The sequence below is a fragment of the Pseudoduganella danionis genome, assembly GCF_009720775.1.
Classification (GTDB): Bacteria; Pseudomonadota; Gammaproteobacteria; order Burkholderiales; family Burkholderiaceae_D; genus Rugamonas; species Rugamonas danionis.
In genome coordinates this window covers 1-57,671 of the sequence record NZ_WNKW01000011.1, presented here as the reverse complement: position 1 = coordinate 57,671, position 57,671 = coordinate 1, and the positions used below count along the sequence as shown (strand labels likewise).

Below are 57,671 nucleotides of genomic sequence, written 5' to 3'. Positions count from 1 at the left end.
ATCAAATACAACCAGCTTGTCGCCAACATGGTCATCCTTCACAACGTGCATGAGATGACCAGACTGTTGAAGGAGATCCAGTCGAAAGGGTATGAGCTAACGGAAGAGGTGCTACGCGGGTTGGGACCGTACCGCAAAGGGCATATCAATCGCTTTGGCGAGTATGTGCTTGATTTGGACAAGGAGGTGGAGCCGATGAACTATAAGGTCGAATTCTCGCAATAAATCATAGAGTTAAGACACTTTCTGCGAAAAAATCCGCAATCCCGGCCGACCCTCAAATACACAAGGGAGTTCCGTGCCGAGGCCGTCAAGCTGGTGCTGGAACAAGCGATGACGCTGGAGGAAGCCGGTGCACGTCTGGCACTGCCCAAAGGGACATTGGCGAACTGGGTGAGCGCAGCAAAGCGTGGTGATGGTGCCACTGTAGCCCCTGGCGGGCGCAGTGGGAGCGAGTTGGAAGCCGAGGTGGCGCGGCTGCGCAAGGAACTGGCCAATGTGAATGTTGAGGTGGAAATATTAAAAAAAGCCGCGTACTTTGCACGGGAGTCGCTGCCAGGTACGCGCAAATGAAATCGATGCGGCCCGAGTACCCGGTGGAGCGCCTGTGCCAGGCGTTCGAGGTGTCGCGTAGCGGCTTCTAGGCGTGGTTGAATGGCGTGCCATCTCCCCGTGGACAGGAGGACGCAGTGCTGAAGGTGGCCATTCAGGCCGTGCATCGTCAAAGCCGCGAGACCTATGGCACTCGGCGTGTCCAGCCCGAGCTGCACGCGTAAGACTTCGTCGTCGGTTGTGACCGTATTGCGCGACTGTGCCGCGAATTGGGCCTGCGCTGCAAGCAGCGGCGCAAGTTCCGCACCACGACCAACTCTAATCACAGCCTGCCAGTCGCCGCCAACCTGCTCGACCAGCATTTCGCGCCAACGGCACCAAATGAAGTCTGGGTGACGGACATACCCCTTGCTCACCGATGAGGTTCAGCGTCAACTTGAACAACTCGCGGAGTAGCAAGTTAAGCAGCGATGGAATGAGAGGGAAGCACTATGTTCGCCAAGAAGCCGCAACTGAACAACGATAGTATCTGGAGCACCGATTTTTCGGCCGAGTCGCGCCGTAAGGCCATAGCTCGGATTCCAGCTATGCGCGTACGTATGCCCTGTGTCGCCGGCGCTGAAACAGTTGGTCGTGGTGTCTGGATGACCGACGTATCTGGTATGGACTCGCGCTCTGTCAAGCATTGGCTGCGTGGTGGCTTCTCAGTACGAATCCTCTGGTGGAGGGTCGCATCGGCAGTATTGATGCGGTGGCACGGTGGTTCGATGGAGCATGCGATGTATGATTTTCATCGGATGCATCACGGTGTAACCTTCCTCCTGCTTGAGTTCGCACGGGACTACAAGGCGATCGTGTTGCGAGTGGCTGGTCACCTCGCTCCCTCGCGAGTTTGATCACGTGTGAAAGAGAAATGGCGCCTTCGGCGCCATTTTCAATTTCTAGTTGAGGAAGTCTGCGAGATTGACCTTCCAGTTTGTTCCGCAGACCTCCTTAGTCGTCGCGTTGTATTGGCATGCCCCTGTATCCTTCCCTGGCGGTATGTAGCCGCCTGTACCACCAAGCGCCGTCGCTCCTGCCTGAAGTTGTTCTGCAGCTCGTGCAATGTCGCCGCTGAAAGCCACAGTACCAGAGGTCAGTACGTTGCCATTCGAGAGCGGCGACAGAACGACCAGCATCCCGTCCGCACCGGTCGGAGTTCCTGCAGCCAGAATTTGCCGTACGATTGCTACATATCGTCCATTGATCATGTTGATCTGCAATCCACTCGGCCAGACGCCTTTGGCCTTGATGTTGGTCGCGTCGAAGGCGCACGTATGATTCGTAGCACCAACCGATACCGTCCAGCCTGATTCATCCTCGACAATATTAATTAAGCAGTGGATCACGGCCTTACAAAAGATCGCCCGCCATTGTGGCTTCAATATCTGTTCGATTGGCCATGAAAAATTGAGCGACAACTTGCTGAAAGCCGGTTAGTTGCTCGCCAGTTGCCCGACCTATAGTTTGACTGGTGCCCTGCACCTTCAACTTTATGCAAGCAGCGAGCGCAAGCACACGACAGCTTTACTGGGTTCGGTTTTCTAGAATTTTCTTGTGGGCTAATAGCTAACAATGCTGATTTCCGTATAGCTGGATCTCGCTTGCATTGGTACCTCGTGGCTAGATACTACCCATATACCACCGTCGTTTTACCCGCCGCTCGTGGTAGAGAAAAATCTACTTTTAACTTAAGGAATATTCACATGAAATCCACCATCAAACATTCGCTTTCGTTGCTTGCGCTATCGAGCTTAACCGCTTGTGGTGGTGGCGGTTCAAACACTGGCAGCTCAACTAAGCCAGCTGTTCAACCGCCGATTATGGTTATCACTCCGACCGTAACGCCGGCAGATATTCAGCAAGCTGTTCCCTCTCTCTCTTATGCGGATTCGTCGCAGGAATTTGCTTTCGTTACAGCGTATAACAATTTTCGATCGGCGATGGGCTTGGGGTTGTTGACTCAAAGCGCGCCTTTGGATAAGGCCGCAAGAAATCACCTATCGTATGTAATGTCGAACAGTAGCATCAATGGTGGAACTGTTGATATGAGCTCGATTAACCCGATCTATAACATTCCAAATTTCCACATTGAAGACCCATCCAAGGCTAGCTTTACCGGAATCCGTGTTGCTGATAGGGTTAATTTTACTGGTTATGTAAATACAGCTGCCATTGAGGAGGGAAGCTATGGCGCTGGCGCGGGTGCAACTGCGGCCGTTAAGACCTTACTCGCAACGATCTACCATCGGCAGGGTTTCATGAACCAAGGAATCCGTGATATTGGCGTAGCAGTTGGGGCTGATTTAGCCCAGACGACAATTATCAATCTCGGCTTTGGCGTGAAGTCACAGAGCAATTCTAGCGATTACGTCGGAGTGTATCCTGCAGATAAGCAGACGCTGGTCCCACTATTCGCATCTCCAGAAGCCCCCAACCCTTATACCGAGATTAGTGATGTACTCAATGATACGCATCGTCGTACGACCTATCCTGTAAGTATCGCAATCAAGGAGGGATTGAGTTTGGCGATCGAGTCTTTCACCATCACCGAGGCTGGTCACACTCAGGCCATCAAGGCTCGCATTTTTACAAGTGCGAATGACAAGGCAATCTCCTCCTCAAATGCTTTTGTAGTTGGCTATGAGCCATTTAAGTCGAACACGACCTACATGGTATCTTTCAAGGGGACGGCAAATGGTACAGCCATCAGCAAGAACTGGACCTTTACTACTGCTGCTTCCTGCTTAAACGTATTTACTTGCAATTAGGGCTAGTGATTGATAACAACCCGCATTGGCGGGTTGTTATCTTTACAAATGGCATAGTAGCCCACCACGCATTCATCAGTTTGACTGAGGTATAGGATGTTGGGATCGACTGGATGTGGACGTGTAATCACAAGCGTCCCGATATGGGCCTCGGCGACTCCACGCCAAAACAGAAATCGGCGCTTGCCAAATAATCTCTACTTTTAACTCGCGTTAAAAAACGCAGGGACTACCACTGGGTACTCTACTGCTTTCACTATGACGTCATAATTAGCTCAAGAAAGGCATGGGGCTGCTGGATTTTCGCACGTAGTTGCACAGTTTTTTGCGAGAATATTGAGTAAATTCCCATAGAAACAATGACATAGTTTGCTCGTCTTTAGAATCTCAGTTTCAAATTGATGGGATCTTTGCGGTAAGCCTCTAATTAAGAATTCTCAAAACGTTTGATCTCACTTCTTGCGACGCATTGGTCCGTTGCCTTTCTATTCCGCAGCAATTCTCCGTTGGTTTTCGCGCCCAGAGCATGCGGCCGCCCCCTACGATGCGAATGTTCGCGTTTGTATGCTTGCTCATGCCCACCTCTTTCCAGCACTCTCCTTCCAGCTAGTTCGAATTGGCTTAGGAAAATCAGCTAAATTCAACTAACCAACGGTTATAAAAATACCGTCAAAACCCTGCTTAGGCCGCTGACTTCGGATACAAACCCCGGCACTGCCTCGTGCCAGCCCTCTGCGCGGCAACAAGAAAGCAAAGAGAACAAAGAGAATGAAGAAAGTCAAAAGCGTCTACAAAGGGACGGCCTCAGAATTCAGCGGCTTGCACCTATCAAAAGCACACGTAAAATGTCGGTTAGTTGAATACCGCCTGTAATGGCGTCGAATTCGTGGCCAATGTGGCTACCAGCCGAGAAAACACATGAACTCTGTAATCGAACATTGGGACGCTGACCCCATCGCCTGCTTTGGCAAATTCGTCGAGACGATTGAATTCGTTCGCACCGGCTCTCGCCCTGCAGATCAAACACGCGAAACACCCATGCGGGCGGAGGGGGCAAAGGTCTACAAGTTCATGTTCGGTAAATTCGCCCGCTGGTTGGCCAGCCGCGGCGTGCCCTTCTCCAAAGCCACGCATTACGACCTGCTGATGTTTCTGGAACTGGGGAGCGTCGTAGGCAATACCCAGGTCCAAGACCTCAATAGCAAAATCTCGTACCGATACCTTCGCCTGATCGAGCGTTGCTACCACCACTTGAAGATCGCACCAAATCCGGCGCGACATGCAATATTCGGCGCCTTGAAGCAGCAGCGCTATTTCAAAGACACGGCAATGGTGGCTCTCAATGCTGGTGAAATAGAACGCTTCATGGCAGCCCTACCCTACTCCCTTGCGCCTGCAGAATGGCGCCGGCGGCGCGATCGCGCTATCCAGCTCACGATGCTGTTCGCTGGCTTGCGTGTGTCGGAAGTCCTTGGGCTGTTGGTGGATGAAATCAGCCTACAGGCCGAACTGGACGGTTCGCACAAAATCGAACTGACCCCACAGCAGAAGCATTCCACCAGCTACGAGCACACGACGATCCTCCGGCCACCAGCGGTCAAGGATGTACTCGCGTGGCTTGATGAACGCAGCCGCTTACAAATCCCGGGCTCTCTCGCGTTCCCTGCACCCAGTGGCAAGCGCCTCAATGCAACGACGGTCTATCTGCAGGTGAAATCGACGCTGGCCAGCGCCAAGATCGACGTCAAGCGTTCCGGCGGCCGCACGCTGCGCAACACTTACGCAGTGCAGGAAATCACTCTCGGAACCGAGAAGCCTACGCTCACCAAGCAGCTCGGCCTTGCCCTTGAGCGCTCGACCGATACCTACATCAACGCGAAGCGCCAAAATGAAAATCCAGACCATACATGACGTGCTCCGAGCAGCTGGTCTTGAACCATTATCGAAGGCGCAGCTCGTAGCCATTGCTCAGTCACCGTTAGGAAAAAAATTCGAGGCCGCCCTCCTCGCCTTTGGCGCTGGCCAAACGCCCGCACGCCAAGTGCTTTCACTCGTCTCCACGGCGCACATGCCGGCAATCCGATCAAAGTTGCGTGCCATGGGCTTCGAATTTGACCAGGTGCAAATCGCCACACTCCTCCTCGATCACGGTCAATCGGTCATCACCATGATCGACCGGGCAATGACTGATCCGCGGGAGAGGCAATTCTTCCTCGCATTTATGGCCGGCTTGGGCTTTCAGCCAACCCCTGAAGGCACAGATCCGAATGCCCCGCCCTATTACAGCTTCAAGATTTTCGGTCAATCGGCAGCACTAACAATTAGCGAGGCTCGAACGCGCAAGACAAACCTGTTCACCGTACAGGTTGATGGCGCGCGTGGCCTGACAGCAGCTGGCCGCACGACGTACGACTGGCAGAGCAAGTTGGTCTTTCAGTTGTCACCAGCGGAGATGTACCAGCTGCTTGCGGTTCTTGAACGCAAACTACCGGCCGTGAAGTTCACTGGCCACGGGCCAGCGCACGATAAGTTCATGGACTGCAAGGTGCAGGACGGCGGCTTCTTTATTCGAATGGGGCAGACTGGGAGACCGATCATTCCAGTACCGATAGTTCCGGCCGATGCTGTGCGAATCATTAGCCTTCTGTACAAGCAGATACTGGCAAACGACACGCATTTATGTGCCTCAGATCTTCAGCAGCTAATATCCTCCATGGCATCCATGATGTCGACCAGCACAAGCACCTAGTACCTGACGGCGTTTCCTGCCAATTATGCGGCCAACAAAAACAGTGACCTTACGCATACAGTCAGAACTAACGAGCCTCCAAAACTCCATGGCAAAGTCACGCTTTTTGTACCGGTGAATCACAAAGTTATGTTTTTGAGGCGCGCAAGCAGGTCAAAGTCACTGTTTTTGTAAGAAATTTGTGAATACTCACTCTCATTGAAGCCCGCATTAACATGGAAAGGTCACTAAATTTGTAGTAGTTCTGGCGCCAGACAATAGAATTCCCGCGAGCTTCACAAGCTATACCCAACGAATCACAACAAATTTAGTGACCTTTTCAATTTAAACCGAGAAAAAAACAGGTGTATAACCGCCGTTCTTCAAATCCAACAACAAATCTAGTGACCTTTCAGTCCTCAAATGCTGGCCACGCACTGATGACCTAATACCAATATTTTTAAAAAGTACATTTCTAAGGCTGAAACTTATCAAAAATTCACCTTTTGGCGTTCATTTTTAGCGACAACAAATACAGTGTCTTTGGCCTACAAATATAGTGACCTTCGTATTCCCAGAATCGGAACCCCACAACAAATACAGTGACCTTGCGCTGCAGAAAATGACCTATCTCTACAAATCTAGTGACCTTGCTCATCGTAAACGTGACCTTTCTTCACTAAGTCCTTGTTTTATAAAGAAAGCCGATTCCTCTGTATGTATGTTTTGTTTTTAAAAAAAACTAACTTACTTGCAAAATTCTGTGGATAACACAAAAGACTCAGAACATTAAATTCGCGAATCAGACACAAAGTCACTGTTTGTGTTTTGACACGGTGACTATTTCCAGTCACTATCTGTCACTATGAATCTGACGAACACAACCAAGGATCGAACTGTGAACGACGACCGACAACTAGCACTAATGCTGTTTGACTCTCTTTCACAGCAAAGCAAAAGCATTACCAGTGCACCTACCAGTCTCGGGTATCGTCGCAATAACGCCTTGGTTCAAATCGTTGATTTGTCACTGGCAGGCCGCCGATTGCTCGATGTTGCTTATTTCATCGTAGCTACTGAAAGCGAAGTAAAAAAGACCTATTCAATTGAACTGGGTCTGTTTAAGTGGTTGCTTGGCACAACAAGCGATAACCGGGCGCACATCAAACGTCTGATTCGCGAGGCGCAAATGGCTGCTATTGAACTCAATGGCACTGAAATCCAATCCGATAACACGTATCCATGGGGTTCTATTCCATTGATGGGGACAGCACGCATAAGCAATGGTCGGTTTATCTTCGATCTAGCTGAGGAACTGCAATTGGTCATTCGTGACCCACGTGCTACGCACTTTTTAGCGCTTCGATATGTGTTCAAATCGGTCTACACAAAAATTTTGTATGACCGCCTGCAGCCCTACATGCAAGAAGGTGCAACACCTTGGTTTGGGTTAGAAACACTCCGGATATGGTTGGAGTGCAACAAAAAAACGTACGAGTTGTTCAAACACTTCAGATCACGCGTTCTCGACGTTGCGATCGCTGAAATCCACGAGGTGACTGGTCTAGAAATCACTATGGTCACTCAAAATGTACCAGGTTCTAAAAAGGTAAATGAAGTTCGTTTTGTGTGGGACGAAAACAATCGTGCCGACGAACAAAAGGCTGCCCTGGTTATTCTGAAAACACTATATGAGACGCTCAGGAACGAGATTGGGTTAAGCCACGCTGATATCGATGAAATCATCAAGGACCGAGCTCGTTATTCTGATGAAGTAATCCAGCAAGCCATTGACTACACTCGCCATGCTGCTGCTGCCGGCAAGATTAAGATTCGGGTCAGTGGTTACTTTATGAAAGCATTACGCGAAGGCTACATCATAGGGACTCTGGATCAAGATCTGCGCCAGCGTAAAGCGATAGCTGCAGCAGATAGTCAGGCAGGCGCCGACGCGAAAGAAGTACGAGAAAAGTCGGCAGATAGAGAATTCACAGCCAAGCAGAAACGTGACGCAAACGCCGGCTGGGATGCCTTCGAAGCAATGTCAGCCGAGGACCAAAATAAGTTAGCCCGAGCATTTGCAAACCTATCTACTTCCGCCCTATTTGCCACCAGACTTGGTATTGAAACTCATGAGCTGATTGACCACCTGCAAGAGCCAATCGTGCATCAGAGTTTCGGCGCCTTCGTGACACTCCAGCTTCAGCAACAAAAGAAGGCAGCCAAGATGAACAAAGGCCCTGGACTATTTGCTGCCGACAACTCCTAATCTAACAAATAAAACGGAGTCGATTTTTTAGAACCGACTCCGTTTTTATATGGTCACTAAAATTGTAGGACTATTCTGTCAGGCCAAAGCGATCGCGTAGTTCTGCGATTAGCTTCTGGCGCTCTACGGCATCGATGATCTTTACATCGAAAGATACTCGACCCGAATCCCACGTTTTCATAGATCCGATATCACGACCGTCGCGCGTAATCTTATATGCACGCGACGTTTCTTTCTGCTTACGCGCAGTTTTTGGTTTCTCGTAAATTTCACGTGCGTCGGTGATCGTTTTGCGACTCACCTCCCCTGCCAAGATCCCTTGTGTCAATTCGATAGCTTTTTCAATCGGTGCCGATTCAGCGAACAGCTTCAATTCATATAGCAAACTAACTTTGAACTGTACGGGGTTCTCACGCACAATTGCCAAGATGGGTTCTGGCAATCCCAAAATAGCCATTGTTTTATTGATCGATGGCAGTGAATAGCCGGTTACTTCTGCGATTTCGGTTTCACTGGAATACACGCCTTTATCAATCAGGTTGCGCCACGCCAATGCATTATCGAGCGCAGTTTCTTCTTCGCGATCATGATTCTCACGGAAGCTTTTAGCGTATAGCTCTTGGTCGGTCATCGGCGGATAAACAACCAGCAGCATTGGACGACCAAGGCGCTTGAGAGCTTTCCAGCGATAGTGGCCAGCGATCAGAATTACCTTATCGCCTACAGCCACCGCTGAGCCCGGCGTTTCTTGTCCATTGGCGCCAATACTGGTCGCCAGTTCATTCACTCGCTCTGGCCGATAGATGTGCCGCGCATTAAAGGGATTCGGTTCAATTTGATCGAGTGGAACTTCACGCAGTACTCCACCACCAGCGACCAAGACCGGTGCGGCTGTTGTAGCTTGTGCAGCAGGCACTGTCGCATGAATTGTTTCGACAGGAGTACTCTGTGTCGTGGCTTCCTCTTGAGGCTGAGAGGCAGGAAGCACTGGATTGAGTTCCGCCCTAGCAGCGGCGTGTGCAAACCGATTATTCAAAGTGGGCGCAGACGAGACTGCAGAGCGCATCCGCTGAGATAAATCCTGTTTTTTAATCTTGTTCATTTCTTAGCTGCCTTGGGTTTTTTGAGATTCAGACCAACTTGGTTCGCCAGTTCATAGGCAACCGCCTCGATTTCATTTTTTGCGACAGATGCACCAAAGGCTCCTACAGAACATCCGTAAGCCTGGCACTCTGGGTAAGCATTCCGCATGCCGACCTTAGAATTCATGATTGGGAGTTTGCTGTCCTCTTTAAGGGAGTCAAGGCAAGTATCAAACACTTTTCCTTTTCGCATCACACTTAAAAGGTACGTCGCGCCCAGCACTTCGTTAGGACGTTCGTCGCGTGCTTTAATAATAAGATCTTCAGCTATCTTCGATGCCCATACGTTATCAAGAACAGGGATGACGGGGATCACGGCGTAATCAGCAATCAGAAGCGATGTCCACGGTACTGGCGATTCAATCGCCGGTGGGCAATCCACTAGGATGACATCGTACTTATCTACTAGCTGCTCAACTTTGTGAATGAAGTTCTTACCGAGCGGCGCAAAATTCAGCACTTCAGCTGGGAATGGAGCTTCAGCAGTTGCTTGCAAGCTCCATAACTTGGCCGTGTTTTGTGGGTCCATGTCGATAATGCAAACCTTCAATCCAAGCATGCCCCAAGTACCACCAACCTGCATGGTAGTCATCGTTTTTGCACAACCGCCCTTCTGGTTGAATATCGTCACAATCTTGGCAGTCATCCCATCCTCACTTTCACCGGTGAAAGCGGCATACCGTTACGCCGCGATAAAGCAACATCATATGTTATTTTTTATTTTTACGCAAATAATAAAAATTATGTTCGCAAAATTACTCGCAGAAATTTCGGTGCAGAATTCTTCTTATTGCATACAGACTTTCACCGGTGAAAGTGATTTCTTCTATTGGACTTTAAATGTCGTCTATAGTTCATACTGGGTATCAACTCCATCGGCGTTTTCACCGGTGAAAGTGGTGCAATATTGAATCGATGAGGCGAAAATAAGTCCTGTTGTCTGAGTCGAAGACGGAAATGTCAGAGTCTTGAGTCAAGGTAGATGCGAAGGCCTGACACATTCAAATAGAACACAATCGCGTATCGAATATTACATATTCGGCGTGTCAAATTTACGCATCGCTACTGATCACTTTCACCGGTGAAAGTGGACGAAATTGGGCTATCGAAAACAGGACCGAGTAGTGCGCAATAGCCTTCAATGTTCTCTCCAAACACGTAATGACAAGCCACTTTCACCGGTGAAAGTGGCTCAAGAGAGGTATCAAATACTCTTCAGCAGCTTTTGCTTAAACAGGGCAGTAGCCCCCTCAACTTGGAATGTTAATCGAGGCATAGCCTGTCCCACGTCACGCATACTGAGGTTGGCAAAAGGCGAACTGGCATCCAAGAACACGAAATTATCGCCCTGTATAGCGGAACAGCATGGGCAAGTATTCGCCCAATACTTCCCACCATAAGCGCGAGAACTTGCATACTTAATTGAACTAGGTGCTGGTGACGGTGGCGCAGTTTCGGCAAAGGGGACGCCAGGCCACCAGTACGCCAAAATATCCGCAGTGCATTTATAGCACGACACCACTGCCCCTACATAGGGATCATTAGGTAGTAGTTGACCGCGCTTATTCGCAACTGCCTTAATTGTCCTCGCTTGATCTCTGCAGTCCGGGCATAGGGTGTCTTTCAATCGTTCTTGCGTCGGCTTCCAGTAGTACGGATCATTAATAATGTCCTTGGCATCTAACTCTATCCATGCAACCCGAAGTGCTTCGCCCTTCACTTGATCCACAGCGTGTGTATTGATCACTTCGATTGCTAGAACCGCACTATCTCCCCTGTAGGCCATTACATCACAGCGAAACGCACCCTCCTGCACTTCATTCACTGCGCGATCAAAGGCTCTACTACCGAGCACAGTATCGAACTGCGTTCGACACTTGCGACACGTACATGACAAACGCAACTCCTTAGCTGAGCGAGTCATTTCATTAATCACCTGTGCCACGAGTTCCTTTGCAATTTGATGGAGCACGGATTCACCATCACAATGAGATCCAACCTTGTGAGCGAAGTGGCGGACCCGGAGATCGCCAGCTTTAAGTGTTAGCGGTGCGGCACAACTTAAACAATGGTACCGCTCCGTCGAATCAGCATCATTTGCACATACAAGAACACCATGTGAGTTGATCCCGTATGGCACGGCCAGTCCCTCAACCTCACGGGGCCGAGTAGCCAAGAATCTCTGTGGAGGTGGCGAAGATATCGGTGGTGAAGGATGCTTTCTGCGGCCACCCTTCAAACGTAAGTAAGCATCTGCGTCATCAATCGTTGCCTGAAGTTGCCCGGGTAATTTCGCATTGCGCATGGAATACGGATCAGGTATGCCTGCCTGTTTTCGAATGTCTGTAAGTGTGAGCAAAGCTCGATGGCGAGTGATGCCTTCTCGACTGTGATTGTCATGAATGATGTGATTAATTTCTTCACCTGAGATGCCGATCTCTAGCATTTTAAGTCGCTGAAACTCCAACTCTTTATGCAAGCTATCAGGGATAAAGCTAACAAGACTCAGCAACGCTCGAAATTTGAATTTTTCATCTGCTACATTCATTTATCACACCATGAATTCGGGACACATGATCGCCGTGAGGGAGGGGAGGCGTGCTTGACACTATAGACTAGCCGACCAGGTTGGAGTTCGGCTATTCCATGAAATTAAGGTAACAAAACGTTTTCACTTTCACAGGTGAAAGCTGCGCTGCAATTAACTGCGATCCCTAGATTGATGCGCTGGGATCACAGCAATTTCTTTAAGCCATGATACCGCTGTGGTACTATATGACGGTCGCCATGCGGCATATCCCTTCATTACCGTCTAGCTGAGTCAACGATTCAGTTATGCACAGCATCCTTTAGCTGGCCTGTATTTCCAACGCCGATTCTCGGCATTCGCTCTTCGATCACCATCTCATGCTGGTGCGTCGCTAAGTACTTCACCTCAATGAGCTCGCCAGCTCACAATCAATAAGGATCTCATCATGATTAATGCAATCTATGCGGATATGCTCGCCATCATCAATAAACATCAGTTCGAAGTCGCCAAGTTGTACCCAGTAGATCTGATCTGTGATCGCAGTCGGCTGGAGGCTAGTGCGACTCCAGGTGCATCTATCGCATGGTGCGTGGGCAATACCCACACCCACATCGTGTTTCTTGGACTAGAGCCTGAAAATAATGAGATGGTTCATTGCTTTACAAATCTCAGTGCCGGCGACAAGTTCTACCTGATCAAAATCGGACAGAGCGACTACTCCTTCAAGGAGGTGGATCGCAAGCAGTTCGCCGACCTAGCCAGTACCAGAATCCCGTACCGCATGCTGGGTACGGCGAGCGATTTCACGCTGTACAAAGATTCATGTCGTCTTGCTCGCTGCGTCACTCAACGCCACGGCAGTTACGAGAATGTCGTTTTCAAATCCAAGATCACTGCGTTCGAATCGCTACATAAACTTGATCGGTACGCGGTCGAGTTGTGGTGTAACCGCAAGATCAGCGAGGCCAGTGGTTCGGTGTTCAGCAAGCGCGAACTCGACTGGCAAGAATCAGGGCAGGCGTTCCAGCTCCAAGCTGCGTAACTCCACATCGCAACATCGATTCAATCAGCAGTACTTACAACACCCACCAATACGGCGGCCAGCTCCGCCCGAAGGGTAGGGCGGCCGCAAGGAAGCTGACATGCAAACTCATATTCAAACACCTACTCATATCGCTCCGAATCTGGGCGATTATTACTATCCCGAGGATTACTCTACCGCTGGCAATTCCCTGATCTTTGATCGTTATGCCAACAGCGTCATGCGAAGCTGCTTGTCCAAACTCATCGGCGTGGAAGTACGCGGTATTCGCGACACAGAGGATGATCAGGCAGATTACTCGTTCGATGACACTCATCCGCTGATCTTCTCGGTCTTCGTGACGGCTCGCGATGGGGGAGGGGAGCGCGTCGGAGATTTCTCTTCCTATGCCGATGCTCGATATTTTGCGTCTGAACTGGGTATGGAATATTACTTACCGGTCCACGACGCGATCCAGGTGCAGTACGAACGGTATGCGAAATTCCATTTCGTAGAATACCGGGCTGATGATCTAGTGGATGCATATCCACTTTCCAACGGCCGTACTGTATTTCGACGACTGGCACCAAACGGTTCCAAGGTCGTCTTCATGATGGATCGAAATACATTATCTGAAGCAGAGTTCGAAGAATTCCATCGACTTCTTCGGCGCAGTTCGGCAGGCTTGAACTGACCACTTCAATTGTTAATGCCACCCAAGACCCGCAAGGTCTATGGGTGGCATTTTTTTTGTCTAGTCGAAGTAGGGGAGATTACGCTTCCTGAATCAGCACTTCGATTTCGACGGCACCAGCAAGTAACCTGTTCAACTCGTCGTTAAGTTTGTCCCGGCGATCTTGCGTGACGTTTTGATGGGCGTTAGCAAATTCCTTCAGCGAATCACTCGAAACTCTTCCTCGCCAAGATGGCCATGGATCGACGGGAGATAAGTTGTCTTGAAGCATCTTTTTCAACTCAGCACCGTTCCACCAGAATGCGAGCACTTCGCCAGTGGATTGTCCATTTTGATCTAGGCCAGTCAGATGTACATCTAATACCGTCATAACAAAATCCCTTCAATGGGAAAAGTGAGTCAGAAAAACACGAAAAACGACTACAAAAAAATGGCGTCTCAGAGGTCGTGACAACACTCTATCAGTTCACCTACTTTAGGAGAAACCGATGAAGACCATGACCCATTCTTGCCCGCTTGTTCAGCGTATCGTTGTGCTCAGGCTTTCGACATTTTCGTTCGGACAAATAGGAACCGATCAACCAATTATCTCGGTCGAGTGCGCCTGTTCCGATGAAGATCGATGTGTCTCTAGCCTCGATGCACAATGTCGGCGACGACAAATCAGTGCACAATCCTAGATCTTAGCGAGTGGACGGGCAACGGCTAGATGGCTTATGCCCGTCCTTTTTTCTCACCCCGCTTTGCGAAGTACTTAGCACCTTCCTCCAAGATGCGCTTGGTCTTCGCCTGCACGTAGATGGCCGTGGTGGATGGACTCTGGTGCCCCATGATGGCTTGAGCAACATCGAGCGGCATACCATCTTCGACGGCCAGCGTTCCCCACGTGTGCCGCAGCGCGTGAGGTGATGCTGACTCCAGTTCATTGAACTGTTCGCTGGTGAATCCTTCAATCGCGTCCGGATCGAATTTGAGGCGCTTGAGCGTGGCTTGGAAGAGGCGATAAAGCGAGTCACCGGTATAGCCCACGACATTGGGCGTGGCATGACGCTCGATCGCTCCCTGATGCTGCGGAATGATCAGCGGCGCCAGAAGTGGTACGGGCTGGTCGACCGTATCGAAATCGAGCCCGCGATCAATCCAGTGGGCGCGCAGCGCATCCAGCGTGCGGGGGCTAACCGGCACGATCCTCTCGGCGTTGCGCTTGCCGATCACGGTCAGCTGGCCAGCGTCGTATGCCCATTTATTCGGTTTTAGTGCGTTGCGCATCGCGCCGGCGGCTTCTTCACGGCGCAGGCCTGAGTCGCCCAAGAGCAGCATCATGGCCAGCGCAATGCGGTCCTGGCTGTTCTCGGGCAGTTCGCACCGTTCCGTCAGCCGGTCGATGACTTCATCCCACAGGTCGCGCGACAGGGCTTTGTCGATCTGCATCTCGTGCACTTTCTTGACCACGACCGGATCTTTGACGGCCAACCACGGGTTGCCAGCCAGGTAGCGCACCGCGACGAGGTAGGCGAATGCCGAGCGGATCACGACGATGGCATGCAGTTGCGAAGCAGGGGAGAGCGGTTCCTTGCTGAAGGGGCGCCAGCGGGTCGAAGAGCGTGGCGCGCGGTCACCGACAAAACGGGCGCTTGGGCGCTTCAGAAACGCCTTGTAGGCCTCGCAATCGGTCACCAGCACCGAGGAGAGCGGCTTATTTGCCTCCAGCACGCACCAGTACAGGAACCGCTCCAGTTCCTTGGTGTAGGAGCGCAGCGTGTGGGGCTTGTCGCTGAACCGGTCTAGATAGGCTCGTATTGCCTCCAGATCGTTCTGTGCGCTGATGAAATTGAACCGATGGTCACGGTTGATACCGGCCGAACCATCGAGCCAATCGGGCGCTTTGGCGTGCTTAATCGGCACCATGTACTCGTTCTGGCCAACGCCGAGCAGTTCGAGCTGGGTAGGGGAGGGGACATAGTTCCCCGTATAGATGCTGCCGAGGCTCGCTTCGTGTTTGCGCATCCAGTTGGCGATCGCTTCGGCGCGGTGTATGCCCACACGCGGCACCCCGCGCCACCAACTCGGGCCGCGGCGCAGCATAAAGGCGCGCAAGTCGCCCAACGTGACCAGCTGCTCGGCCTTCAGGCCGGCCGTTGTGCGTGGCCGCATCCACATGGCGATGGTTTGCTCGGGCTTAGGCGTCGCCGGCGGCGCTTCGGCGATCTGAATCAGGAGATCCAGCGTGCGCGCGGTGATATGGCCATTTCGTCGCGCCGTTTTGAGGTTGTCGGCCAGCAGCGGGTTGTTCACGCTGGCGCGTTCGATCAGATCGTCGCGCATGGCGATCAGGTAGCGTTCCAGACCGGTTTCGAGCTGGGGCGCATCATGGCTGTAGTAGCGGTCCGCGATCACATCGAGGGGGATTTTGAGGCAGAAGGCGCGCAAGGCGGTGTAATCGCCGCGGGTGTAAGCCAGTGCTGGCAGAATAATATCGCTATGTTGCGCCATCGAGCTATCCTGTATGAGTGATCCCCAAACAATAAAGTTTGACACTGCGATTGCAAGCGCGAGTGCAGCAGCTGGTCGCGATAATAAAGTTTGACACTGATCCGGGCTGGAGGCTGCATGTGACCGTGAAGCCCCTCGTAATTTGCACTGCAATGGTGCAAATAATTGTCAGACTTTTTTATTTATTGTCAGACTTTATTCCTGCAAGAAATTTATCCCGTGTCTAAACCCCTCCATAATAGCGTTTCACGGCCAAAAACACCATAAATGCTTTCCCGATAATTCGGATTATCAGGTAAGGAGATCCCCAAAAAAACGCCCATTGCGCTGAATCGCCACATGAATCGCAAAAGTGACACTTTTGCTTTCCCACTACGGCTTCCTGGCCGCGCTAGACGCCGAGGGCAAGAATGAGGACAATGACCTGTGATGCTCGTCTCACAACTGACAAGGCATGCTTGCGTCAGCCCCCCGGTGAGGTGTGTTACAATACTTGAAAGCCCTTTTGAGGATGTTGTGATGCTAACAAAAGAAATGAAACTTCAGGCTTTCATGAAGCTGCGCACCGAGAACTACCGCGCCAGCCTGCGCCTGGAGGGCTTGACTCCGCGCCCGACTTCCACCCACAAGCCCGCGTCCACCACGGCCACGCTCAAGACCAAACATGCTCGATAAGTACGGCACTGGCGGGGACACGCAGTACTGCTATCCCGGCTCCGACGTATTGATCAACAAGCTCGGCCTCACCAACGAGGCTGAGCTGGAAGCGGCTGAAGTCGAGCTTACCCAAGCGCGCATCGAGCAGTTCCAACCCAACTTCGACAACATCTCCCTGTCGGGCTTGCGCGACATCCACCACTTCCTGTTTCAGGACGTTTATGCATGGGCGGGCGAGCTGCGGACGGTCGACATCAGCAAGGGCTCGACCCGTTTCGCCAACGTGAGCCGGGTCGAACCTGAGGCGGACAAGCTCTTTCGGCAGCTGGCGCAAGAACGCTATCTGGTTGAACTGCCGCGGGAACGCTTCGTGGCCCGGTTTGCGCATTACTTCTGCGAGCTGAATGTCGTCCATCCTTTCAGGGATGGTAACGGACGCGCACAGCGCTTGCTGTTTGAAGTGATCAGCATAAACGCAGGCTACCTGCTGCATTGGGAGCCGATCGGCCGCATGGAGTGGCTGGACGCCAATGTCTCCGCTTACAACTGTCAGCTGGAGCCGTTGATGGCTCTCTTGGATCGGGTACTGACGCCGATGTGACTGCCGTGAAGCGGTAACAGGACAAGCCAACAGGACGCCAGGCTGACGTCACTGGACATGCCGTAGAAGAAAGCAATTGTCTCACCTGTTACAACGCTTGCTTCCCTCTTGACCGTTATTGGAAAGTGACACATTTGCGGGCACGTCCAAGACTGCAATTGTGTCAACGTGCTGGCCGCCCGCTTTTGGTTAACCCACTTTTGCCAGCATCTTCGTAAATTGCGACAAGTGACAAATCGTGGTCGGCGGCATATTTCTCGATAACATCCAGCTGATTTTTTGTTGAGTATTCTTGACGCTCAGTGGACATACGGACGTATGCTACCGCCCTGTTGGTTTTTTGTGCCGCTATCTCAGATGACGACGTCTCACCTAGTCTCTTTGTCATCCCATCCCCCCAAGGCAGTGCTGATTCCTTGATTCGTCGCAACGTACCTAATGTAGGATAGGATGAGAATTATCAAATGACAAAACAGGCGTATAAAGTCTTTCGCATGGGGGTAGCCATGGACCGGATTGGCACCGCCTTATCTCATGAGGAAAAGAGTAAATCAATGCGATGGGCCGTGGCTTGGGGCATCGCAAGTGGAGCCGCAGTACCCCCACGTTTTAAATTAAGGGTGCGTGACGTTCTAATCAAGACCAGCTGAATTTTACTCAGGTTTGCAGAATGGAGTTGCCTAGTCCTGATGTGAGATTTCGTGGCTTCTTAGGGATGAGTAAGTAGTGGTCCAATGTACCTGGATACTGATTTGGGTGAAAATGCTGGCTATGTAAGGGGGGGAGCAAGCAGCGACGTTTTCCTCGGGGTTCAAACGGCATGCGGCATGCTTGGTGCTTCGGGCAATTATCTTTTAGGTGAAATGGTATCGACTGATTTCGAATTTCGCATGCGCAGTGAACTAGCAGCTGTCCCTATTCTTGCAAATGCGGTAGAGGCATGGTGCGAACGACAGTTACTAGCGTTGAAGGAAAATTTGCAACTAAATTTAGTCATAGAAGAGTTAGTGACGAACGTCATTGTTCATGGTTGGCATGGCAATAGTGAAGGTCACATACGACTTAGACTAAGCTGCAGTACCTTGGGCATTGAACTCGAACTTTCCGATGATGGCCCGCCCTTCAATCCGTTGCGTTACCCTGCTCCGAACGTCAATACGTCATTGGCTGAACTGCCGGTAGGGGGCTTGGGCATTCACCTGGTACGTAGCCTGACGACGCACGGAAGTTATCGCCGCCAGAATGAGAAAAACGTATTGTGTCTTTGCAAACCTTTCAGCGTTCTGTCGGATTGACAGGCCGTGCAAATTCATCAAGGCCTCGCTGCACTCGTAGTTCTGTATCGTGACTGGCTTGCTGGATATCCCTCCGCAACCGCTCTATAACCGCTAGATTTCAAGCCAGTTTTACTACAATCAAAATATTGCGTACCCTCTACCTATCCGAGCTAGCAACAGGGCGCTCTCCAAATTGTGACAATTTGAGGAATTTTCTAGCGCCTGAATTGCTATCCTCGATAGGTGTATCTGGCCGTGTTCGGCCACAATCGCCAAAAGCGGCCTATCGGTTTTATTTCAAAAAATCAGGAAGTATTTTTTATGCCTGAGCACAACCATAATTTTTCAAGCTGGCCCTTTCCGAATGCGGTGAACACAGCCACTTAGTTTGTGATACTTCAGGCGCAAGAACAGGACGATCCGCATCGATTGGGTCAGTTTGCCGAGCGCCTTAGACTAGGTGACCTTGTCGACGAGAAGTTGAGCAGCGACCATGTCGCGCTTTACGGTGAGCAAAAAGTCGATGGTTTTACTGCGCTGTCCAGTCCGGCGGCCGTGCGCCGTTATTGGTCCCGCCGATTCAATATATATACACATCAGAATATCACAATTAAACAGTAGACTTGCCTTTAATGTGATACTAAACTGTGCATATGGATGAACACTGCACATTACAGGTCTATCTCGATGGCCAATGGCACGATGCGGCCGCCGTGACCTTGCAAGGCGATGTCACGCGCGGCACGGCCACACCGACATGGCTCAGCTACACGGTCGACTATGCGCTGGCCCATTTTGGCCGGAGTGATGCGGCCGCGCTCTCGATCAACCACCCGATCGGCATTGCCCTGCTCAAGCACGACAACTGGCCGCCCTTTCTGGTCGACTTGCTGCCACAGGGCTATGGCCGCCAGGAGTTGCTCAAGCAGCTACAGCGCGATGTCCACGCCGGCCCGGCGGCAGACTGGGCTCTGCTGGGTGCCGGTGCCGGTAATCCCATCGGCAACCTGCGCATCAAGGAAGCCCACGCGTGGAGTGGGGAACAATCCGCCAGCCCGCCGCGCGGTTTTACCCGCGACGAGGTGGCGCAGCGGGCCGGTGACTTCAATGAATATCTGGCGCAGCATGGTCTGTTTCTGGCCGGCTCGTCGGGGGTGCAGGGCGAATGGCCGAAGATTTTACTGACCCAGGCCCGGGACGGCCTGTATTACCTTGACCATACGCTACCCGACCAGCTGGCCCAGCGTCACTACATCGTCAAGTTTGGCCGCGGCAGCGACCCTGCACTGGCCACGATCCTGCGCTGTGAAGCGCCGTATATGGCACTGGCGCGCCAGCTCGGCCTGCGCGTGCATGGGGATTTGCAATTGCATGGGCGCTCCCTGTGGATCCCCCGCTTCGACCGGCAGATCAGCAGCGGGCAAGTGCTGCGCCATGCGCAAGAAAGCCTGGCCTCCGTGTGCGGACTGCACCAGTTTGGTGACGTTCCTAGCCATAATGTATTTTTGCAGCGCTTGCGCGCCAGCGTGAGCGACTGCGCCAGCGAAACGGTGGAATATCTAAAGCGCGATGTAGCCAATATCGTGCTGGGCAATACGGATAATCATGCGCGCAACACGGCCATCCAGCGCGACGCGCAAGGCCGGGTGCGTCTGACGCCCCTGTTTGATTTCGCCCCCATGTTCCTGCATCCTGACGGGATTGCCCGCCGCATGCGCTGGGCGAAAGATGACCACGGGGCGCCCGTCTGGGCCAGTGTCATCGCCCAGGCGGCCCAGGCCAGCGGGGTCGATGCCGCGCTGCTGCGCACGGCCCTGCAAGCGATGGTGGCGCCCTTGCGGATGCTGATGGCACAGGCCCAAGCACTTGGCATTGCCGATGTGCTTGTCCTCAAAGCCCGCACCATCGCCGCGAACCTTGAGCAATTACAGGCACTCTGATGGATAAACGTTATTCCGTGCTGAGCCCCGCCGAGCAGGTCGCCCTGCGGCGCGACCTGATGCTGCGTCTGGAGGCGGCGCCGGCCATGCCGATTCCGGCCGTGATACGCGAGATCCGTAAGACCTTGCGCCTGACCATCCCCGAATATGCCCGCCTTTGTCAGGTCTCGCCCCGTACCTTGCAGGATATCGAACGGGGCGTCGCCAGCCCTACCTTGAGCACGGTCGATAAACTGCTGCAGCCCATGGGCTTACGGGCCGGTGCCGTCGCGGCCGCAAGCTGGCCATAGGACGGGCACGGCTGGGCTGGTCCGCCCAGATCATCTGAGGGGAATTGCCGACCAACAGACGCTCTGGCGCCAGCGCCCCGCCATATGCTTCCCAGCCCAGCCCCCACTGCACCGGTGCAGTGGCACTGAAATACGCTACCTGGGTGGCCATCCCAACGCGCTGTAGCGGAGCATGGCTGCGTCCGGCACCTCGATGTCGCTAGTCTGCAGGCTCGGCTGGGGGGCAGTGCGCATCCGGCTACCACATTCGATAAACACTTCGCTGCGCGCCGTCGCAATCCCACGTTACGCATCCGTTTGTTTGGCCATTTCCAGCGTATCATCGACTTCGATGCCGAGGTAGCGCACAGTGCTCTCGAGCTCTGGACTTGTGAGTGAAAAAATATCATTAGTGCTGCCACGCAGCCGTTCCTAGCGCATTAACATTACAATCAAGTTCGCCCAGTGCTTACCGGCCAAGAATCTTCTGAATGGCTGTAAGGTAGTCAGCCGGTTACACCCGGCAAAGTGATTAAAGAATACGATGGGATTCACATTACTTACAGGCTTGGGCCAGTAAAATGAAGGTCTGCAACGGGGTGGAAGCCGCCTGTCAACGCACACCTCCGTAGCGACGGCGTAGCATGCGCACCTAATCCCGAGGGAGCAAGCGAATAATCCACGCAAGCTTGCTCAAGTATCCAATCCTCGAACTTAATGTGCCACATGCGTAGCAGATCCAGTGGACGACGGATATAGTTCTGCCCCCCCCTGTGGAGCGTGTCCTTGAATCTGTGCCGCGATTCCCTCTGGCGTCTCAGTCCACTCACAAAGGCTTGCAAAGCTATCACGCAATCCTAGCTGGCTGAATTCTCACATGATCAAACATTTGCAACATGAGACGGTCTGCAGACTGAAGAGAGAGATGTGGGTAGGAATGTGGGTAGATAATTTAGGCATAAAAAAAAGCCCTTGAAAATCAAGGGCTTTTTCATGTTTTTGGCGGAAGAGGAAAGCAATTGTGTCACCGATTTCAACGCTTGCTTCCCTCTTGACTGTGGCTGGAAAGTGACACATTTATCGGCACGTCCAAGAAAGCAATTGTGTCAACGTGCAGTATCAGAAAGTAAATCTGTCAACTTGCAGCTTTGAAGATTCAGCAGCGGCGATAAGCTGTTGAAATCATTAGAAAAACCGCACGATTCCAATCTGCTGTTCCGCGCGCTAACAGATTCGGCACTCCCGGTACAGACACTTCAGAAAATCGAACCACAAAAACTCACGATCCCTTTCGGCTTTACGACAGTCATCTAAACGATTCTTACGTCAAGGAGAACTTTGATGTCTTTGAAACTGCCCCGGCCCATCGCTCCTGATCTACATCCCATCGCTACCGGCAACTATCGCATCGCTACACCTGCCATACAGGAACTGCACGAGCTCGTCATACGCTGCCTACGTTACCGGACCACGGGGGCGCTCATCCACGGTGCCTCGCGCATCGGCAAGACCCGCGCGATCGAATATGTGCGGCTGCCGCTGGCCGAGACCCATCCCAAGATCACCACCTACCACGCCCAAGCCGAACACAAGCCGCGCCATGCCGAAGGCCCTTTCTTCTCGAATCTGCTGGAAGCCGTGGGCTACCCCGATCCGGACCACGGATCGAATCCGACCAAGCGCATTCGGCTCATCAACAAGATCAGGGAGGCCTGCGCCAAGAATGGCGGCGGGACGGTCATCCTGTTTTGTGACGAGGCGCAGCGTTACGACGACAACGAGTACGAATGGCTGCGCGACGTGCATGACCATCTGGACCGGTTGCAGATCAAGCTGTTCACGATCCTCGTCGGCCAGCAGGATCTGCTGGCCATCAAGATCGCCATGCAGTGCGCCGGCAAGACCCAGATTGTGGCGCGCCTGATGGTCGACGAACTCGCATTCCATGGCATTCGCAATGCCGCCGATGTCGCCACCTGCCTGATTGGTTATGGCCAGACCAATTTCCCGCGCCGCACCGACTGGTCTTTTACGCGCTTCTATCTGCAGCAGGCGGTGGACGCCGGATATCGCCTGGTCGACGATGCCCAAGTGCTTTGGGAGGCCTTCGCCGCGATACACAACAAGGCGGGGCTGGCCGGCGCACTGGAGATTCCGATGGAATCGTTTACACGTGCCGTCGAGATCGTACTCAAGGAAAGCGAGCTGCAGGACGCTGCGCATTACCGGCCGTCGCCCCAGTTGTGGATCCAGGCGGTGCGCAGTTCCGGCTATGTCCAGGCCCGGGTGGCGACTACCCGCGGCCTGTCGGAACTGTCCAGCGCCGCGTGATGTGATGGAGACCAAGAGCTTGCCCATCATGTTGTTCGACGAGCGCACGCTGACGCCGTCGTTCGGCTACGTGTTCGACCCGAAATGGCTCGATCCGTTTGAATCGATCGTGTCCATCTTGTGGAAGCTGGCCAGGATGAACCGGCTATCCGGTCAGGCGATCACCACGCAGTTGGCCAAGTCTGACATTGACCCATATGAGGGCGTGGCGGCATGCCGCTCGGAGGTCGACCTGTGCCGCTTACATCTCACCCTGGGGCTACCGCTCAAACTGGTGTGGGACTCTGTGCTCCCCGATGCGTTGCAGGCCACCGCCGGCAACCATTTCCGGTATTGCCGGAAATGCCTGTGCCGTGGCTATCACAGTGTGGTGCATCAGGTCGGCACCAACAAATGCTGCCCGGTGCATGGCGACCCGCTGGAAATCGCCTGTCGCACTTGCGGCGCCAAGGCGCCCTACCGACTCAACGTAGCCCTGCTCGACGCGCCCTACCGATGCGGAAACTGTGGCCACCTATATGGCGCATCGCCGCCCGTTTCGTCGAGGAACATGCGTCCATTCAACAAGAAGGCGCGCATCGCCATCACGCGGCTGCGATGGAGCTATTTTGCGTATTTCTGATCGTATCGATATGACGCTGACGATGCGAATCGGTGCCGATTTTCGGCGCCAAGGAAGTGACACATTTCCTTTCCTTGCATTCCAGTTGACACAATTGCTTTCCAAATTCGGTAAGCCGTTGAAAATATTAAAGAATTTCAACTTTCCCGACTCTGAAAAGATGGATTGACACATTTACCGTCGCAAAAGTGACACTTTCGCTTTCCACTACGCGACGCTAGTGCCTGAAACCGCCCGGGTACTGATCCTGTACGGTGGGGCCAGTGCTGAAAAAACCGGCACGCTGGCCGAAGTGCGCGCCGCACTGGGCAGTCGCAGCGTGCACGAATTTGGCGGCATCGAACCCAACCCGAGTTACGAAACCCTGATGCGCGCCGTCCAGCTGGTGCGTGCCGAACGGCTCGACTTCCTGCTGGCCGTCGGCGGCGGCTCGGTCATCGACGGTAGCAAATTTGTCGCCGCAGCGGCGCTCTACGATGGCGAACCATGGGAAATCGCCGAACAGGGTGGCGCCAATATCCGCCGTGCCCTGCCGATCGGCACGGTACTGACCTTGCCCGCCACCGGTTCGGAAATGAATAACGGCGCGGTGGTCACCCGCAAAGCGACGCAGGCCAAGCTGCCGTTCCGCAACCCGCTGCTGTTCCCGCAATTTTCCATACTGGATCCGTCCAAAACCTTCACCCTGCCGACCAAACAGGTGGCAAATGGTCTGGTTGATGCCTACGTGCACACCATCGAACAGTATCTGACCTATCCGGTACAGGCGCTGGTGCAAGACCGTTTCGCCGAAGGCTTGCTGCAGACCCTGATCGAGATCGCGCCACAGGCCGTGGCCGCACCAGACGATTACACCACCCGCGCCAACCTGATGTGGACCGCCACGCTGGCACTGAACGGTCTGATCGGCGCCGGTGTGCCACAGGACTGGGCCACCCACATGATCGGTCACGAACTGACGGCGCTGTACGACATCGACCACGCCCGCACCCTCGCCATCGTGCTGCCGGCTTTGCTCGAGGTACAGCGCGACAGCAAACACGCCAAGCTGCTGCAATACGGTGCGCGGGTGTGGAACATCAGTACGGGTAGCGAAGCAGAACGCATCACGGCAGCCATTGCCAGCACCCGCGCCTTCTTCGAGGGACTGGGCATTCCCACCCGCCTGTCGGCCTACGAACTGGGACAGGATGCCGTCGAAGCGGTATTGCGCCAGCTGGAATCGCACCGCATGACAGCACTGGGCGAACACCGCGATATCGACCTGGCACGCAGCCGCCGCATTCTCGAAGCGGCACTGTAAGGGTAATGATTGACTGAAGCTATTTCACAAGGAAAAAACATGAACATTCTGATGGTACTCACCTCGCACGACCAACTGGGCAACACCGGTAAGAAAACCGGCTTCTGGCTGGAAGAATTTGCCGCGCCGTATTACACCCTGACGGCAGCCGGTGCACGCATTACGCTGGCCTCGCCGCTGGGCGGCCAGCCACCGCTGGACCCGAAAAGCGACGAGCCGGATTCGCAAACAGAGGCCACCCGTCGCTTCAAAGCCGACCCGCAAGCACAGGCGCTGCTGGCCAATACCGCCAAGCTGGCTGAGATGCAGGTGACCGAGTTCGACGCCGTGTTCTATCCGGGCGGCCATGGCCCGCTGTGGGATCTGGCGGAAGACCGCCATTCCATCCAGCTGATCGAAGACATGCTGGCGGCCGGCAAACCGGTCGGCGCCGTCTGCCACGCACCGGGCGTGCTGCGCCATGTGAAGGCTGCCGACGGTACGCCGCTGGTGCGCGGCAAACAGGTGACCGGCTTCACCAACAGCGAAGAAGCCGCCGTCGGTCTGACCGACATCGTGCCCTTCCTGGTCGAAGACATGCTCACGCAGCATGGCGCCAACTACTCGAAAAGCGCCGACTGGCAATCGTATGTCGTCACCGATGGCCTGCTGGTCACGGGGCAGAATCCGGCTTCCTCCGAAGCAGCGGCGGCTGCGCTGCTGAAACTGCTAGCCTGAACGCCCCCGTGTGCGATAGCGTCTCAAATGTACCAAAACTACAAAATTGAGTTGACTTCAATTTCAGACTAAAGCAGTATGAAAAAGGAGATCAATGTGATTTTCACAATTAAATTCAACTCTACGGTAGTTTTAATACAGAAATCGAGTCACTAAAGCACACGGTCGGATCACGCTGCCCCGGCGCAGACAGTCCTCGTCCCGATGTGTAGACCAACAGCACAGGAGACGTGGCATGACCTGCAATTCCGATCGATTGAGGGGCGCGCTGGTGCGCGCTGCATGGTGCGCTCTGGCGCTCACCCTGAGTGCCTGCGGTGGCGGCAGCGGCGCAGCTGGCGGGACCAGCACCCCGCCACCGCCACCGCCAGCGCCGCCGCCGGTCGTGGTGACCGATCCGGCTCCGGCAGCAGCGACCCTGCGCGTCCACTATTTCCGCCCCGATGCCAGCTACGCCAACTGGGGCGTGTACGCCTGGCAGGGACCGAAGACGCCGTCCAGCGGCTGGCCCGGCAACCGCTTCCTGTTCGACCTTGCCGATGCCAATGGCTGGGGCAAGCACGTCGACATTCCGATGGACACCTCGCAGAGCGCGATGAAATTCCTGATCTCGCTCCCCAACAGCGCTGGCACCGATGCCGCCAAGGACTGCCCGAACGACCTGTCGACGCCACTGGGCGCATCGCTGGCGAGCAGCGGGCAGGAAGTCTGGGTGGTATCCGGCGACTGCACGGTGTACACCAGCGAGCCAGCCCGCTTCAGCCTCGGCGCTGCGCGGGCCATCTGGCTGTCTGCCGATACCCTGCTGTGGCCGGGCGCAGCAAGCACCAATAGCTACCAGTTGCTGAGCGCTGCCAAGGCTGGCATGGCGGCAACTGCGGGCGCCGTCAATGGTGCCGATCACAGCTACGCTTTGAATGTCGATAGCGCCGGTTATGCCGGCCTGCCGGCAGCCGTGCGCGCAAAGTATCCGCAGTACAGCGGTGCCACGGTACTGCGGCTAGCCACGCCGCTCACTGCGGCGCAACTGACGAGCGCCCTGCGTAGCCAGCTAGTCGTCACGCAGAGCAATGCCGGAAAAGTTGTCGATGGCACCCAGCTGCAACTGGCGCCGGTGCTCGATGCCGTGTACGCCGGCTCTGCACCAAGCGCAAAGCTGGGCCTGTCGTTTGCTGGCGGTGTGCCGAGCTTCAGTCTGTGGGCGCCGACCGCACAATCAGTCACGCTGAACCTGTTCGATAGCGCCACCAGCAGCACGCCGTCGGCCACACTGGCGATGACGCCGGATGCGACCACCGGCGCCTGGGTCTACACGGCACCTAACGCCAGCTGGACCAATCAGAAGTATTACAGCTACACGGTGCAGGTCTACAGCCGCGCGGCCGGCAATCAGGTGGTCAGCAACACGGTGGTCGATCCGTATGCGGTAGCGGTGAATGCGCTGGACCCGGGCGCACCGGCCGGGCTGCATGCCATGGTCCTGAATCTGGCCGACGCGCCTGCCAAACCGGCAGGCTGGGACACCCATGTAGCACGCAATCTGCCCGCACTGCTCGATGGTACCGACAGCGCCATCTACGAGCTGCATGTGCGCGAGTTTTCAGCGAGCGATAGCAGCGTCGGCGCGGCAGCTGCGGGCCGGTACGATGCCTTCGGCCCCGCGTATGCCGGCGTCAGCCAAGGCATGCGCCATCTGGCGGCGCTGGCGCAGGCGGGTATGACCCACGTACATCTGCTGCCGGCGGTGGAATTTGCCAGCATCGATGAAGTGCGTTGCAGTGCGCCGCAGATTCCTGCCGCGACGGGCGCTGAGCAGAGTGCCGCCAGCGCCGTGGTCGCGACGCAGAACAGCGACTGCTACAACTGGGGCTACGACCCGCTGCTGTATGGTGTGCCGGAAGGGGCATACGCCAGCAATGCTGCCGACGGCAGCGTGCGCGTGCGCGAGTTCCGCAATATGGTGATGGGCCTGCACAGCATCGGCCTGCGCGTGGTGATGGACGTAGTCTATAACCACACACCCGCCAGCGGTCAGGCCGGACTGTCCATTCTCGACCGCATCGTGCCCGGCTATTACTATCGCCTCGATGCCAGCGGCAACGCCACCGGCCAGTCCGGTGCCGGTCCCGATCTGGCCGCCGAACAGGCCATGACGGCCAAGCTGCTGGTCGATACGCTGACGCGCTGGGCAGACCAGTACAAGGTCGATGGCTTCCGCTTCGACATCATGAGCCTGATGCCCAAGCAGGTATTGCTGGACATCCAGAGCGCACTGAACGCGGTGGCACTGGCCGACGGTCGCCGCAGCGCTGGCGGACCCGGGGTCTACCTGTACGGTGAAGGCTGGACGCAGAACGGTCTGAGCTTCGTCAACGCCCAGCAGTCCAATATGGCTGGCACCGGCATCGGTACCTTCAACGACCGCATGCGCGACGCCGTGCGCGGTGGCAGTCCCTTCGATAGCGGCGCGGCGATGTCGCAGCATCAGGGCTTTATCAACGGCCTATGCTATGACAACAACGATGGCAGCGGCTGCGATACCAGCCACGCCACCCTGCAATGGTGCGGCAGTGGCACGCTGACGCAGCAGCAGTGTCTCTACCTGCTGCAGAGCCGCATCAGCGTCGGTCTGGCGGGCAATCTGGCCAGCTTCCCGCTGAAGTCCGGCGTCAGCGGTGCGCAGCTCGACTACTTCGGCGGCCCCACCGGCTATACCGCGACACCGCAGGAAAATCTGGCCTATATCTCGGTGCACGATAACGAAACCGTGTTCGATTTCGGCCAGTACAAGCATCCGGCCACCACCCCGGCGGCAGCGCGGGCGCGCGCCCAGACGGTCGGGCTATCGCTGGTGGCGCTAGCACAGGGCGTGCCGTTCTTCCAGGCCGGTGACGATCTGCTGCGCTCGAAATCGATGGATAGCAATAGCTACAACTCGGGGGACTATTTCAACCGTATCGACTGGAGCGGTAGCAGCAATAACTGGGCGGTCGGCGCGCCACCGCAAAACACCGGCAACAATGCCGCCAATCTGGCGACCATGACGCCGCTGCTGAACAATCCGCTGCTGCGGGTGGGCGCGTCCGACATCAGTCAGGCCACGCTGGCGTTCCAGGATCTGCTGCGGCTGCGTCAGGACACCAGCATGTTCCGCCTGAAGACGGCGGCCGCGATTGCCAGTTGTGTCAGCTTCCCGGATCAGGGCGCGCAGCAGCCGGGCCTGATCGTGATGCGCATTTCCGGTGCCGCCGGTTGTGGCGACCGCAAATACCAGAGCATCGTGGTGCTGTTCAATGCCAACAAGGTGGCGCAGACCTTCAGCGCCGCCAGCTATGCGGGACGCAGCGTCAAGCTGCATGCGCTGCAGGCCGGTGGTAACGATGCGGTGGTCAAGCAGGCCAGCTTTGCCGCTGGCGTGTTCAGCGTGCCGGCCCGCACCACGGCAGTGTTTGTCGAACCCTGAGACGGCGTTACCGAGCGCGCCTAAGCCCTTGACCGGCACAGGCGCTCTCTGGCGGAATGACGGAGTGAAGTAGGATTGGCCTGCCTACCGCCCCTGCGGTGAGACGGCTAGGCTTGCCTGTGCTTGACAACTGACCGCTGGTCATTTAAAGTCGCCACACAAATGACCGATGGTCATTTAATTCTCACGACAATTCGACCAACAGTCATTACGCAGGAATACACATGCAAGATCTCAACAACAAGTGGGCACTGGTGACCGGCGCCTCCAGCGGTTTCGGTATTGATTTCGCCACTCTACTCGCCGAGCGCGGTGCCAATCTGGTTCTGGCGGCGCGCCGCACCGAGCCTATGGAAGCATTGGCTAGCCAACTTCGCCAGCAGCATCAGGTCGAGGTGGTCGTGATCGGCATTGATCTGGCACTGCCGGCGGCGGGCCTGCAATTGAAGGCCCAGCTCGACGCGCGCCAGATCGCTATCGATGTATTGATCAATAACGCCGGCTATGGCTTGTATGGGGAATTTGTCGACCAGCCCGTCGCCGCCACCTTGAACATGCTGCAACTGAATATCATGAGTCTGACGGAGCTGACCCACGTCTTTGCGCAGGATATGGTGCGGCGTGGCGCTGGCCATATTCTGCTGGTTGCCAGCATAGTCGGCTATCAGGCCACGCCGACCTACGCGGCCTACTCGGCCAGCAAAGCCTATGTGCTGCTGTTCGGCGAAGCCTTGAATGCTGAACTGGCGCCGCATGGCGTCAAAGTGAGCGTACTATCGCCGGGCATTACCGCGACCAGTTTCCTCGCCGTGTCCGGACAACGCGCTACGCCCTATCAGCAGCTGGTGATGATGCAATCGCGTCCGGTCGCTGCAATTGGCTTGAAGGCTATGTTCGCAGGCAAACCTAGTGTGGTGCCGGGGATCGCCAACCAGCTCACGATCTTCGGGAACCGCCTCATGCCGCGCAAAGCACAAAGCCAGATCGCCTATCGCCTGATGAAGAACTGACTGACAGCACCGAGCACAAGGACACATCATGAAACGCATACTGATACTGGGTGCCAGCGGCCTGGTTGGCCAACAATTGCTGCAACAGGCACTGGCGCAGCCTGAGGTTCAACTAGTCATTGCGCCAACCCGCCGCGCGCTTCCCGCGCACGCCAGACTATTGAATCCAATCGTCGACTACGAACAGCTCCCCGAAGACGCCGAATGGTGGCAGGCGGACGCGGTACTGTGTGCGCTGGGAACAACCATGCGTCAGGCCGGATCTGCCAGCGCGTTTCGCCGCGTCGACCATAGTTACGTGCTGGCCGCCGCCCGGCTAGCGCAGGCCGCCGGCACACCCGTGTTTGTTCTGAACTCCTCGCTCGGAGCGGATCAGCGCAGCAGCAATCTGTACCTGCGCGTCAAAGGCGAGACCGAACAGGCCTTGCATGCGCTGGGGTTCCGCTCGCTAACGCTGGTGCGCCCCTCACTACTGGATGGCGGGCCACGTCCGGACAGCCGTCCCGCCGAAACCATGGCCCTATGCATGGCGCGACTACTGGGGCCGCTGGTACCGCGCCGCTGGCGTCCCGTTCCAACCAGCCGCGTTGCGCAGGCCATGTTAGGCGCCGCCATGTCGGGCAGCGCTGGCACGCATATCATCGAGTCATCCGGGCTACACGACTGACACGGCAAGACGGTATACTTTGCCCCATGCTCAAATCCCCTCCCCGTCCCAAAGCCAGAGCGATCGGCTCCGATGACAAGGCCGCTCGCCGCGCGGATATCCTCGCAGCCGCGCGCCAGCTATTTCTCGAAGATAGCCGGCAACTACCGTCTGCGGCGCGCATTGCCGAAGCAGCGTCACTGGCCAAGGGCACGGTGTATCTGTATTTCCGCACCAAAGAAGAGATCTTTATCGCCTTGCTGGCCGAGGATTTTGCCGGATTGCTGGCAGAAGTACATAGCGGCTTCAGCGATGCAGGACAGCCCGATCTGCTGGAACGGTTTATCCAGCGCTATGTCGCCTATCTGCAAGCGCGGCCAGAACTGCTGCGCCTCGACGCCATGGCGTACAGCGTACTGGAGCAGAATCTCGACATCAGCCAACTGCGGCAGTTCAAACTGAATCTGACCGAAGGTCTGGTCAACGCAGGCCAGTTACTGGATACCACCCTGCAGCTAGCGGCTGGTCGTGGCACAACCCTGCTGATACGTACCTACGCGTTGACGCGCGGCCTGTGGCAGTCCCTCGACTACCCGCCGAATGTACGCGCCTTGCTTGCCGATCCCGTGTTCGCGCCGATCCGTCCCGAATTCCAGAGCGAACTCGTGCAATCGCTGCGGGAATACTGGCATGGTGCGGTCACACTGCAACGCTGACGCTATCCTCGTCCGACGACAGCGCAAGACGCGATGGCACGGCTGCGTTCAGGCATTCGCTCTACGCCAAAACGACGATGCGCTGATAGGCGGCTGCCGAATAAAAACAATTCTGCGGGAAGGCACACCGCCTGTGCCAAATCAAATGTAAATACCACAGTAGAGGGGCGCAATCAGGCTTGACACGCTAAGGTCGGCGCGATCAATCGGCTGACACAGCGGCTACATTGGGGAATGCGGAGTATCCAAACCAACGAAGGCTCGGAGCGAAATCACGTAAGTGCTTGATTTTATGGTGCGGCTGGCGGGGATCGAACCCACGACCCTTGGCTTCGGAGGCCAGCCGTCTATTAGGAAAAAGTGGCTTAGTTCGCCGTAACTCCTTGAAATTTCATAATATTCCAAAATCGAAACTGAGGCAATATGAGGAAGGATTGGGAAGAAAATCGACGATTTTCTTTCCCAAACTTTTCCCAAGAATTTCGCGAACTAAACCACCTTAGACCTTCAGGAACTGTATTCAGCTTCGATTTTTCGCGCCGAATAATCCAAGAAAGAAAAGTGTACTACTAGACCACTTTACGCCATTACTTCAGCTCTCCTCAGTTGCCAGAAGCCGGTTACACCTAACCCTAGAGGATTGGAGGCACGCCATAGCTAGAGCAAGGGAGGTGGACCAGTGGCGAAACGCATGCAGGCATCGTGGCTTTCATAAGAATTAACGTCTCCCCCATCAACCCCAATGAATCAATTAGGCAGCGAAATGGAGTTGATACTGAAGAGTGAATAGGAAAATGTCGTCTTGCTCGCCAGCAAAAACTCTCCAGTTGTTAATAAGCTACGATATTTGCGTTGTAGGCAGGTGCCGACTTAGTATTGCGTTATCAACATCATAAATAGACGCATGCCAACATGCATAAGATGTTTCTGTTGGGTTATATTGTCAGTATGCAATCACATCGCCGCGCCATCGGCCAGACAATATAATGAAATCGAGCAACTTCCAGCCACTAAAAGCCCGCTGGCCCCAGTTATACGAACATGCAGCGTTCGCCGAACATTACGCACACACTGACCCACACACCGCCGCTGTCAAGCTTCGCTGCTTCGCGGAAGCCCTCGTGGGCTTTCTTTATAGGGAGCTGAGGCTTCCAAGCGAGCCATCTGACAGCTTTTTCGAGAAGCTTAAATCCCCCTTCTTCCAAGACGTCGTCGGCGAAGCTGTTTTGCAGAAGCTTCATGCACTTCGCATGCTTGGCAATAAGGCCGCCCACGGCTGCACTATGGACACCGGGACGTCCCTACAACTAATTGAGGAAACTTACCTTCTCGGGCAGTGGCTATACAAGACCTACAGCGGGGACTCCTTAGAGTCCTACCCCGCCTATGAGCCTCCAGCCAAACCTGCCGTACTCTCAGCTTACTCCACAGAAACGGCTGATATGGTCGCCAAGCAACTGGCTTCTGCAAAGGAAGAGCTGAGCCGCGTGGAGGCTTTCGAGAAGGCCTCCCAGGCACAAATCGCGGAACTCGGTCAAACACTAGACGAGTCTGAAGTCGTGAACTTCAAAAATGCTTCCGCGAAAGCCTCGGAAACAATCGACTTCAAGCCTGCGAACACCCGCAAACTCATTAACATTCATGACGCGTTCGCAGAGTATTCCTTGACCGACGGCCAAGAGGAACTAGTCAATAGTCTCGAACGGTTCCTTAAAGGCAAGACGGAAAGCGTTTTTCTACTCAAAGGCTATGCAGGCACAGGAAAAACCTTCATCACCAAGGGTCCAACCGAGTATTTTCGAGCCATCGGCCGCAACTACGTCCTCGCTGCGCCTACAGGCAAGGCTTCAAAGGTTATTTCTAAGAAAACCAAGTCAAGTGCATACACCATTCACAAGACCATTTACTCGTTCAAGGATATCGCCGAGTATCGGGACGACGACATCGACGGAACCGAAACCTTCAAGTTCTACGCTGAGCTAGCAGTGAACAACCTCTCGGCCGACACTGTTTATATTGTGGACGAAGCCTCCATGATTCCTGACGTCTACCAGGAGGCGGAGTTTTTCCGCTTCGGAACGGGATACTTGCTCGCCGACTTCCTAAAGTTCGTGAACCTGGACCACAACGACCACGAAAAGAAAGTTATTTTCATTGGTGACAACGCCCAGCTTCCTCCCGTTGGCATGAACTTCTCGCCAGCGTTAGATGCCAGCTACCTATACCAGCAGCACAATGTCCGCTCAACCGAGTTCGAACTCTCCGAGGTCGTTCGCCAGAAATCTGAGAGCGGTGTAATCGCGAACGCAATTCCGCTTCGCAAAGCATTGCAGGACAACTCGTTCAACCAGCTGACAATTGACTTCGCCCAACCAGACGTCCAAATGGTCACACATGCCAACCTGGTAGAGCGCTACCTCGAATCATGCGGCGGAAAGGTCAACGGGGAGTCGATAATAATCGCCCATTCGAACTCCGATGTTGGGGACTACAACCAACGAATCCGTGAGCACTTTTTCCCCAATTGTCCGAAAGTGGTGGCGGGCGACAAGGTGATGTCCACCTCCAACAGCGACGCATACGCCATATTCATATCCAACGGTGACTTCGGCCTAATACGGCAGGTACTCTCCGGTTCGGATAAGCGCACCGTTACCTTGAAAAGGAAATCCGCCAACACAGGAAAGCTTGAAGAGATTCCCGTTTCCCTACACTTCAAAGATGTCGTCGTTGGCTTCAAGAGCCTCGATGGCACCTCCCATTTTTTCAACGCCAAAATAATCGAGGACCTGCTTTACTCAAAAGAGGCTGCGCTGTCCTCTGACCAAAACAAAGCCCTCTACCTTGATTTTTGCATCCGGAATCCGAAATTGAAACGCAATAGTACGGAGTTCAAGCATGCCTTGAAAGCTGACCCATATTTCAACGCGCTAAGACTCAAGTTCGGCTACGCAATTACCTGTCACAAAGCTCAGGGCAGCGAGTGGAACAACGTGTTCGTCAAATGTAAGAGCCATCAGAGCCAGCTTACAGCCGTAGAGGAAAGCAATTGTGTCACCGGTTTCAACGCTTGCTTCCCTCTTGACCGCGGCCGGAAAGTGACACATTTACCGGCACGTCCAAGAAAGCAATTGTGTCAACTCGTAGCATCGGAAAGAAAATCCGTCAACTCGCAGCTTTGAAGATGCGGCAGCAGCGATAAGCTGCTGAAATCATGAGCAAAACCGCACGATTCCAATCGGCTGTTCCGCGCGCAAGGCCTGCCGGCTCTCGCATCATCGAGGCGTACAGCCTGAAGCTGGGCCGGCGCCTGCAGTGCTTTGGCGAAGCCGTTTTTGAACAGTGGATACGTCTCGAAGTTGATCCAACAATCCAGACATTTTGCGAACGCCCGCTCGACTTGAATTTCGCGGATGAGGTACTACAAGTCGACTTCTGGGTACGTCAGGGCGACCGCGAAACGTTGCTCGTCATGGACGATGCCTGCGAGGCGCGCAGCACGATAATCGATGGCGTCGAAATGGCGGTCCGCATCGTACCGCCCGCCGAACTTTTGGCGAGCAAAATGTGGACCGACAACTGGCAGCGCATGCTGGTGGCAATCACCTGCTCTCGAAAAGATATCCCCCCCTCGCTCCAACAATCGATCCTGAAATTTGTAGCCGAGCCGATGCAGCTTTCCCGCATCGAGCAGGAATTTTCCACCGGTGATCCAACGCCTGTGCGAGCAGCCATCTTTTGCTTACTCCATGCTGGAAAACTCCAGGCTCCGCAGCTGCACGCGGAAGAACTTTCGTTCTTGACTTCAATTCACCCGGTGAGGCCGCTATCATGAATCGTCAACGCAGAGACCTTCATGGCATCGACATCGGTATCTGGCCAGACGTTGATTTCAATGCCCTCTCCGATGCACAGCGCATCATTTTTTCCAAAAGACGGAGAGCAATTGAGCTGTATGCCGAAGGAGAGGCCATACGCCTGATTGAAGAGCGGACAGGCATCAACCGACACCCGTGCCGTCGAGATCGTGCTCAAGGAAAGCGAGCTGCAGGACGCTGCGCATTACCGGCCGTCGGCCCAGTTGTGGATCCAGGCGGTGCGCAGTTCCGGCTATGTCCAGGCTCGGGTGGCGACCACTTGCAGCCTGTCGGAACTGTCCAGCGCCGCGTGATGCCATGGAGGCCAAGAGCTTGCCCATCATGCTGTTCGACGAGCGCGCGCTGACGCCGTCTTTCGGCTACGTGTTCGACCCGAAATGGCTCGATCCGTTTGAATCGATCGTGTCCATCCTGTGGAAGCTGGCCAGGATGAACCGGCTATCCGGTCAGGCGATCACCACGCAGTTGGCCAAGTCTGACATTGACCCATATGAGGGCGTGGCGGCATGCCGCTCGGAGGTCGACCTGTGCCGCTTACATCTCACCCTGGGGCTACCGCTCAAACTGGTGTGGGACTCTGTGCTCCCCGATGCGTTGCAGGCCACCGCCGGCAACCATTTCCGGTATTGCCGGAAATGCCTGTGCCGTGGCTATCACAGTGTGGTGCATCAGGTCGGCACCAACAAATGCTGCCCGGTGCATGGCGACCCGCTGGAAATCGCCTGTCGCACTTGCGGCGCCAAGGCGCCCTACCGACTCAACGTAGCCCTGCTCGACGCGCCCTACCGATGCGGAAACTGTGGCCACCTATATGGCGCATCGCCGCCCGTTTCGTCGAGGAACATGCGTCCATTCAACAAGAAGGCGCGCATCGCCATCACGCGGCTGCGATGGAGCTATTTTGCGTATTTCTGATCGTATCGATATGACGCTGACGATGCGAATCGGTGCCGATTTTCGGCGCCAAGGAAGTGACACATTTCCTTTCCTTGCATTCCAGTTGACACAATTGCTTTCCAAATTCGGTAAGCCGTTGAAAATATTAAAGAATTTCAACTTTCCCGACTCTGAAAAGATGGATTGACACATTTACCGTCGCAAAAGTGACACTTTCGCTTTCCACTACGCCATGCGCTCGCAGCGCGATGCCACGCTCGATATGCCGGTGCTGCTGCTGCCGTCGGTGCAGGTGAATATGCGCGCCGGCCACCTGCCGCCGGCCGAAGCCAATGGCACGCGCTACATCAAAATCCCGCTCAACGCCGTCTAGAACAACCAGGAGGAGACCAACATGGAATTCCACACACTGAGTGCCGCGCTATCTGTCGCAGCCCAGATCCTGCCGGAAGATCTGGTGCAGATCCGCGCCGCCGGCTTCTAGTCCGTTATCTGCAACCGCCCCGACGGTGAAGCAGGCGACCAGCCGCTCTATGCGGAAATCGAACGTGCCGCACAGGCACTGGGACTGCGCACCTACTACCTACCCGCTGTATCGGGCAAGGTCAGCGATGAACAGGGCCAGCTATTCGGTCAGGTACTGGCCGAGCTGCCCAAACCGGTACTGGCCTACTGCCGTACCGGCATGCGCTCGACCACCATGTGGGCACTGGCCGAAGCACGCAGCAAGTCGCTGCCCGAAATCGTCGCTGTGGCACAGAAAGCCGGCTACGACATGAAAGGCGTGGTGCGCCGCATCATCAATCAGGGCCGCACGCCGCTCGATGATGTGGAAGTGGCGCACGCCATCGTCATCATCGGCGGCGGCGCCGCCGGCATCGCCACCGCAGCCAGCCTGCTGGCGCGCGATCCGGAACTGGACATCGCCATCATCGATCCGGCCGACGTGCACTACTACCAGCCCGGCTGGACGCTGGTAGGCGGCGGCGTATTCGATGCCGCCACCACGGCCCATACCATGGCTGCCACCATCCCGCGCGGGGTCCACTGGATCAAGGCCGCCGTGGCAGCCTTCGAACCGGAGCGCAATGCCCTGATCCTCGATGGCTGCCGCGTGGTCAAATACCAGCAACTGGTAGTCTGCCCGGGACTGAAACTGGACTGGCATGCCATCGAAGGCCTATCCGATACGCTAGGCCGCAATGGCGTCACTTCCAACTATCTGTACCATCTGGCGCCCTACACCTGGAAGCTGGTGAATGAACTGGGCAGAGGCCGCGCCATCTTCACCCAGCCGCCCATGCCGATCAAATGCGCCGGTGCGCCGCAGAAGGCCATGTATCTGTCGGCAGACCAGTGGAAGCGCAACGGCGCACTGGAACACATCGATATCGAATTCTGCAGCGCCGGCGCCGCCCTGTTCGGCGTGGCCGACTACGTGCCGGCACTGATGGAGTATGTGCAGAATTACGGCATCCAGCTTAGCTTCGGCAATACGCTGGTGCGCGTCGACGGCCCTGGCAAAATCGCCACCTTCCGCTGCACCGGTGCCAACGGCGTCGAACAGCTGGTCGAGCGCCCATTCGATCTGCTGCACGTGGTGCCGCCACAGGTGGCGCCAGACTTTATCCGCGTCAGCCCGCTGGCCGATGCAGCGGGCTGGGTCAACGTCGATCAGGCCACGCTGCGCCACAAGAACTGGCCGAACATCTATGCGCTGGGCGACGTCGCCAACACCCCCAATGCCAAAACCGCGGCAGCGGCGCGCAAGCAGGCGCCGGTGGTGGCGCACAATCTGCTTGCCGCCATGGGCAAGGCCGAAGGCAGCGCCCAGTACGACGGCTACGGTTCCTGCCCGCTCACGGTGGAACGGGGCAAAATCGTGCTAGCCGAATTCACCTATGGCGGCAAGCTGGCGCCCAGCTTCCCGCGCTGGTTGCTCGATGGCACCCGTCCCTCGCGGCTGGCATGGCTGCTGAAAGAACGCATCCTGCCGCCGCTGTACTGGAAAGGCATGCTGAAAGGCCGCGAGTGGCTGGCCAAACCGGAACTGGCCGACCAATGAGGGGCCGCCACTGCAAGGAGTACACGCGATGATGGTCGTCAGCCTGCTAGGTTTCACGGTCGGCATCATTCTGGCGCTGACCGGTGCAGGCGGCGGCATACTGGCAGTGCCGCTACTGGTCTTCGGTGCCGGGCTCAGCATGGCGCAGGCTGGGCCTATCGGCCTGCTGGCCGTAGCACTGGCCGCTGCGCTGGGTGCCATCATGGGTCTGAAGAACGGTACGGTGCGCTACAAGGCCGCCCTGCTCATCGCGAGCGCCGGCATACTTTGCTCGCCGCTGGGCCTGTGGCTAGCGCAGCGCACACCCAACCGGCCACTTAGTATGGTGTTCGCACTGGTGCTGCTGTATGTCGCGTGGCGCGTCTACCAGCGTGCCACGGCAGCAAGCGGCAACGGCGGCAATGCAGGCGTAGCCGCTAGCCAGACCGGCGCCGCCCCGCCATGCCGGCTGGACATCCAGCGCGGGAAGCTGAACTGGACTGCTCCCTGTGCCCGTGCGCTGGCCATGTCCGGACTGCTGGCCGGCGGACTGTCCGGCTTGCTGGGAGTAGGCGGCGGCTTCGTCATGGTGCCCGCCCTGCAGCGCTACACTGATCTGAACACCCAGTCTATTCTGTCCACTTCGCTCGCCGTGATCGCCCTCGTCTCATTTTCGGGTGTGGCAGCCAGCGCCGCCACCGGCCACCTGCAATGGGCCATCGCCCTGCCGTTTTCGGCTGGTGCACTGGCCGGTATGGGCAGCGGCCGTCTGCTGGCGGCGAGGCTGGCGGGGCCGGTACTGCAACAGGCGTTTGCGCTGGTATCGGCCTGCGTCGCACTGGCATTATTCGTGCGGGCACTGTGAATGCCGCGGCGCTGCCCGAGCGGGCAGCGCCCACCTGCCCCGGCTGAGGCTGGCTGTTTATAATAGCGGCATGAAACCTTCCCGCTATCGCCAGCACGCCGTCAGCTGCCTGCTACTGGCCACCACCCTCGCCGCCACTGTCTGTACCGCCACCGGCCAGACTCCTTCGCCGACCACATCGGCACAGGACGAAACAGCCAGCATACGCCAGCATCACCTCAAGCGCCTGCACGAGCGCCTGAGTGTGGAACCGGCAGTATTGGAAAGCCACTGCCGCTACGAATCCGAAATCGCCACCGCGCCGCCACTGAACCGCGTGGCGCTGACCTTCGACGATGGCCCTACGACATCAGGCACCGCATACATACTGGAAGTGCTGAAGAAGTACAACATCCACGCTACTTTCTTCATGGTGGGCGAAAAGGCCAGCCAGTATCCCGAGCTGGTAGCGCAGGTACGCGCGGCAGGCCACGACGTGGTGGCCAACCATTCGTGGAGCCACCCCAACTTCCACGACATCGATGTGGCACGCCAGACAGGCGAAGTGCTGCGCGCCGACAGCCTGACCACGCCAGACCTGCCCAAGCTGTTCCGCTACCCGTATGGCAATTCGACCTGCGAAACCAATCAGCTGGTGCACCAGCATGGCTACCAGATCGTCGGCTGGCATGTGGATTCCTGCGACTGGGCGTTCGACAAGACCGGCGCTATCGATACGCGCGAGGCGATCTCCTGCGGCGTGCCGCGACAGTACCAGAACGATTATGTGGGCCATGTGCTGGCCGCGGTCCGCTCGCGTCGCGGCGGCATCATCCTGATGCATGAAATCCATCCGAATACGCTGAAAAAGCTCGACACCATAGTCGCCTCACTGCTGGCGGGCGGCTTCGAATTCGGCATGGTGACGGACAAGGACTTCCAGCCTTCGCTGCGCTAGGCCACCCCGCCATCGCATATTTCTGAGCCAGATCAAGTGGCCATCGCAGTGCCACCTGCTTCTGCGCAGCGCATGCCCCGGCATCAGCAAGAGCCAGCGGCTTCCCCTGATGCCCCATTTGCAGAAACTTCCAACATGAATAATAATGAGAACTATTATTATTCACATAAGCATTCCACCTATGCGTTTTACCGTACTAGCAAAGAAAATAGGCAAGGAAGCGGGGATGACTGCTGTGCTACTCGCCTTGGCCGCCTGCAGCGGTGGCTCCAGCACCAGTACTACATCGCCCAGCACTCCCGCCCCGGACCATACCATCGCCCTCAGCGAGACCGCCAAACTAGGCGAACTGATCTTCAAAGACACCAGCCTGTCTGCTTCGGGCGCGCAATCCTGCGCCAGCTGCCACGATCCGGCGGCGGCCCACGCCCCCAACAACAATCTGGCCGCACAATTCGGCGGCGCCAATGGCGATGTACAGGGCTTCCGCGCCGCGCCGTCGCTGCGCTATCTGAACCAGACCCCGGCCTTCTTCTTTGCCGCCGACGGCACGCCCACCGGCGGCTTCGATCGCGACGGCCGTGCCGCCAGTCTGGCCGAGCAAGGCGAGCGGCCCTTCCTTGCGCCGCACGAAATGGCGAACGACAGCAAACAGGACGTCATCAACAAGCTCCGCAAAACTGCCTATGTAGAACGCTTCCGCGCCCAGTTCGGCGCCGGCATACTGGATGACGCCGAGCAGGCCTTCGGCCGCATGACCCTCGCCTTGCAGGCTTACCAGAAAGAGGCGCCGGAGTTCCACCCATTCGATTCCAAGTACGACCTTTTCCTCGCTGGTAAAGTAAAACTCAGCGATCAGGAATTGCGCGGGCTGGCCCTGTTCAATAATCCCGCCAAGGGCAACTGCATTGCCTGCCACCCGAGCGCGCGTGGCGCCGATGGTGCGTCCCCGCTGTTCACCGATTTCACTTACGACAATCTGGGCGTGCCGCGCAATGTCAAACTGAAGGCAACCGCAAATCCAGCCTATTACGATCTGGGTCTGTGCGGACCGGACCGCACCGATCTGGTGGACAAGCGCAGCGATCTATGCGGCTCGTTCAAAGTGCCGACCCTGCGCAATGTGGCGACCCGTCAGGCCTTCTTCCATAACGGTGCGTTCGATAATCTGACCAGCGTGGTTAGCTTCTACGTACGGCGCGATACCAATCCGGAAGAATGGTATCCGCTTGCTGCCGATGGCCGGGTGCAGAAGTTCAATGACCTGCCCGAGCCATACCGCAAAAACGTCAACGTCAGCGAAGTCCCCTACAACCGCCAGCCCGGCATGGCGCCGGCCCTGTCACCGAGGGAAATCGACGATGTGGTGAAATTCCTCGGCACGCTCACTGACGGCTACAAGCTCAATCCTTAATTTACGAGACTACCAAATGAAAAAGAATCTGATCGCCTCCGCTATCGCCGCGACCCTGCTGGCGGCGCCATTTGCCGCCAGCGCCGGTGAAGCCGAACTGCTGGCCCGTATCGACAAAATGGCCGCCGAACTGGAACAGCTGAAGGCCGAGCTCAAAGCCAGCCAGCAGAAGACTGCCGTGATCGAACAGAAACAGCAGGAGCTGGCGAGCCTCGCCGCACCAGCTGTAGCGCCAGCGCCAGCCCCTACCCCATCTGCGCCCATTATGGCCAGCGGCCCCACCACCATCATCGGCGGCTATGGCGAAATCAATTACAACCGCCCCAGCAAGAATGCCAGCGCCGCCCAGACCGATGTACGCCGCGCCGTGATCGGCATCGAACACCGCTTCGATGAAAAAACCAAACTGGTTTCCGAGTTCGAATGGGAACATGCCATCGCCTCGGCCAGCGATAGCGGCGAAAGCGCGATCGAACAGCTCTACGTCGAGCGCCAGTTCGGCAACGGCCTGCGCGGAAAAGCCGGTCTGTTCCTGATCCCGGCCGGTTTGCTCAATACCAGCCACGAACCGACCGCCTACTACGGCGTGGAACGTAACTTCGTCGAGACAGCGATTATTCCTTCGACCTGGCGCGAAGCCGGTATCGGCCTTTCCGGCGATACCGCCGAAGGCCTGAGCTGGGATGCCGGCATCACCACCGGCTTTGATCTGGGCAAATGGGATGCGGCCAGCAGCGAAGGCCGCGAATCGCCGCTAGGCGCCATCCATCAGGAAGGCCAGCTGGCCAAATCGCGCGACCTGAGCGTGCATGGCGCGCTGAACTGGCGCGGCGTGCCCGGCCTGCTGCTGGGCGGCTCGCTGTTCAGCGGCAAGGTCGGCCACAAGACCGAAGGCTATACCGCCAACGATGCGCGCGTCACCGTCTATGACCTGCATGCCCGCTATACGCCGGGCTTGTGGGATCTGGCCGCAGTCTATGCGCGCGGCCAGATCAGCAACACGGCAGCGCTCAACCTCACGCTGGTGGGCAACCCTACCCCGGTGCCGAAAGCCTTCGCTGGCTGGTATCTGCAGGCGGCGTATCAGGCCTACAAAGCGGACGACTATGTACTGAGCCCGTTTGTCCGCTACGAGCAGTACAACACGGCCAAGAGCTATGAAGCGCTGCCGCAAGGTCTGGGCGTTGCGGCCCAGCCGGATGAAAAAGTCACGACGGTGGGCGCCAATCTGAAAGTGGGCGAAGGCGTGGTGCTGAAGGCTGACTATCAGAAGTTCAAGGAAGACAAGACGCGCGACCGTCTCAACCTCGGCGTAGGGTTCTCTTACTGATGCGCTACCGGCTCTGTCTTCCGCTGGCGGCAAGCCTGGCCTGTTTGCCCGCCTATGCGGTGCAATACCTGAGCGTCGAGCAGGTGCAGAAGCTGGCCTATCCTGATGCTACTGCTTACCGTACGCAGGATGTGGCCTTGTCGCTGGCGCAGATGCAGCAGGTGGAAAAGCTGGCCGGATTGCCGGCCCGCTCCGTCAACTGGCACGTCATCGGCGCGTACAACGGCGACAAGCTGCTCGGCTATCTGGTGCTCGACGACGTGATCGGCAAATTCGAGCTGATCTCCTATGCCGTCGCGCTCAATCCCGATGCCAGCATCCGTCAGGTGGAAATTCTGACCTACCGTGAAAGCCATGGCGGCGAAATCCGCCTGCCCGCATGGCGCCGCCAGTTCACCGGCAAGAGCGCCAGCACGGGCGGACTGACGCTAGGCGGCGGCATCGCCGGCATCAGCGGCGCCACCCTATCGGCCAGCCACCTCACCGATGGCGTACGGCGCATTGCAGCCATAGCCCAGGTCGTACTCAGACCATGATACGGCGCGCGCAGCCCTGGCTGGGCACCCTCGTCGAGATCACGGCCGATGGTGATCAGGCGGGACTGAATGCCGCCTTTGCCCAGATCGCGCAAGTACATGGGCTGATGAGCTTTCACGATCCTGCCAGCGATATTGCGCGCTTTAACCGGGCAGCAGCGGGCACACGGCTGGAACTGCACAGCCATACCATGCAGGTGCTGCAGCTGGCCGAGCAGCTCAGGCTGGCGACGGACGGCATCTTCAACATCGCCTGCGCGCCCCGGCTGGTGGAAAACGGCCTACTGCCCGCGCCCGCCGTCGAGACGGTTATCTACCAGCCCGGACAGGCAATGATGCAATGGGACGCCGACGGTTCGCTGTGCAAACTGGCCAGCGGCTGGATCGATGTGGGCGGCATCGCCAAAGGCTATGCGGTCGATCTGGCCGTTGCGGCTTTGCAGCAGGCTGGCGCGCAGGCGGGCTGCGTCAACGCGGGCGGCGATCTGCGTGTGTTCGGCCAGCGCGACTGGCCCGTCAGCCTGCGCCATCCCCAGCAACCACAGCGCCTGCTGCCAGCCGTGCAGCTGCGGGCGGAAGCGATGGCCACATCGGCTACCTATTTTTCGCGCCGCATGCAGCACGGCCAGCAGGTCAGTGCACTATGGGATGGCCGCGACGGCCGCAGCATCCGCTCCACCCGCAGCATCTCCGTCCGCGCGCCCAGCTGCGTGCTGGCCGATGCGCTGACCAAAGTCGTGATGGCCAGTGCCGACCCGCACCATCCGGCCCTGACGCAATGGCAGGCCACAGCCCTTATAATCTAGCCATGCATACCCATCACCATCGTCCCCATATCAACTTGCGGCTGGAACGCTGGCACCGCCGTTCTATTTATGCCAGTCTGCTACTGCTGCTTTCGAGCGGCGGTGTCTGGCTGATTGTGCGCTACTTCATGCGGCCGGGCAGCCAGTTCGGCGCTTCCATTCACCCGCTGGAACCATGGGCGATGCGCTTTCATGGCGGCGCAGCGATGCTGGGACTGTTCTTCCTCGGCAGTCTGATGAATGCGCACATCCGCCGCGCCATCAAGGCCGGACGCAATCTGGCCAGCGGCCTCAGCTTGCTCAGCCTGCTGGCCGTACTGGTCGTCAGCGGCTTTGGCCTCTACTATCTGGCCGATGAAGAAAGCCGCAACCTCTGGTCATTAACGCACTGGATCATCGGCCTCGCTGCGGCGCTCGTATTTATCCTCCACCTGCTCATCGGGCAACGACAGCGCGGCTGACTTAGCGCGCCGCATCAAGCCAGCATCAGCTTGCTGATTACTTACCGATTTGTTTGCTCACGGCGTTTTCCTGCTGATTGAGCGCCTTCTGCTCTGCCTTGGTGCTGTGGCCACCGTCATGGCGCGCCATCATCCGTTCTTCCTTGCGTATTGCTCGGTCTTCCTGATGTAGGGTTGCTGCCTCGGCCTTGCTCATTTCACCGCTTTGCACTTTTTCATGTATGCGCAGGTTCTGCTTGGCCAGACGGGTATTCACCTGTTCCTGACGCGGATGGTCTTTCTGCCATGCAGTGTCATTATCGGCAGCGTAGCTACTGCCTACGGCGCCGGCGAACAAGGCAATTACGCTAGCTACGATAGCGGTGCTGGAAATACGTTGATGGCCATGCATATTCATACTCCTTGAAAAAAGATCGGTGATGACGGAACCCGTAGCTGATTAACGGGCACAGGCAGGTTCCGGTCGACATGCGTTCTGCATCAGATGTAAGCAATTGCAAGCAAAAAATATTACCCGCTGCTGAACACCGCCCATCCGCACTGCAAGCTATCTCTTCCCGGACTCCCCAAGCGCCTGGCTGCCTGCCCACCAGAGCTTGACGACCTCAATCTATGACTAGAACTAATCATTTCATGAGATAAATTCACTTTTTTTAATCGATGGCTTGAAATAATATCTGTCATCCGCAACAACCGTATGGCGCTGGCCGGAAATATGCCTGCTTTAAGCGGAGCTTATTGAACGGCGGCGCTACCCACGACATTAAGGCATCGAATCATCATGAGTCACGAGTTCACATTTTCCATCAAAACGACCAGTTTCGATGAAGACTATCGGCCTGCCGAAAACACCCGAATTACCACCAATTTTGCCAATCTGGCCAGAGGAATAAGCCGGCAGGAAAACCTGCGCAACACCCTGCGCATGATAGATAACCGCTTCAACTCACTGGCGCACCGGGATAATCCCCATCGTGATCGCTTCAACGTCAAGCTCGAAATTATTTCCGTAGCAATGAACATGCACGGCCAAGCTGACGCAACGGCTCTGCCGATAATTGAAATATTGAAGGCCAATATATTCGACCATAAAACCGGTGAAACGATCGAAGGCATCGTGGGGAATAACTTCTCGTCCTACGTGCGCGACTACGACTTTAGCGTCCTGCTGCTGGAACATGCAAAGAACCAGCGCGAGTTCAGCACGCCAGATAATTTTGGCGATCTGCATGGCAAGCTATTCCAACACTTCGTCAACTCGGACACCTATCGACAGCACTTCAAAAAACCGCCGGTTATCTGCCTGAGCGTCTCCAGTACCAAAGTCTATCGGCAGACTGAAAACTGTCATCCGGTGTTAGGCATCGAATATCTACAGGATGAGTATTCTCTCACCGACGACTATTTCAAAAAAATGGGCATGACGGTCCGCTACTTCATGCCCGCCAATAGCAGCGCGCCGCTGGCGTTCTATTTCTTTGGTGATCTGCTCGCTGATTACACCGATCTTGAGTTGATCAGCACCATCAGCACCATGGACAGTTTCCAGAAGATCTATCGTCCCGAGATCTACAACGCCAATTCCGCCGCCGGAAAATTCTATAAACCCAGCCTGCAGCATCAGGACTATTCATTGACCCGCATAGTCTATGACAGGGAAGAACGTAGCCGGCTCGCTGTCGAGCAAGGCAGGTTCGCTGAAGAGCACTTCATCAAACCCTATCAGGCCATGCTCGAACAATGGTCTGCCAATTACGCGCTGTGAGCACAAAAAAACCAAGGTTATATACAGTGAAAAAATTACTCCCTACTTCAACTGCCGGCAGCCTGCCTAAACCCTCATGGCTGGCAGAACCCGAAAAACTCTGGTCGCCATGGAAGCTGCAAGGCGAAGCGCTGATCGAGGCCAAACAGGACGCCTTGCGCCTGTCTCTGCAGGAGCAGCAACATGCAGGCATCGATATCGTCAGCGACGGCGAGCAGACCCGCCAGCACTTTGTGACGACCTTTATCGAACATCTGGAAGGCGTAGATTTCGCCAAGCGCGAAACTGTCCGCATCCGCCAGCGCTACGATGCCAGCGTGCCCACGGTGGTAGGCGCAGTGTCGCGCCCCAAACCGGTGTTTGTCGACGATGCCCGTTTCTTACGCCAGCAAACCGGACAGCCTATCAAATGGGCCCTGCCCGGCCCGATGACCATGATAGACACGCTGTTTGATAATCACTACAAAAGCCGCGAGAAACTGGCCTGGGAATTCGCCAAGATTCTCAATCAGGAAGCCCGGGAACTGGAAGCCGCCGGCGTGGACATCATCCAGTTCGATGAACCTGCGTTTAATGTGTTCTTCGACGAAGTCAATGACTGGGGCGTGGCCACGCTGGAAAAAGCCATCGAAGGGCTGAAATGCGAAACCGCCGTGCATATCTGCTATGGCTACGGCATACAAGCCAATACCGACTGGAAGAAAACACTGGGCTCGGAGTGGCGCCAGTATGAGCAGGCTTTCCCCAAGCTGCAGCAGTCCGGCATCGACATCGTTTCACTGGAGTGCCACAACGCCAGAGTCCCCATGGACCTGATAGAACTCATCCGTGGTAAAAAAGTGATGGTGGGTGCCATCGATGTGGCCAGCAATGCCATAGAAACGCCCGAAGAAGTGGCCAGCACCCTGCGCAAAGCCCTGCAGTTTGTCGATGCCGACAAGCTCTACCCCTCGACCAATTGCGGCATGGCGCCGCTGGCACGTCAGGTAGCCCGCGGCAAGCTGCACGCCTTGAGTGCGGGGGCAGAAATCATCCGGCAGGAACTGGCGCATCCGTAATAACCTCCTGCATCAAGCGGCGCAGGGAGACGCCTATCCCCTGCGCTTTTTACAACATCGTGCACTACGCACTATTTAGCATCTGCCATGTCACTATCCAGTACCGCCATCGAGCCCCTGCGCTTGCGCGAGGCGCTCGGGCATTACGCTTCCGGTATCACAGTCATTACATCGCTCGTTAATGACGAGCTGATAGGCTTTACCTGCCAGTCTTTCTATAGCGTCTCGATGAGTCCACCCCTGATCTCGTTTAGCGTCATGGCCGGCTCGGGCAGCTATCCCAGGATACGTCAGGCAGGCCGCTTCGCCGTGAATATTCTGTCGGAAGAACAAATCCATATTTCCAACCAGTTTGCCCAGCGCGGCGCGGACAAATGGCGCGAAATCACCTGGGAGAAATCGCCGCTGGGCAATCCCGTTCTTGCAGGTAGCCTGCACTGGCTCGATTGCGAGATTTATGCGGAACATGCTGCCGGCGATCATCTGATCGTACTGGGCGAAGTGCTGGCATTAAAACTGCAGGAACAGGTAGCTGCCCAGCCGCTGCTGTATTACAAGGGACAGTATCGCAACATCGCTGCCTGACGCTTTATGTCATGTCCATGCGGCCAGCCGCACGGGCACAGTAGAATGGCGTCTTCCCCCCAAAATTGAATACATTATGCTGGAACGTATCCATCTAGCCACCTTGCTGGAAGTCGAAAAACAAGGCTCGCTCACTGCTGCCGCCGAGGTGCTCCATCTGACACAATCAGCGCTCAGCCACAGCATGAAGAAGCTGGAGCAGCAAGTGGGCACCGATCTCTGGTTGCGCGAAGGCCGCTCCTTGCGGCTCACCCAGGCGGGCCAGTATCTGTACACCGTGGCGCAAAGGCTGATTCCGCAACTGGATCTGGCAGAACAGCGCCTGCAACAGTTTGCTCAGGGCGAACGCGGCACGCTGCGCATAGGCATGGAGTGTCACCCATGCTATCAGTGGCTGTTGAAAATTGTTTCCGGCTATCTTGCGGCCTGGCCGCTGGTAGATGTGGACGTCAAGCAGAAATTCCAGTTTGGCGGCATCGGCGCCCTGCTAGGCTTCGAAATCGACCTGCTGGTGACGCCTGATCCGCTGCTCAAGCCGGGCCTGCGCTTCGAACCCGTGTTCGACTACGAACAGGTCCTGGTGGTACATAAAGACCATCCATGGGCCGTACAGGACGAAGTACTGCCGCAACAGCTGATGGAAGAAACGCTGATCACCTATCCGGTAGCGATAGAGCGGCTCGACATCTACAATATGTTCCTGCTGCCCGCCCGGGTCGCACCACGCAAGCACAAGACCATAGAAACGACCGACATCATGCTGCAAATGGTCGCCAGCGGCCGTGGCGTGACCGCGCTGCCCAAATGGCTGGTGACGGACTATGCCCCGCATCTGGAATTAAAGACCTTGCGTCTGGGCCCGGCAGGCATCCAGAAACATATCTATCTCGGTGCCCGCGAAGCTGACCACGACACCGACTATCTGCAAGCATTTATCGCCATGGCACGCAAGGCGGAAAGCTACACGGCATAGCGACTGCAGCGCTGGCAAGCTTGACGATACGGCGTCCGCACGCCATGCTAGCCGGCGCTAGTGCCCACACCCTTTAGGAAGCCCGAATGCTGCATCCCATACAATCCATCAGCGCCGTGCTGCGCCGCCTGTCCATCGACACCTACACCATCCTGTTGCTGCTGATGGTGCTGCTGGCGAGCTTATTCCCTGCCCATGGCGTGGCAAGCGTCGCGCTCGGCCAGCTCACCACATTCGCCATCGGCCTGCTGTTCTTCCTGCATGGCGCCAAACTGTCGCGCGAGGCGCTCGTTTCCGGGCTGACGCACTGGCGCCTGCACCTGCTGGTACTGGCCAGCACTTTCGTGATGTTCCCCCTGCTGGGACTGGCACTGAAGCCCGTCGCACTGGCCGTACTCACGCCCGAACTCTACCTCGGTATTTTATTTCTCTGCACGCTGCCCTCCACTGTCCAGTCATCGATAGCCTTTACAGCCATGGCACGCGGCAACCTGGCAGCTGCCGTGTGTAGCGCTTCGGCCTCTAACTTTGTCGGCATCTTTCTGACTCCGCTACTGGTGAGCTTGCTGGTAGTGCGCGGCGCAGCGGGCGGTTCACCCATCGATGCAATCGTATCTATCGTCGTACAACTGTTGCTGCCCTTCCTGTCTGGCCAGCTGCTGCGTCCGCGCATCGGTGCCTGGGTAGACCGGCACAAGCCCATGCTGCGCTGGATCGATCAGGGATCCATCCTGCTGGTGGTGTACACCGCATTCAGCGCCTCGGTAATCGAGGGACTGTGGCAGAAACTGCCAGCCCCTGCGCTGGCCAGTCTGGCGGTGGTGTGCTGCGTCATGCTGGCCATCGCGCTACTGCTGGGCACATTCATCAGTCGCAAACTGGGCTTTTCCAGACAGGACCAGATCGTGATCATCTTTTGCGGTTCCAAGAAGAGCCTGGCGAGCGGCGTACCGATGGCCAAGGTCCTCTTCCCGCACGGTGCACTGGGTATGATCATTCTGCCGCTGATGCTGTTCCATCAGATCCAGCTGATGGTGTGCGCGATTCTGGCGCAACGCTATGCAAGTCAGGCTGAGCAGTAGGAGTTCCGGGCAGGCGTACGCTAGCCGCTCTCAGTTCCCAGGCAGCCCAGCAGCGATGGAATGAAATCCCCCCATTACATTTCCTACCGGCCTATATGCTGGACTGGCGCGTAAGGGCAAAACCTGTGGCGAGTCATCTTGTCATCGGTTTGTAATGATTGCGTCATCGCTTAGTCCTGGACGGATACGCATAATGGACTCCCCCATCACAATCTGGAGTCTAATATGCGTTACCTTGCAACGACTGTCCTCGCGCTTGGCCTGAGCGTTCCGGCCTTTGCCGTCGAACCAGTGAAAAACATCGTGCTGGTGCACGGCCAATTCGCCGATGCCTCCGGTTGGCGCGCCGTCTACGACATCCTGAGCAAAGACGGCTACAACGTCAGCATGGTGCAGCATCCCATGACTTCGCTGGAGGAAGACGTCGCCGCCACCACGCGCGTACTGCAAGCCTTGCAGGGTCCCGCTATTCTGGTGGGGCACAGCTACGGCGGCGCCGTGATCACCCAGGCCGGCAATGCCCCGCAAGTAGCGGGGCTGGTATATATTGCGGCGCATGCTCCGGACGCCGGCGAATCGACGGCCATCAACAAGAACAAGCTGCCGGGTCAAATCCGCACGCAGACGACGCCGGACGGCTATGTCTTCGTCCAAGCTGCCCACTTTCAGGGGTTGTAAGCCGGAACCCCAGAAATTTCCGTCAGTCCAGTTCCAACCCCGCCACGAGCGCATCCAGGTCGATCATCTTGCCGTCGCTCTGGAAGGTGTAATGCCCGTTCAGCAGGATGTGCCGCCAGGCCGCCGGTGATATTTGGGTGATGAGTGCCAGCGCCTTGGCGTTGCCGCTCGCCTCGTACTTCGTCAGCAGCCGCGACAGGATGGCCGAGTTGTAGTAGATGACGACGTTGGCGATCAGCCTTGCGCACTGGTTGCTGATTTCGATCTCGATGTCGGTGCGCCCGGTCAGCTCCTTCTTGCCGCCGACCTGGGCGATGGCCGAGCGTAGCTGGTGGTAGGACTCAATCCGGTTCTGCGAGCGGTGCACATTGCGTTCCAGTTGCGGATTGCGCAAGTAGCGCAGCGTGTAGATGCTGCGGATGAGTTTGTCGAACTCGAACACCGCGCGCCGTGTCGGATTCGACACGGTGTAGGTGCACAGCTTGCGGATCAGCGTGCCTTGCGTCATCTCCTTCAGCCCGAGCGTGGCCACTATCTGGTCGATGTTCGGCTTCTCGTTGATGATGAGTTGCCGGTCGATTACTCCGACCGGCCGGATCAGGCATTTCTCGTACAGCGCCGGATCGTCGGCGCTGTACAGTTCCTTCAATTGGTCGCCAAGGTCGGTGAAGCGCGGCTCGAAGCGCAGACCGAACCAGTGCAGGATGGCGAAGTTGGCCTTGTTGACGCTGTGCATGTCGCCGGTGATCGCGGTCGGCACGATGTCCGACGTGTTGCGATACCAGATGTCGAACACGTGATGGGCCTCGTAGTCGTGCGCGCCGATCAGGTAGCCGTTGAGCGGCACATGGTTGCACAGCAGTGTGTAGGCGACCACGCCTTTGCCGCGCCCGAAGTATTTGCGCGAGTAGCGCGCCTTCACTGTCGGCCGTTCGACGCCGAATTTTTGCCCATCGACGGCACCGTACAGCACATCGAGGTCGAACGAATAGTACGGGAAGATCGGCAGTGCGGCGATGGCGTTGCTGATGCAGTCGTTGGCCGTGTGCAACGTTGCGTGGCGCAGGTACTGCTGGTAGGCGCTTTCCAGCACGTGGTACGGGATGTCGCTGGTGCGTGCCATGACCTGGTTGCCGTGGTTCATCGCCTGCGCGATGATGACCGCCATCAGGCTGTCGGCGTCGGCCACCTTCTTCGCATAGCGTGGCTGCAACGGCGTCAGGGCCGACAGGAACTGACACTGTCCGTTGACGAAACGGAACACGTCGGCCACGTCGCAGAACGGCAGTTGCTCGTAGAACGACTTTTCGCGTGCCTTCTGGTTCTCGCCCTTGGGCTTGTGCCAGGTCAGCTTCTGCGTGTCCTTATCGTATTCCAGGTGCGTCAGCTTGCCCTGCTTCAGCTCGCGGTTGAAGGCCAGCCATTGCGCGTGCAGTTCGGCCGCCAGCACTTCGAGCTGGGCATCGACCGGCTGCCGCAGGAACGGGATGTCCATCTGCGCCAGTGCATCGGCCTTTTCGTCCAGCGAAACCAACTCGTCGGAGAAATGACGGTGTTGCAGGCTGTCGTCGAGGTAGAGTTCACCCGACTGGAAGCGCTTCCTGACTTGGCGGTACAGCCAGAACTCGTATCGGTCGGCATGCAGGCCCGTCGGCGTGCCATCCGCATCGAAGGTCAGCAGGTACGGCCGCAACCTTTTCGGCAGCGTGGATGCCGGACATTCGGAGAGCGGCCGTTGTGACAGGCGCTGCTGCTTGGCGAACACGCCCTTGGCCCAGCCCAGTCCAGCGCCGCGAGCCACGTGCTGTCGGGGTCGGTGCCGGCGAAGTCAAGCGCGACATACAGTGGGCGAAGATGACGGCGGATACGCTCGGCCAGGCCGTCCACTGCCTGCCAGTGCAAAGCCAGCTTGCTCACCAGCTTCACGCTCATACGCTGTGCCGTGGTTTGCAGCGTATCGCGGGGCATGATCTTGTAGGCGCGTTGACGCACATCGCCGAAAGGTGTGGGATCGGGCACGCTGTCGTCGATGTAAAGCGACAACAGGCGGCCGACCTGCGGAGTGTCTTGCTGACGGCGCATCTGCTCGGTGACAAAGGATTGCTTTGCGCCCGCGCTGCTTTCGTCCTCCAACTGCTTCATGTGGTAGGCCATCGCATCGACCAGGTTGTCGGAGAGCTGCCGATAGCGCACCCAGGCGTAGCACAGCAGGTAGAGATGCGTCTGATCGGCCTTCAGGTTGCGCAGATCGTGGACAGTGTAGAAATTCGCCAGGCTCGCGTAGTACAGCAGGTTCTGCTGTGAGATTCCGAACTTTGGCAGCAGTGTCTTGGCGATTCCATGCAGCGGTTCCAGCGTGGCGCGCTTCTCGCGCTCGCGGGTCATCTGACGCCAGCCGAAATCCTTGGCGTCCTGCTTGAGCGCCGCCAGTTGAGACAAGGTATCGTCGCGCACCAGGAGCTGGCCCAGCGCAGCCTTGGCCGATTCGTCCAACACTTCCGCCAGCAAGCCGCCCAAGCGCCGACGTTCGGCGGACAGGGCTTCGCTGACCAGCTCTTGCAGGGTGGTATAGCCGGGCCGAATGATCTTGTGCTCGTTGAGCCAGACGATCAGCTCGGCGGCCACGAACCCAGGTGTCACGTCGCGGCGCACGATTTGCGCGGCTTGCCGCACGAGATGCGGCAGGAAATCGGCCGTCCACGGCCGGTAGTCGAACAACTGGGCAATCCGCTCGCGCTGGGTGTAGTGCTCGTGCTTGGTGATCGCCTTGTGCTCGAATGGCTCACCGTGGAAATAGCGGCTCAACACGAAAGCGTAATCGTCCTCGGCCTCGCTCCAATCGAAGCGGAAGAAAGCGTGCTTGGCCTTGAAGTAACCGATCTGCAAGACGCAATAGAGCTGGGCGGGGAGTCCGGGCCGACTGCTGGCGAGCGCCAGTTCGGTTTCGGTCAGCGCAAGGTATTCCAGCCGTTGGGTGTCGTCGAAATCCGACAAGCCGTACAGGGCTTCCTGCTCGGCGTCCGACAGGACAGTGAGCAGCTTATTCTTGTTGCCCATCATCCGTCCTTCCCGTGCCATGCCACCCCACTCGCGCCAACGTTTCGATCAGCGTGGTGCGCTTGACGCTGAAATTTCGGCACACCGCTGCCTTGGACATGCCGCCATCGAGCGCGGCGACGATGGCGTCCAGCTTCTCGCCGGTGATCGCTTGCGGCCGGCCGCCGATCCGGCCGCGTTTGCGGGCGGCAGTCAGCCCGGCCACGACACGCTCTTGGATCAAGGCGCGCTCGTACTGCGCAAGCGCGCCGAACACCTGGAACAGGAACTCGCCCGAGGGCGTCGTGGTATCCAGGTTCTCCGTCAGAGAACGGAACGCCACCCGCTTGTCCTTGAGCGAGGTCACGATGGAAAGCAAGTGCGACAACGAGCGGCCGAGCCGGTCGAGCTTCCACACGACCAGCACGTCGCCGGCGCGGACGAATTCGAGCGACCGCGCCAGGCCGACGCGGTCATCCTTCGCACCAGAGGCGTGATCCTCGAACAGATGGCGCGGATCGACGCCGGCGGCGAGCAGCGCGTCGCGCTGCAAGTCCGTGCTCTGCCGGTCCGAATCCGACGACACGCGCATGTAACCAACCAACATAGGCGGATAACCATTAATAACCAGTTTCCGTATGGTAGCGCATAGCGACATAGTTTTCCGCACAATTTTGAGGCCATCCAGAGGTTGGTGCGCATGACTGTTGCAGATATGTCGCAAAACACTTGTTTTACGACATGGCGGGCAGAGCAAGTCGCCGTGCATTTGATGAGCAATTGAGCTACAATGTAGCTCACATACTTAAAGGAAGAAACCATGCCTGCAAATGCAGTAGTCCGTGCCCGCATCGACGAGCAAATCAAGGATGAGGCGACCGTCGTGCTGGCGGCGATGGGACTGACCGTGTCCGATGCTTTCCGCATCATGTTGACCCGCGTCGCCCGCGAGAAGGCGTTGCCGTTCGAGCCGCTGGTGCCGAACGCCACCACCATCGAGGCAATGAAGGAAGCGCGCCAGGGTGGCTTGAGGTCGTTCGCTACCGTCGAGGACTTGATGGCGGACTTGAATGCGGACGATTGAACAGACCGGCCAGTTCAAGCGCGACTACAAGCGCGAAGCCAAAGGCCCGCATCGGCAGACGCTGGCAAGTGATTTCGTCGCCATCGTGACCGACTTGGCGAACGACCAGCCGCTGGCCGAGAAGCACCGTGATCATGCGTTGACCGGCGATTGGAAGGATCACCGGGATTGTCACGTCAAGCCTGACCTGGTGTTGATTTACCGCAAACCGGGTGACGCTGTATTGCAACTCGTCCGCCTCGGCTCGCATAGCGAGCTTGGCTTGTAAGCAGCAAGGTTCCATCAAAGGAGAAAGACGCTTATGGAAATCACCATCACCGATGAGGAATGGAACGAACTGGCTCCCGAGAACTTCGACACCACGGCGCTGCTGCGCGCTGTCGATGCCGTGGACGAGCTGCGCGGCGATTTGAACGACGGCGAGAATGGCGGACCGCCGCAACTACGCATTGACCTGTTGAAGTTGCATCAACTGGCGATGGCCGTGTTCAACGAAGGATCGCGCAGCCAAGTCGCCGACCTTTTCGAGTTCGCTGTCGATCTGGAAGACCAAGTGCTCGGCATGACGAACGCGCTGGAACAGGTACAGGACACACTGTCGCAGTTGACGGCGCTCTACCCGGAAAGCCTGTCCTACGCCGGTCTCGATGATCCGCAGGCCGACTGACCGATGACCCAGATTGAAGCCTTCAACCGTGCCCTGTTTTTGCACATCAATGGTGGCAACGGTACGCCGGCCTGGTTGATCCAGGCCGCCATCGGCATCGCCGACGACCTGATCTACCTGATTCCGTTGCTGCTGGCGGGCCTCTGGCTGTGGGGCGATCATGCGCGCCGGAGCGTGGCAATTAAGGCGTGTTTGGTCGCGCTGCTCGGTGTGGCGGCCAATCAGGCCATCGGCGCACTCTGGCCGCACCCGCGGCCGTTCATGATCGGACTCGGCCATGCCTGGATGCCGCATGCGGCCGATTCGTCATTTCCGAGCGACCACATGACCGTGTTCGCCGGCGTGGGGCTGACGCTGCTGTTCGACGGTGCGGTTGGATGGGCCATTCTCGCGCTGCTGGTTGGTGCCAGCGTCGCGTGGGCACGGGTGTTCCTGGGCGTGCATTTCCCGCTCGACATGGCGGGCGCGGTCGTCGTAGCCGCTCTCGCCTATGCGGTGGTGACGCCGTTGTGGCACAAGATGGGCGGGCCGCTGACCCACCTTGCCGAGCGACTGTATCGGAAGGGTCTTGCATTCATCCCTTCGACCGGGGCGAAGCGTTAGCTATCGGATCGGTGCCAGTGTCAGCTTCTGCCTTGGCACGAGCCGCGAAGCGTTGGTAGCACTCCAACCCGCAGAAGTGCTCGACGTACTCCGCGCCTTCCGGCGTGAAGGCGGCATCGAGCGGGATCTCCTTGCAGCACACGCAGCAGGTGGCAGTCGGTTCGTTGTCGCTCATGGCGATCCCCTTCCATTGGTTGACGAAACCGGCGAACGCCGCTGCCGGCATCGGTCTGGCGAATAGGAAACCCTGCCCCGCGTCGCAACCGGCTTGCCGCAACAGATCAAGACTCACGGACGTTTCCACGCCCTCGGCCACCACTTCCATGCCCAGCCCATGCGCGAGCTGGATCACCGTGCGCACGATGATCCGGTCGCGGTGGTCGTTGGTGAGTCCGGCGACGAACGACTGGTCGATCTTGAGCGTGGTGATTGGGCAGCATTTCAGGTGCTGAAGGCAGGAATAGCCGGTCCCGAAGTCGTCGGCAGCGAAACGCACGCCGATGGCGCGCAAGGTGTCGAAGGTGGAGAACAACGCCGGATCGCCGAACGCGACCGATTCAGTCAGCTCGATCTCCAGATACTCGGCGGGCAACTCGGCATCGGCCAGCACGCCCTTTGCCCATCCGTCGAAGTCCGGTCCCACTTGGCTCGCCGAAACATTCACGGCCAGCCGGAACGGCCGCCATTGCAGCGGCAGCCACTCGCGCATCTGGCGGCAGGCTGCGCCCAGCACCCAAGCGCCGATTTCCGGCATCAGGCCGGACGATTCGGCCACGGGCAGGAACTGGCCCGGCGGCAATAGTCCGAGCGTTGGATGACGCCAGCGCAACAAGGCTTCCGCACCGACAATCTGGTCACTGCGCAAATCGACAATCGGCTGGTAGTGCAATTCAAGCTGACCGCGCGCAACCGCCGGCGCCAGTTGCGCCACGGTCCATTCAACGGGTTGGGTAACGCTCATGATCGCCCCCTGAAGGCCCGCAGCAGCCGTGCCACAGACAGGACAAACAGGCCGGTCAGCGCGAGGGCTGCAACTCCCCAATGCTCCCCAATGGGCACTGTTGCAAATAGTCGGTGGTGATAAACTTATCATCCCCTTTTGCTGATGGAGCTGCACATGAACCCATTCAAAGGCCGGCATTTTCAGCGTGACATCATTCTGTGGGCCGTACGCTGGTACT

The 57,671-nt window shown here is 56.8% G+C and carries 52 protein-coding genes and 6 pseudogenes (1 of these 58 running past the window's edge); 45 read left to right on the top strand and 13 right to left on the bottom strand.

Annotation, left to right across the window (positions count from 1 at the left end; genetic code table 11):
• The 3 genes and pseudogenes from GM655_RS21720 to GM655_RS21710 all read left to right on the top strand — a co-directional run.
• Positions 1–225, top strand: partial view of a Tn3 family transposase gene (locus GM655_RS21720; protein ID WP_155436760.1) — the 3' end only. 2,748 nt of this gene lie to the left of the window's left edge; 225 of the gene's 2,973 nt are visible here — the last part of the coding sequence; its start codon lies off the left edge, out of view; its stop codon occupies positions 223–225.
• Positions 226–246: 21 nt separating this feature from the next.
• A pseudogene (locus GM655_RS23110) lies at positions 247–956 on the top strand (IS3 family transposase); the annotation flags it as partial.
• A gap of 87 nt (positions 957–1,043) precedes the next feature.
• The gene (locus tag GM655_RS21710) at positions 1,044–1,448 is read left to right on the top strand and encodes a hypothetical protein (protein ID WP_155436758.1); all 405 of its coding nucleotides are present in this window, start codon (positions 1,044–1,046) and stop codon (positions 1,446–1,448) included.
• Between the two features lie 45 nt (positions 1,449–1,493).
• Here GM655_RS21710 and GM655_RS21705 read toward each other — a convergent pair whose 3' ends face one another.
• On the bottom strand, positions 1,494–1,976 hold the full coding sequence (locus tag GM655_RS21705) for a hypothetical protein (protein WP_196308824.1): 483 nt from the start codon (positions 1,974–1,976) through the stop codon (positions 1,494–1,496).
• 321 nt (positions 1,977–2,297) lie between these two features.
• On the opposite strand from GM655_RS21705, the gene GM655_RS21700 reads away from it, so the two are divergent.
• From GM655_RS21700 to GM655_RS21685, 4 genes are all read left to right on the top strand, one after another.
• The gene (locus GM655_RS21700) at positions 2,298–3,362 is read left to right on the top strand and encodes a CAP domain-containing protein (RefSeq protein ID WP_155436756.1); all 1,065 of its coding nucleotides are present in this window, start codon (positions 2,298–2,300) and stop codon (positions 3,360–3,362) included.
• A 918-nt stretch (positions 3,363–4,280) separates the two neighbouring features.
• The gene (locus GM655_RS21695; RefSeq protein ID WP_155436755.1) at positions 4,281–5,273 is read left to right on the top strand and encodes a tyrosine-type recombinase/integrase; all 993 of its coding nucleotides are present in this window, start codon (positions 4,281–4,283) and stop codon (positions 5,271–5,273) included.
• Positions 5,251–6,111 (top strand): hypothetical protein, encoded by an 861-nt coding sequence (locus tag GM655_RS21690; protein WP_155436754.1) that lies wholly within the window; start codon positions 5,251–5,253, stop codon positions 6,109–6,111. Before GM655_RS21695 ends, GM655_RS21690 begins: the two co-directional genes overlap by 23 nt.
• Before the next feature lie 877 nt (positions 6,112–6,988).
• Positions 6,989–8,359 (top strand): replication initiation protein, encoded by a 1,371-nt coding sequence (locus GM655_RS21685; RefSeq protein WP_371866924.1) that lies wholly within the window; start codon positions 6,989–6,991, stop codon positions 8,357–8,359.
• 70 nt (positions 8,360–8,429) lie between these two features.
• On the opposite strand, the gene GM655_RS21680 is transcribed toward GM655_RS21685, so the two are convergent.
• The 3 genes from GM655_RS21680 to GM655_RS21670 form a co-directional block, all read right to left on the bottom strand.
• Positions 8,430–9,461 carry a ParB/RepB/Spo0J family partition protein gene (locus GM655_RS21680; protein WP_155436752.1) on the bottom strand — a complete coding sequence of 344 codons (1,032 nt, stop codon included), beginning with the start codon at positions 9,459–9,461 and terminating at the stop codon, positions 8,430–8,432.
• Positions 9,458–10,147, bottom strand: coding sequence for an AAA family ATPase (locus GM655_RS21675; RefSeq protein WP_155436751.1), 690 nt, complete (start codon positions 10,145–10,147; stop codon positions 9,458–9,460). The genes GM655_RS21680 and GM655_RS21675 overlap by 4 nt, the downstream gene beginning before the upstream one ends.
• A 558-nt stretch (positions 10,148–10,705) precedes the next feature.
• On the bottom strand, positions 10,706–12,049 hold the full coding sequence (locus GM655_RS21670) for a competence protein CoiA family protein (protein WP_155436750.1): 1,344 nt from the start codon (positions 12,047–12,049) through the stop codon (positions 10,706–10,708).
• Positions 12,050–12,476: 427 nt separating this feature from the next.
• Here GM655_RS21670 and GM655_RS21665 point away from each other — a divergent pair, with 427 nt between their 5' ends.
• Entirely contained in the window at positions 12,477–13,073 is a 597-nt protein-coding gene (locus GM655_RS21665) for a hypothetical protein (RefSeq protein ID WP_155436749.1), read from the top strand.
• A 100-nt stretch (positions 13,074–13,173) separates the two neighbouring features.
• Complete coding sequence (locus tag GM655_RS21660; protein ID WP_155436748.1) at positions 13,174–13,746, top strand: hypothetical protein; 573 nt, start codon at positions 13,174–13,176, stop codon at positions 13,744–13,746.
• 79 nt (positions 13,747–13,825) lie between these two features.
• Here GM655_RS21660 and GM655_RS21655 read toward each other — a convergent pair whose 3' ends face one another.
• Complete coding sequence (locus GM655_RS21655) at positions 13,826–14,116, bottom strand: hypothetical protein (protein WP_155436747.1); 291 nt, start codon at positions 14,114–14,116, stop codon at positions 13,826–13,828.
• Between the two features lie 344 nt (positions 14,117–14,460).
• Positions 14,461–16,239, bottom strand: a complete 1,779-nt coding sequence (locus GM655_RS21650; RefSeq protein ID WP_155436746.1) for a site-specific integrase — start codon at positions 16,237–16,239, stop codon at positions 14,461–14,463.
• A 534-nt stretch (positions 16,240–16,773) separates the two neighbouring features.
• Between GM655_RS21650 and GM655_RS21645 the strand changes: the two genes are divergently transcribed.
• On the top strand, positions 16,774–16,914 hold the full coding sequence (locus tag GM655_RS21645; protein ID WP_196308823.1) for a YhfG family protein: 141 nt from the start codon (positions 16,774–16,776) through the stop codon (positions 16,912–16,914).
• Entirely contained in the window at positions 16,904–17,497 is a 594-nt protein-coding gene (locus GM655_RS21640; RefSeq protein ID WP_155436744.1) for a putative adenosine monophosphate-protein transferase Fic, read from the top strand. Before GM655_RS21645 ends, GM655_RS21640 begins: the two co-directional genes overlap by 11 nt.
• Before the next feature lie 163 nt (positions 17,498–17,660).
• On the opposite strand, the gene GM655_RS21635 is transcribed toward GM655_RS21640, so the two are convergent.
• The gene (locus tag GM655_RS21635) at positions 17,661–17,885 is read right to left on the bottom strand and encodes a recombinase family protein (protein WP_155436743.1); all 225 of its coding nucleotides are present in this window, start codon (positions 17,883–17,885) and stop codon (positions 17,661–17,663) included.
• Positions 17,886–18,231: 346 nt separating this feature from the next.
• Here GM655_RS21635 and GM655_RS21630 point away from each other — a divergent pair, with 346 nt between their 5' ends.
• From GM655_RS21630 to GM655_RS21620, 3 genes are all read left to right on the top strand, one after another.
• Complete coding sequence (locus GM655_RS21630) at positions 18,232–18,792, top strand: ATP-binding protein (RefSeq protein ID WP_155436742.1); 561 nt, start codon at positions 18,232–18,234, stop codon at positions 18,790–18,792.
• Between the two features lie 635 nt (positions 18,793–19,427).
• The gene (locus GM655_RS21625) at positions 19,428–20,714 is read left to right on the top strand and encodes a type II toxin-antitoxin system HipA family toxin (RefSeq protein WP_155436741.1); all 1,287 of its coding nucleotides are present in this window, start codon (positions 19,428–19,430) and stop codon (positions 20,712–20,714) included.
• On the top strand, positions 20,714–21,004 hold the full coding sequence (locus GM655_RS21620; protein ID WP_155436740.1) for a helix-turn-helix domain-containing protein: 291 nt from the start codon (positions 20,714–20,716) through the stop codon (positions 21,002–21,004). Before GM655_RS21625 ends, GM655_RS21620 begins: the two co-directional genes overlap by 1 nt.
• Before the next feature lie 285 nt (positions 21,005–21,289).
• Here GM655_RS21620 and GM655_RS21615 read toward each other — a convergent pair.
• A pseudogene (locus GM655_RS21615) lies at positions 21,290–21,367 on the bottom strand (integrase); the annotation flags it as partial.
• 957 nt (positions 21,368–22,324) lie between these two features.
• On the opposite strand from GM655_RS21615, the gene GM655_RS21610 reads away from it, so the two are divergent.
• The 21 genes and pseudogenes from GM655_RS21610 (at position 22,325) to GM655_RS21510 (ending at position 44,959) form a co-directional block, all read left to right on the top strand.
• A complete protein-coding gene (locus GM655_RS21610; protein ID WP_155436739.1) occupies positions 22,325–23,314 on the top strand; it encodes an AAA family ATPase in 990 nt (329 codons plus the stop codon).
• A gap of 4 nt (positions 23,315–23,318) precedes the next feature.
• Positions 23,319–23,936: a TniQ family protein gene (locus GM655_RS21605; RefSeq protein WP_155436738.1), complete on the top strand. Its 618-nt coding sequence runs from the start codon at positions 23,319–23,321 to the stop codon at positions 23,934–23,936.
• Between the two features lie 217 nt (positions 23,937–24,153).
• Positions 24,154–25,239: pseudogene (locus GM655_RS21600) on the top strand (iron-containing alcohol dehydrogenase); the annotation flags it as partial.
• Between the two features lie 39 nt (positions 25,240–25,278).
• Complete coding sequence (locus tag GM655_RS21595) at positions 25,279–25,956, top strand: type 1 glutamine amidotransferase domain-containing protein (protein ID WP_155436737.1); 678 nt, start codon at positions 25,279–25,281, stop codon at positions 25,954–25,956.
• 235 nt (positions 25,957–26,191) lie between these two features.
• Positions 26,192–29,419: an alpha-1,6-glucosidase domain-containing protein gene (locus tag GM655_RS21590; protein ID WP_155436736.1), complete on the top strand. Its 3,228-nt coding sequence runs from the start codon at positions 26,192–26,194 to the stop codon at positions 29,417–29,419.
• A gap of 224 nt (positions 29,420–29,643) precedes the next feature.
• Positions 29,644–30,429, top strand: coding sequence for an SDR family NAD(P)-dependent oxidoreductase (locus GM655_RS21585; protein ID WP_155436735.1), 786 nt, complete (start codon positions 29,644–29,646; stop codon positions 30,427–30,429).
• Between the two features lie 28 nt (positions 30,430–30,457).
• A complete protein-coding gene (locus GM655_RS21580) occupies positions 30,458–31,096 on the top strand; it encodes an NAD(P)H-binding protein (protein ID WP_155436734.1) in 639 nt (212 codons plus the stop codon).
• 26 nt (positions 31,097–31,122) lie between these two features.
• A complete protein-coding gene (locus tag GM655_RS21575) occupies positions 31,123–31,791 on the top strand; it encodes a TetR/AcrR family transcriptional regulator (RefSeq protein WP_155436733.1) in 669 nt (222 codons plus the stop codon).
• 986 nt (positions 31,792–32,777) lie between these two features.
• Complete coding sequence (locus GM655_RS21570) at positions 32,778–34,973, top strand: ATP-dependent DNA helicase (protein WP_155436732.1); 2,196 nt, start codon at positions 32,778–32,780, stop codon at positions 34,971–34,973.
• Positions 34,974–35,005: 32 nt separating this feature from the next.
• Positions 35,006–35,626 (top strand): hypothetical protein, encoded by a 621-nt coding sequence (locus GM655_RS21565; protein ID WP_155436731.1) that lies wholly within the window; start codon positions 35,006–35,008, stop codon positions 35,624–35,626.
• Positions 35,627–35,773: 147 nt separating this feature from the next.
• Positions 35,774–35,962 carry a hypothetical protein gene (locus tag GM655_RS21560; protein WP_155436730.1) on the top strand — a complete coding sequence of 63 codons (189 nt, stop codon included), beginning with the start codon at positions 35,774–35,776 and terminating at the stop codon, positions 35,960–35,962.
• Between the two features lie 4 nt (positions 35,963–35,966).
• Positions 35,967–36,584: a TniQ family protein gene (locus GM655_RS21555; RefSeq protein ID WP_155436729.1), complete on the top strand. Its 618-nt coding sequence runs from the start codon at positions 35,967–35,969 to the stop codon at positions 36,582–36,584.
• Between the two features lie 211 nt (positions 36,585–36,795).
• Positions 36,796–36,939, top strand: a pseudogene (locus GM655_RS21550) (MBL fold metallo-hydrolase); the annotation flags it as partial.
• Between the two features lie 21 nt (positions 36,940–36,960).
• Positions 36,961–38,631, top strand: a pseudogene (locus GM655_RS21545) (bifunctional protein tyrosine phosphatase family protein/NAD(P)/FAD-dependent oxidoreductase).
• A gap of 28 nt (positions 38,632–38,659) precedes the next feature.
• Complete coding sequence (locus tag GM655_RS21540; RefSeq protein WP_155436728.1) at positions 38,660–39,475, top strand: sulfite exporter TauE/SafE family protein; 816 nt, start codon at positions 38,660–38,662, stop codon at positions 39,473–39,475.
• 70 nt (positions 39,476–39,545) lie between these two features.
• Positions 39,546–40,412 (top strand): polysaccharide deacetylase family protein, encoded by an 867-nt coding sequence (locus tag GM655_RS21535; RefSeq protein ID WP_155436727.1) that lies wholly within the window; start codon positions 39,546–39,548, stop codon positions 40,410–40,412.
• 226 nt (positions 40,413–40,638) lie between these two features.
• Positions 40,639–41,826 (top strand): cytochrome-c peroxidase, encoded by a 1,188-nt coding sequence (locus tag GM655_RS21530; protein ID WP_155436726.1) that lies wholly within the window; start codon positions 40,639–40,641, stop codon positions 41,824–41,826.
• A gap of 16 nt (positions 41,827–41,842) precedes the next feature.
• Positions 41,843–43,156 (top strand): carbohydrate porin, encoded by a 1,314-nt coding sequence (locus tag GM655_RS21525; RefSeq protein ID WP_155436725.1) that lies wholly within the window; start codon positions 41,843–41,845, stop codon positions 43,154–43,156.
• Positions 43,156–43,692, top strand: coding sequence for an FMN-binding protein (locus GM655_RS21520; protein ID WP_155436724.1), 537 nt, complete (start codon positions 43,156–43,158; stop codon positions 43,690–43,692). The genes GM655_RS21525 and GM655_RS21520 overlap by 1 nt, the downstream gene beginning before the upstream one ends.
• Positions 43,689–44,498 carry an FAD:protein FMN transferase gene (locus tag GM655_RS21515; protein WP_155436723.1) on the top strand — a complete coding sequence of 270 codons (810 nt, stop codon included), beginning with the start codon at positions 43,689–43,691 and terminating at the stop codon, positions 44,496–44,498. Before GM655_RS21520 ends, GM655_RS21515 begins: the two co-directional genes overlap by 4 nt.
• Positions 44,499–44,500: 2 nt before the next feature.
• Positions 44,501–44,959, top strand: coding sequence for a DUF4405 domain-containing protein (locus GM655_RS21510; protein WP_155436722.1), 459 nt, complete (start codon positions 44,501–44,503; stop codon positions 44,957–44,959).
• Between the two features lie 37 nt (positions 44,960–44,996).
• On the opposite strand, the gene GM655_RS21505 is transcribed toward GM655_RS21510, so the two are convergent.
• On the bottom strand, positions 44,997–45,350 hold the full coding sequence (locus tag GM655_RS21505) for a hypothetical protein (RefSeq protein ID WP_155436721.1): 354 nt from the start codon (positions 45,348–45,350) through the stop codon (positions 44,997–44,999).
• A 390-nt stretch (positions 45,351–45,740) separates the two neighbouring features.
• Between GM655_RS21505 and GM655_RS21500 the strand changes: the two genes are divergently transcribed.
• From GM655_RS21500 to GM655_RS21475, 6 genes are all read left to right on the top strand, one after another.
• Positions 45,741–46,724, top strand: a complete 984-nt coding sequence (locus tag GM655_RS21500; RefSeq protein ID WP_155436720.1) for a DUF1852 domain-containing protein — start codon at positions 45,741–45,743, stop codon at positions 46,722–46,724.
• A gap of 26 nt (positions 46,725–46,750) precedes the next feature.
• A complete protein-coding gene (locus GM655_RS21495) occupies positions 46,751–47,782 on the top strand; it encodes a methionine synthase (RefSeq protein ID WP_161037055.1) in 1,032 nt (343 codons plus the stop codon).
• Between the two features lie 87 nt (positions 47,783–47,869).
• Positions 47,870–48,367 carry a flavin reductase family protein gene (locus GM655_RS21490; protein ID WP_155436718.1) on the top strand — a complete coding sequence of 166 codons (498 nt, stop codon included), beginning with the start codon at positions 47,870–47,872 and terminating at the stop codon, positions 48,365–48,367.
• 76 nt (positions 48,368–48,443) lie between these two features.
• On the top strand, positions 48,444–49,340 hold the full coding sequence (locus GM655_RS21485; protein ID WP_155436717.1) for a LysR family transcriptional regulator: 897 nt from the start codon (positions 48,444–48,446) through the stop codon (positions 49,338–49,340).
• An 86-nt stretch (positions 49,341–49,426) separates the two neighbouring features.
• A complete protein-coding gene (locus tag GM655_RS21480) occupies positions 49,427–50,422 on the top strand; it encodes a bile acid:sodium symporter family protein (protein WP_155436716.1) in 996 nt (331 codons plus the stop codon).
• 225 nt (positions 50,423–50,647) lie between these two features.
• The gene (locus GM655_RS21475; RefSeq protein WP_155436715.1) at positions 50,648–51,100 is read left to right on the top strand and encodes an alpha/beta fold hydrolase; all 453 of its coding nucleotides are present in this window, start codon (positions 50,648–50,650) and stop codon (positions 51,098–51,100) included.
• A gap of 22 nt (positions 51,101–51,122) precedes the next feature.
• Here GM655_RS21475 and GM655_RS21470 read toward each other — a convergent pair.
• A pseudogene (locus GM655_RS21470) lies at positions 51,123–54,157 on the bottom strand (Tn3 family transposase).
• Positions 54,141–54,743 (bottom strand): recombinase family protein, encoded by a 603-nt coding sequence (locus GM655_RS21465; protein ID WP_155436714.1) that lies wholly within the window; start codon positions 54,741–54,743, stop codon positions 54,141–54,143. The pseudogene GM655_RS21470 and the gene GM655_RS21465 overlap by 17 nt, the downstream one beginning before the upstream one ends.
• Positions 54,744–54,956: 213 nt before the next feature.
• On the opposite strand from GM655_RS21465, the gene GM655_RS21460 reads away from it, so the two are divergent.
• The 4 genes from GM655_RS21460 to GM655_RS21445 are packed head-to-tail and all read left to right on the top strand — an operon-like array spanning position 54,957 to position 56,490.
• On the top strand, positions 54,957–55,220 hold the full coding sequence (locus GM655_RS21460) for a type II toxin-antitoxin system RelB/DinJ family antitoxin (protein WP_155436713.1): 264 nt from the start codon (positions 54,957–54,959) through the stop codon (positions 55,218–55,220).
• Complete coding sequence (locus GM655_RS21455) at positions 55,207–55,488, top strand: type II toxin-antitoxin system YafQ family toxin (RefSeq protein WP_155436712.1); 282 nt, start codon at positions 55,207–55,209, stop codon at positions 55,486–55,488. Before GM655_RS21460 ends, GM655_RS21455 begins: the two co-directional genes overlap by 14 nt.
• A gap of 33 nt (positions 55,489–55,521) precedes the next feature.
• A complete protein-coding gene (locus GM655_RS21450) occupies positions 55,522–55,887 on the top strand; it encodes a transposase (RefSeq protein WP_155436711.1) in 366 nt (121 codons plus the stop codon).
• Between the two features lie 3 nt (positions 55,888–55,890).
• Positions 55,891–56,490, top strand: a complete 600-nt coding sequence (locus GM655_RS21445; RefSeq protein WP_155436710.1) for a phosphatase PAP2 family protein — start codon at positions 55,891–55,893, stop codon at positions 56,488–56,490.
• Here the strand turns inward: GM655_RS21445 and GM655_RS23095 are convergent.
• Positions 56,462–57,451: a DUF3330 domain-containing protein gene (locus tag GM655_RS23095; protein WP_155436709.1), complete on the bottom strand. Its 990-nt coding sequence runs from the start codon at positions 57,449–57,451 to the stop codon at positions 56,462–56,464. The genes GM655_RS21445 and GM655_RS23095 overlap by 29 nt on opposite strands.
• A complete protein-coding gene (locus GM655_RS21435) occupies positions 57,448–57,549 on the bottom strand; it encodes a hypothetical protein (protein ID WP_443094161.1) in 102 nt (33 codons plus the stop codon). The genes GM655_RS23095 and GM655_RS21435 overlap by 4 nt, the downstream gene beginning before the upstream one ends.
• Positions 57,550–57,671: the final 122 nt, after the last annotated feature.

Bases quoted from the DNA above. Each gene is read 5' to 3' on its own strand.
- GM655_RS21710 (WP_155436758.1), top strand. From the start codon at position 1,044: ATGTTCGCCAAGAAGCCGCAACTGAACAACGATAGTATCTGGAGCACC.
- GM655_RS21700 (WP_155436756.1), top strand. From the start codon at position 2,298: ATGAAATCCACCATCAAACATTCGCTTTCGTTGCTTGCGCTATCGAGC.
- GM655_RS21695 (WP_155436755.1), top strand. From the start codon at position 4,281: ATGAACTCTGTAATCGAACATTGGGACGCTGACCCCATCGCCTGCTTT.
- GM655_RS21690 (WP_155436754.1), top strand. From the start codon at position 5,251: ATGAAAATCCAGACCATACATGACGTGCTCCGAGCAGCTGGTCTTGAA.
- GM655_RS21680 (WP_155436752.1), bottom strand. From the start codon at position 9,461: ATGAACAAGATTAAAAAACAGGATTTATCTCAGCGGATGCGCTCTGCA.
- GM655_RS21675 (WP_155436751.1), bottom strand. From the start codon at position 10,147: ATGACTGCCAAGATTGTGACGATATTCAACCAGAAGGGCGGTTGTGCA.
- GM655_RS21670 (WP_155436750.1), bottom strand. From the start codon at position 12,049: ATGAATGTAGCAGATGAAAAATTCAAATTTCGAGCGTTGCTGAGTCTT.
- GM655_RS21665 (WP_155436749.1), top strand. From the start codon at position 12,477: ATGATTAATGCAATCTATGCGGATATGCTCGCCATCATCAATAAACAT.
- GM655_RS21660 (WP_155436748.1), top strand. From the start codon at position 13,174: ATGCAAACTCATATTCAAACACCTACTCATATCGCTCCGAATCTGGGC.
- GM655_RS21655 (WP_155436747.1), bottom strand. From the start codon at position 14,116: ATGACGGTATTAGATGTACATCTGACTGGCCTAGATCAAAATGGACAA.
- GM655_RS21650 (WP_155436746.1), bottom strand. From the start codon at position 16,239: ATGGCGCAACATAGCGATATTATTCTGCCAGCACTGGCTTACACCCGC.
- GM655_RS21645 (WP_196308823.1), top strand. From the start codon at position 16,774: ATGAAACTTCAGGCTTTCATGAAGCTGCGCACCGAGAACTACCGCGCC.
- GM655_RS21640 (WP_155436744.1), top strand. From the start codon at position 16,904: ATGCTCGATAAGTACGGCACTGGCGGGGACACGCAGTACTGCTATCCC.
- GM655_RS21635 (WP_155436743.1), bottom strand. From the start codon at position 17,885: ATGACAAAGAGACTAGGTGAGACGTCGTCATCTGAGATAGCGGCACAA.
- GM655_RS21630 (WP_155436742.1), top strand. From the start codon at position 18,232: ATGTACCTGGATACTGATTTGGGTGAAAATGCTGGCTATGTAAGGGGG.
- GM655_RS21625 (WP_155436741.1), top strand. From the start codon at position 19,428: ATGGATGAACACTGCACATTACAGGTCTATCTCGATGGCCAATGGCAC.
- GM655_RS21620 (WP_155436740.1), top strand. From the start codon at position 20,714: ATGGATAAACGTTATTCCGTGCTGAGCCCCGCCGAGCAGGTCGCCCTG.
- GM655_RS21610 (WP_155436739.1), top strand. From the start codon at position 22,325: ATGTCTTTGAAACTGCCCCGGCCCATCGCTCCTGATCTACATCCCATC.
- GM655_RS21605 (WP_155436738.1), top strand. From the start codon at position 23,319: ATGGAGACCAAGAGCTTGCCCATCATGTTGTTCGACGAGCGCACGCTG.
- GM655_RS21595 (WP_155436737.1), top strand. From the start codon at position 25,279: ATGAACATTCTGATGGTACTCACCTCGCACGACCAACTGGGCAACACC.
- GM655_RS21590 (WP_155436736.1), top strand. From the start codon at position 26,192: ATGACCTGCAATTCCGATCGATTGAGGGGCGCGCTGGTGCGCGCTGCA.
- GM655_RS21585 (WP_155436735.1), top strand. From the start codon at position 29,644: ATGCAAGATCTCAACAACAAGTGGGCACTGGTGACCGGCGCCTCCAGC.
- GM655_RS21580 (WP_155436734.1), top strand. From the start codon at position 30,458: ATGAAACGCATACTGATACTGGGTGCCAGCGGCCTGGTTGGCCAACAA.
- GM655_RS21575 (WP_155436733.1), top strand. From the start codon at position 31,123: ATGCTCAAATCCCCTCCCCGTCCCAAAGCCAGAGCGATCGGCTCCGAT.
- GM655_RS21570 (WP_155436732.1), top strand. From the start codon at position 32,778: ATGAAATCGAGCAACTTCCAGCCACTAAAAGCCCGCTGGCCCCAGTTA.
- GM655_RS21565 (WP_155436731.1), top strand. From the start codon at position 35,006: ATGAGCAAAACCGCACGATTCCAATCGGCTGTTCCGCGCGCAAGGCCT.
- GM655_RS21555 (WP_155436729.1), top strand. From the start codon at position 35,967: ATGGAGGCCAAGAGCTTGCCCATCATGCTGTTCGACGAGCGCGCGCTG.
- GM655_RS21540 (WP_155436728.1), top strand. From the start codon at position 38,660: ATGATGGTCGTCAGCCTGCTAGGTTTCACGGTCGGCATCATTCTGGCG.
- GM655_RS21535 (WP_155436727.1), top strand. From the start codon at position 39,546: ATGAAACCTTCCCGCTATCGCCAGCACGCCGTCAGCTGCCTGCTACTG.
- GM655_RS21530 (WP_155436726.1), top strand. From the start codon at position 40,639: ATGACTGCTGTGCTACTCGCCTTGGCCGCCTGCAGCGGTGGCTCCAGC.
- GM655_RS21525 (WP_155436725.1), top strand. From the start codon at position 41,843: ATGAAAAAGAATCTGATCGCCTCCGCTATCGCCGCGACCCTGCTGGCG.
- GM655_RS21520 (WP_155436724.1), top strand. From the start codon at position 43,156: ATGCGCTACCGGCTCTGTCTTCCGCTGGCGGCAAGCCTGGCCTGTTTG.
- GM655_RS21515 (WP_155436723.1), top strand. From the start codon at position 43,689: ATGATACGGCGCGCGCAGCCCTGGCTGGGCACCCTCGTCGAGATCACG.
- GM655_RS21510 (WP_155436722.1), top strand. From the start codon at position 44,501: ATGCATACCCATCACCATCGTCCCCATATCAACTTGCGGCTGGAACGC.
- GM655_RS21505 (WP_155436721.1), bottom strand. From the start codon at position 45,350: ATGCATGGCCATCAACGTATTTCCAGCACCGCTATCGTAGCTAGCGTA.
- GM655_RS21500 (WP_155436720.1), top strand. From the start codon at position 45,741: ATGAGTCACGAGTTCACATTTTCCATCAAAACGACCAGTTTCGATGAA.
- GM655_RS21490 (WP_155436718.1), top strand. From the start codon at position 47,870: ATGTCACTATCCAGTACCGCCATCGAGCCCCTGCGCTTGCGCGAGGCG.
- GM655_RS21485 (WP_155436717.1), top strand. From the start codon at position 48,444: ATGCTGGAACGTATCCATCTAGCCACCTTGCTGGAAGTCGAAAAACAA.
- GM655_RS21480 (WP_155436716.1), top strand. From the start codon at position 49,427: ATGCTGCATCCCATACAATCCATCAGCGCCGTGCTGCGCCGCCTGTCC.
- GM655_RS21475 (WP_155436715.1), top strand. From the start codon at position 50,648: ATGCGTTACCTTGCAACGACTGTCCTCGCGCTTGGCCTGAGCGTTCCG.
- GM655_RS21465 (WP_155436714.1), bottom strand. From the start codon at position 54,743: ATGTTGGTTGGTTACATGCGCGTGTCGTCGGATTCGGACCGGCAGAGC.
- GM655_RS21460 (WP_155436713.1), top strand. From the start codon at position 54,957: ATGCCTGCAAATGCAGTAGTCCGTGCCCGCATCGACGAGCAAATCAAG.
- GM655_RS21455 (WP_155436712.1), top strand. From the start codon at position 55,207: ATGCGGACGATTGAACAGACCGGCCAGTTCAAGCGCGACTACAAGCGC.
- GM655_RS21450 (WP_155436711.1), top strand. From the start codon at position 55,522: ATGGAAATCACCATCACCGATGAGGAATGGAACGAACTGGCTCCCGAG.
- GM655_RS21445 (WP_155436710.1), top strand. From the start codon at position 55,891: ATGACCCAGATTGAAGCCTTCAACCGTGCCCTGTTTTTGCACATCAAT.
- GM655_RS23095 (WP_155436709.1), bottom strand. From the start codon at position 57,451: ATGAGCGTTACCCAACCCGTTGAATGGACCGTGGCGCAACTGGCGCCG.